Source organism: Flavobacterium bernardetii (assembly GCF_011305415.1).
GTDB lineage: Bacteria > Bacteroidota > Bacteroidia > Flavobacteriales > Flavobacteriaceae > Flavobacterium > Flavobacterium bernardetii.
In genome coordinates this window covers 1-57671 of sequence record NZ_JAANOQ010000003.1, presented here as the reverse complement: position 1 = coordinate 57671, position 57671 = coordinate 1, and the positions used below count along the sequence as shown (strand labels likewise).

Genomic DNA, 57671 nt, shown 5'->3' with positions numbered 1-57671 from the left:
TTTTAGACTATAAATACGTTGTAAGTTTTCTGTAGTAAGTTCCGACTGTTCAACGGAATCGAAAACTTGTTTTAAACCCGTTTTGGAAAACAATTCTAAGATTACTTCTATACCCAAATCCATTTGAAAAGCAGAAATGTTTTTCGTATTAAGAAACCCTTTGATATAAGCCGTTGCGGGATAAGGCGTATTCAATTGTGTAAATGGAGGCGTGATAAGAAGTAAGTCTTTCAAAGGAAAATGTTTTGGCAAAGATAAAAATTAATTATGGATGGCGAAAACCAAGAATTTATTTACAATTTAGTAAAATAAAATTCACATTTTTCTATTTATTTGTTATAGCTTTGCAAAAATTTATATCTACATGAAGCAATTACTTGCGCTTACACTACTACTTACAAGCACTTTTTTATTTTCGCAACAAACCAACACTAAAACAACAAAGAATATTAAACTTGAAGATTCCAACGGGAATTTAATCACAGATAGTATTCAAATAGCTAAATTTCTAGCAAAGAGAAACGCAGAAATTGACACAAATAAAAAACTACGATTTAGAGCAACACTAAGTCCGGTTCATCTTTGTAGCAATAATAATTTTGAAGAATTTGAGAACAATTCTGGCACCAATGTTTTAAAGAATTTTCTATATTCAGTTGAAAATCCTATAAATCCAACTCAGTGTTCAACACCAAATTCAATTGCTACTCAAGAAATTGCACAATATAATCCAAGTCAGAGTAATTTAATGGCTTCAACGGTTAACGCAACTCATATTGATGAATTCATTGGTAATATTAATGCTTTCGATCAATTTGCATTAAAAATAAATTACAAAAATTCATCTTCTACTTCAGGAGTTGTTCAAGCGAAAAGATTTAAAACCAATAATGAAACTAATGTTATATTTAATTACAAAGTAGTTTTACAGAGTATTACAGGAAATGATCATGACAATGAACAACCTTTCTTTAAAGCAAAAGTTAAAAACAAAAATGGCATTACGGTAAGCGAATTTTGTGTGATTGGAGATCCTACTAATTGTATTTTCACACAAGCACCTGGCTATCAAGCTGGAAGTATTGTTTTATACACACCAAACTGGCAAGCTGGTAGTTTAGATATTACTTCAATTCCAAATAACGAAGAATTTACTATAGAATTTACAGCAGCAAGATGTGGACTTAATGGTCACTTTGGATATGCTTTTATTGACGATTTATGTTTGAATCGTTCTAATGAGAATTTACAAGGTAGTATTGAATTAGATCCACTTTATAAAATTTGTCCACAATTACCTATTGATGTTTGTGGAAGTTTTACCATACCAAATTCTGGAGGAATTGCGGCTAATGTTGCTTCAATTACGTTGAATGTATATGACAATTCAAATAATGTTATTTACACTACTACAACTCCAAGTGTTTTAAACTTAACTACAAATACGTTTTGTTTTCCATTAACCGCAGCGAATTTAGTAAATGTTACCACTGGAAATTATAATGTTGGTGTGACAATTAATTATTCTATTACACAAACCAATTGTTCTGGAACAAATTTTAATACTGCAAGTGACAGTGACGCAAATCCAGGATGGGATATTTCATTTTTAAATTGTATTCCAGGTTGTGACATACCATTACAAACAGGTGTTTTAAAAGCTTGTGACAATAATGATGATGGAAAAGAATTTTTCAATTTACCTTTAGTCGATTCTCAAATAATAGGAACTCAAACGGGTTTAACTTTAAGTTATTTTACGAATTACAATGATGCATTTAATAATACAAATCCAATTATAACTTTCACAAATTACGAAAGTTATTCAGGTACTGTATATGCAAGAATTACTAAAGACGCTACTTGTTTTAAGATAATGGCCTTTCAATTAGTGGTAAAAAATCCTTCGGCAACTATTTCAGGAATATTAAATGTTTGTAGTGGAAGTACGGTTTTAAAAGCATCATTAGGTGTTTCATATCTTTGGTCAAATGGAGCAACTACGCAAGATGCAATCGTAACAAGTATTGGAACTTATAGCGTAACGATAACAGATTCTGATGGATGTATTTCTACAGCTTCGGCAACTATTTTACCAAGTACTGTAGCTGTTTCTCCAACAATTGATGTTATTCAACCAACTTGTTTTACAAGTACAGGAACCATTACAATTACTTCACCAGCAGCAGAATATAGTTTTGATAATGGTGCAACTTGGACAACAAATAACTCATTAACAAATGTATCAGTTGGGACATATAATGTAATAATTAGAACCATAAACAATTGTTATTCTTATAGTACACCAATAAAAATTGTTTCCTTTTTAAGCAGTTATCCATTGTATTCTTCAGTTGATCCAGTTGATTGTGATGCTTTTGGTACTATCACAATCACTACAGTAGCTTCAGAGTATAGTTTTGACGACGGAGTAACTTGGACAACAAATAATGTAGCAACAAATTTACCAATTGGTACGTATAAAATCAGAACTAAAGACACGTTCGGATGTATCTCAAATTTCAATAGCGTGGTATTATATAGTCAATTTTTACCAGCTCCTCTTTATACTTCTAATGCACCCTATTGTTCAAATTTAGGAAGTATTACCATTACATCTCCTGCTTCAGAATATAGTTTTGATGGAGGAACAACATGGCAAACATCAAACACATTAAACAATTTAACTTCAGGAAGTTATCTAATAAAAATTAGAAACGCTCAAGGTTGTACTTCTCCAAACTTGTATGTTTATTTAGTGAACTTTGAAAATTCTTATCCAGATTACACAATAGATCCAGCTGGCTGTAATAAATACGCAACAGTAACAATTACTACAACAGGTGATTTTTATAGTTTTGATGGAGGAGCAACTTGGTCTACAAATAATGTATTAACAAATTTAGTTGGTGGTGAAAGCTTACAATTAAAAGTAAGAAGAAACCTAAATTGTGATACTTACAATAGAAGTGTGTTCATCTCTTCAACTTTTAGACCTTTACCAGTAGTTACCAATTTTGCGACATTAATTTGTGACAATCAAAACAATAATAATGAAAACACAAACCTTTCAAGTTTCAACTCATTCTTAGTTTCGAATCCAATCAATTATACTTTTACTTATTACACTACTCAAAACGGGGCTTTAACACAAAATGCTTCTGATCAAATTACTAATTTCAGTACGTATAACTTAAATGTAGTGAATAAGATTTTTTATGTTGTAGTTACAGATATTTATGGTTGTTCAAGTATTGCGAATTTAGATTTGACTTTAATAGAAACTCCAGTTATCAATTTAGAAGACAAGTATTATTTGTGTGAAGGTTTTACGGTAACTTTAACTGAAAATGGTATATTTGATTCATACACTTGGTCAACAGGTGAAACAACTCCAAGTATAACCGTTTCTCAAGCTGGAAACTACAGTTTAACTGTTACAGAAACTCATGGTAGCGTAATATGCTCAACAACAGAAGTGGTTCCAGTAATTCTATCAAATCCAGCGGTATTTAAAAAATTCATAACTCAAGATTGGACAGATAACAACAATGTAATTACAGTTAATGTAACTGGATTAGGAGATTATGAATATTCACTTAACGATATTGATTATCAAGATAGTAATGTTTTTTATGGTTTAGATCTTGGAGAATATACTATTTACGTGAGAGACAAACATGGTTGTGGAACCGTTAATGACGATATTTATCTATTAATGCATCCTAAATTTTTCACACCTAATGGTGATGGTTATAACGATTATTGGAAGATAAAATTCTCTGAAAACGAACCTAATCTTACCATCAAAATATTTGACAGACAAGGTAAACTAATGAAACAATTAGGAACAAATTCTATAGGTTGGGATGGAAAATACATAGGAATAGATGTTCCAGCAACTGATTATTGGTTTGTAGTTACAAGAGAAAATGGAAAAGAACTTAAAGGACATTTTTCGTTAGTTAGATAGTATTAATTAATATTTAAAATAAATCATTTATAAGCAATTTATAAGGCCTTTTTTAGATAATAAAAAAGGCTTTATAATTTAATCGCAAATCGCGAAAAAAGATTAATTTTGTAAAAAATTTAATACATGTTAAAGAAAATTATCCTACTTTTTACTTTTTTTATTTCACAATTTGGATTTGGACAAGATTTTCAATGGGTGAGACAAATAAAAGGAATCACTAATCCTTATAATGATTTTGTTGAAGGTATTGCTGTTGACAACAATGAAAACACTTATACATTAGGACATACAGAGTCTAGATTATTTGATATCGACCCTACATTATCAGGAGAACAAATTATTGATAACTTGAATGTTAACCATAGTCAATTTATGGGCACTTATTTAATAAAAACAGATAGTAACGGAAATTATGTTTGGGGACTTACTTTTGGTACTCATAAAAGTGATTATGCAACAGACGTAAAAATTGGAACAGATGGAAACATTTATATATTAATAAGTTTAGCAGAATATAATACCACACAAAATATAATTGAAACAAAAATTAACATACTTAAGGTTTCACCAAATGGCACAATATTATCAACAATAATTATTCCACAAAATTATGGCAGTAACAACAATTTAAATGTTAACTCATTTGATTTAGATAATCAAAATAATTTTCTATTAAGTGGATATTTCACTGGTACTATAAATATAAATTCTAATATCAATTTAAGTTCTTCTGGAATTGGAAACTATTTATTTAAAATAAATAATAATGGTAGTTATTCATGGATTAAACAATTTAATATTTTTGCCACCTCGAGCAAATTAATAGTTAGACCAGATAATGACATTAATCTCTTAATTAGTAATAATGGTAACGCAAATCATGTTTTATACAATATTAATAATACAAATGGTAATATTATTTGGGAAAAAAACTTCAACAATCATCAGCTAGAAACTTTTCATGTTTCTAATAACGAAATTATTATTTTAGGAATAAAAAATTTCTATGAGTTTGTAGATGTTGACCCTTCATCAAACAACTATACTGTACAACCTAGCAATAGTTATATTATTTTTTTAAATTTAAGTGGTGATTTTCAAGAAGTAAAACAATTTTATAATCCTTCTGGAAGTAATGCTGAATTTCTAGCAGTTACAACTGATCAAAATGGAAATTTTTATTTTGGTGGAATAGTTATTGGAACTATAGATTTCGACCCATCAAACAATATTAATATAATAAACTCTATACCATATTTTAATGCTTTTTACTTAAAACTTGACTCAACCAGAAATTTTGATAATATTAAAATTTTCGGCCAACAATTACCCTTATTAAGTTCATCTGATATATGTAGCGGATTGCATATAAAAAAGATAAAAGTGATAAATAACAATAGTTATATGATAGGAGAATTCCATAGATATTGTGATTTTGACCCTTCAACAATATCTCAAAACTCATTAAACACAATAGTTGGAGGGGTTATAGACCAAGATGGTTTTATTCAAAAACTTGGTCAATGCGATTCAACAACTCCTTCTATAATTAACAACCAAACTTTTTGTTCTTTACAAAATCCAACAATTTCAAGTTTGACACCAAATTCTAATAATTTTAATTGGTATATTGATGCAACAAGTATTACTGTATTAGCGAATTCAACCTCATTAATAAATGGTCAAACATATTATGTTTCAAGACAAAATGGAAGTTGTCCTGAAAGTTTAAGAACACCTGTGACTGTAACGATAAATCTAAGTCCAACTGCTCCAATTTCGAGTAATCAAACTTTTTGTGAAAAGGAAAATACAAGTTTAAATGACATTATCATTTCTGGGCAAAACATTAAATGGTACAATTCAAATACATCATTAACTGAATTACCACTAAATACAATCATACAAAACAATACAACTTACTACGCTTCACAAACAACAAATGGTTGTGAAAGCACTAGAACACCTGTATTCATTACAATAACTTCAGACACTTTACCAATAATAACCTCACCACAAACGTTTTGTATTCAGCAAAACGCAACTTTAAATTCAATTGCAATTACAGGTCAAAATATAAAATGGTATGATGCACCAACTAACGGAAACTTATTACCTAACACAACAGCATTAATGAATGGAACAACTTATTATGCTTCGCAAACTATTAATAGTTGTGAAAGTAATCGAGTTCCTGTTTTAGTCCAAATCCAAAACACTCCTACTCCATCAGGAAATACAAATCAAAGTTTTTGCTCTACAGCAAATGCAACAGTTGCAGATATTATTGCTACTGGAACTAATGTTGTTTGGTATAATTCAGTTTCAAGCACCACTCCATTAGCTAATACTACATTATTGGCAAACAACACAACCTATTACGCTACTCAAACCATTAACGGCTGTGTAAGTGCGAATCGTTTAGCGGTGACAATTAGTTTAATAAATACATTAAATGCAACAAATTACTCAACGGTTATTTGTGACAATTTAAACGATAATACAGAAATTAGTAATTTGAACACTTACAACTCAAACTTAATTTCATCAACTGGAAATATTTTTAGTTATTATAACAGTTATAATGATGCTTTAAGTCAAAATTCAGCTGGACAAATAACTAATAGTACCAATTACAATTTAGTATTAGGAACAAACACCTTTTATGTTCGAATTGCTTCTCCAAATACTTGTTTTCAAATCGTAACACTAACACTTGACTTAGTTTCTAAACCAATTATCCCAATAAATGATATCGAACCTTTATGCGAAGGAAGAAATATCACGTTAAACGGAGGAAATAATTATGATTCGTACACTTGGTCTACAGGAGAAACTTCGCAACAAATAACCATCACACAACCTGGGAATTATTCGGTTGTTGTTACTGAAAATCATGGTTCAACAACTTGTACTTCAACTAAGAATTTTACGGTTGTAAATTCTAATATTGCTACAATTCAAGAAATTATTAGTTCAGATTGGACAGATAATAACAACACCATTACCGTTATATTACACAACAATAGTCAAGGTGATTACGAATATTCACTAAACGGAATTGATTTTCAAGACAGCAATGTTTTTAACAATTTAGAAGCTGGCGAATACACTGTTTTTGTTAGAGATAAAAATGGCTGTGGAATGGTTTCTGGTGAACTTTATTTATTAATGTATCCGAAGTTCTTTACTCCAAATGGTGATGGTTACAACGATTATTGGAAAATAAAATTCTCTGAAAACGAACCCAATTTAGCTGTTAAAATATTTGACAGATATGGAAAATTACTAAAACATTTAGGAATGAATTCTATGGGTTGGGATGGAAAGTATTTAGGCAAAGATGTTCCTTCATCAGATTATTGGTTTGTGGTTACTAGAGAAAATGGAAAAGAATTAAAAGGGCATTTTTCGTTAAAAAGATAATAAAAAATAATACGGCGACTGATTTTTAATTATTTTTACAAAAAAAATTATGCCAACAGATTGTATTACGTATCAAAATTCGGGTTATTTCTCTAAACTAATTGTAGATTATTTAGATAAAAAACCCGAAATACAATCACTTTATCATCGTTTTCCAACTTTAGAAAATTTCGCTGAACAAATTGATGAAAAAGCAAAAAACTATAGTTTAGAAAACCGTTTTACTTTAGTTGATGCCTTAAAAAATCAAAATACAAACTTGCCCATTTCAGAGTTAACTCAAGCTAATATTGAACTTCTAAAATCAGAAAAAACATTTACTATAACTACTGGACATCAGTTGAATTTATTTACAGGTCCGGCTTATTTTATATATAAAATTGCTTCTGCAATTAATTTATGTAAACAATTAAAAGCAAAATATTCTGAGTGTAATTTTGTACCAATTTATTGGATGGCAACGGAAGATCACGATTTTGAAGAAATCAATCATTTTAATCTTAAAGACAAAAAAATCAAATGGGAAAGAGAAAGTTCTGGTCCAGTTGGCCGTTTGTCTACAGAAGGTTTAAATAAAGTTTTTGAAGAATTCTCTGAAATAATTGGTATTGGTACAACTGCAGAATATTTAAAAGAATTATTTAAGAAATCATATTTAGAACATTCTAACTTAGCAGAAGCCACTCGTTTTCTTACGAATGAATTATTTTCAGCTGAAGGTTTAATCATTATTGATGGTGATGATAGAAAGTTAAAAAACCTTTTCACACCATATATTAAAGATGAATTACTAAACCAAAATTCTTTTGATGCAGTTTCAAAAACGATTCAGCAATTAAAAGAATATGCAATTCAGGTTAATCCAAGAGAAATAAATCTGTTTTATATTGAAGATAACTTACGGGAACGAATTCTTTTTGAAAACAACATTTATAAAATTAATAATACGGAAATTGAATTTTCTGAAAGTGAAATCTTAGAATTACTTAAAAATTCGCCAGAAAAATTTAGTCCAAATGTAATTTTAAGACCTTTATATCAAGAAGTGATTTTACCTAACTTAGCCTATATTGGTGGTGCAGGGGAAATTGCCTATTGGCTAGAATTAAAAAGCAATTTCAATGTTCAAAATGTTACTTTTCCTATGTTAATAGTACGAAATTCATTTGTAATCGCAACTGAAAAACAACTAGAGAAGATAGAAAAACTTCATTTAACTTGGTCCGAATTATTTTCACCTCAACACGAATTAATTGACCAAAAAACTAAAGAATTATCTAACTTCAAAATTGATTTCTCTGAGCAAAAAGAAGCATTAAACAAACAATTTTCAGAATTACTAAAAATTGCCATGCGAACCGACAAATCATTTTTAGGAGCCGTTAAAGCTCAAGAAGCAAAACAGATAAAAGGATTAGAAAATTTGGAAAAGCGCTTACTTAAAGCGGAAAAAAGAATGCATTCTCATAAACTAGAGCAAATTTCAACTATTCAAAATCAATTATTTACAAAAGGTAGTTTACAAGAGCGAAAAAGCAACTTCAGCGAGTTTTATTCAAAAAAATTCATAAATGATATTGTTTTATTGTCAAATCCATTAAAACACGAGTTTAAAATAGTTAAAATTTAAAGTATTCGCAATTTTAAGCCTAAAACAATAGCTTCGATTTTTAAATAAACTGCATTTCATCGACTATAATGAAAATTCATCTGTTTTTTTGTTGTTTTATTTGTGTCAAATTATATATTTGCTTCAGAAAAATGACCCAAATTTAACATTTACATAAAAAAAACATGAAAAAAATCACAATTTTACTTACCGGAACACTACTAATTACATTAACATTATTATCATTTACAACACTTCCTTTTTCTATGATTAAAGTAGAAGGTGGAAATTACTCTATGGGATCAAATGATTCAGATGGAACAGCTGAAGTAGATGAACAAAAAAAGCATGAAGTTACTATCAATACTTTTGAAATTAGCAAATTTGAAGTTACTGTTTGGGAATGGAAACAATTCGCAAAAGCTAAAAAAATAAAAATGCCTAAAGCTCCAAAATGGGGATGGAATGATAAATTACCAATGAACAACATTACTTGGGAAGAAGCAATTTCATATTGCAATTGGTTAAGTAAAAAAGAAGGATTAACGCCAGTTTATACTATGAATGGTCCGTTTTATGCTTGTAATTTTGAAGCTAATGGTTACAGATTACCAACAGAAGCAGAATGGGAATTTGCAGCAAAAGGTGGAAAATTATCAAAAGGATTTAAATATTCTGGAAGCAATACTTTAGATGAAATTGCTTGGCATAAAGGAAATAGTAATGCTAAACCACACGTTGTGGGTAGCAAATTACAAAATGAATTAGGTTTATACGACATGACAGGAAACGTTTGGGAATGGTGTTGGGATTGGTATAACAAAGATTACTACAAAATTGAAAATGGCAAAAACCCAAAAGGACCTGAAAGTGGTGAAAAGAAATGTGTAAGAGGTGGTTCTTGGGATAGTCAACCAAACTATGTTCGTCCAGCAAACAGAATTTCAACTGATCCAAAGAAAACTCATGAATTTTATGGTTTTCGTGTTGTAAAAACTGTTGTTCAATAATTTTCAATAAACCGCTTTGCAATAAAGAATTAAATACTACCTTTGCAAAAAAAATAAGAAAAATGGCTACAAATAGAACATTTACAATGATTAAGCCTGATGGTGTTGAAAACGGACACATCGGTGGAATTTTAAACATGATTACTGAAGGTGGTTTCAGAATCGTTTCAATGAAATTAACACAATTAACTGTTGCAGACGCTCAGAAATTTTATGCAGTTCACTCTGAAAGACCTTTCTTTGGTGAATTAGTAGAATTCATGACTCGTGGACCAATCGTTGCAGCTATCTTAGAAAAAGATAACGCAGTAGAAGATTTCAGAGCTTTAATTGGCGCTACAAACCCTGCAGATGCTGCTGAAGGAACTATCCGTAAAAAATATGCTACTTCAATTGGAGAAAATGCTGTTCACGGTTCAGATTCTGATGAAAATGCTGCTATCGAAGGTGCTTTCCACTTTGCTGGAAGAGAGCAATTCTAATAAAAAGTACTCAGTCCCTGTTTAGAGAACAATTGATATTAATACAAAAAAGGCGATTTGAAATTTCAAGTCGCCTTTTTCTTTATATATATTTCTTTAGTCTTTTCTATTTACTTATGCCTTTTGCCTTATCCCTTTTGCCTTATCCCTTTTGCCTTTTGCCTTTTATCTAAACACAATTTCTTTGATCAACTCTTTGCCCAATTCTTCATTCAGCATTTTAATAATTTTCGATTTTCCATATTCTAATTCTTGTTTAACAACCGAAGAATTCAATTGTACATATAATGTTTGTCTTCTCAATTCAATCTGTTCGGTATAATTTTTAAAGGCTGGACCCATCATTTTAAACCACGTTTCTTTCACGTTTATAATATCCAAACCCGCTTCAAGTTTATTTTTATTCATAAACTCTTTCATCACATCACCAATAGAAAAATCATCATTAAATCTCTTCATCTTATTTTCTTTTATCGTAAGGTACGAATTTCTTAAAGTGATATACAATTTTAGCTTCATTTTCTAAAACAAATTCGGCATCAGAAACAGAAACAATCTTTTCTTCCCATTTTGTAAATTTCGATTTTGTTTTGATATAATAACAATCCGCACTATCCACAACTCTAATATCATCGTGTAAAGCTCCTTTCAAAAAGGATCCGTCTAATTGTGGTGCTACTTTTTGTCTAATCCCTTTATTTTCTTTTACAGAAATAAAATCAATAAACTCATTTACTTGATATTCCTTCTTATTTCCATCAGGAAAATCTACTTTTTCAATTTCCCAATAGCCATTTAACTTTGCTATATCTTCTTTTTTAGGTTTTGAAGTACATGAAAATAAAGTAGTTACAAGTAATAATACGTATAAGTTGTGTTTCATTTTAATTTAAAATTTGATATTCAAAGATACAAATCAGATTCAAATTAAAATAAAAAAAGAGACTCTCTTTCGAAAATCTCTTTTGTCGGGGTGGCAGGATTCGAACCTGCGGCCTCCTGCTCCCAAAGCAGGCGCGATAACCGGGCTACGCTACACCCCGTGAATGCGAGTGCAAATATAGTATAATTTATAAAACTACAAAACAAAAATGCTTTTTTTGTCATAAAATAAAATAGCTAAAATTCATCTTTCTTTTCATACTTCTCACTATGGAAAACATCACATTAGTAGAAAAATACTTTTTCAAAAACACCCAACCTGCTCATTTTCAAAAGTTAAAACAGTATTTCATATGTTTTCCTTATAACACTATAAGAAAAATAGTAATCTGATAGTATTTTTTGTTTAATTTTTTATTACATTTGTTAAACAAAAAATAAGATATGAAATCAGAAAATAATTTCGAAACCAACACAATCTCAAATTTATCTGTGGAAGATATTGGTAACGATCATTTATTTACATCTTTAGAAACACCAATGGTTAAAGATGCTTTTACAAAATCAGATTCAGAAAAAAAGGAAATTATAGCCTTTCATTTTTCAGAAATCATGAAGGCATTAGATTTAGATTTAACGGATGATTCCTTAAAAGGAACACCAGAACGAGTAGCAAAAATGTATATTGATGAAATATTTTCTGGGTTAAATCCGAAAAACAAGCCAAAAATGGCACTTTTCGATAATAAATATCAATACAACCAAATGTTGGTTGAAAAAAACATCACGTTCTATTCTAATTGCGAACATCATTTCGTTCCGATTTTTGGTAAAGCTCATGTAGCTTATATTTCATCTGGAAAAGTAATTGGTTTATCTAAATTGAATAGAATCGTACAGTATTACGCAAAACGCCCCCAGGTTCAAGAAAGATTGACTATGCAAATAGCGGAAGATTTAAAAGCCGCCTTAGAAACAGAAGATGTTGCAGTAATAATTGACGCCAAACACTTATGTGTTTCCTCCCGTGGAGTGCAAGATGAAAGCTCAGCAACAGTAACCACTTCATTCAACGGCGCTTTTAACAATCCACAAAAAATAAATGAATTATTACAACTCATAAACAATTAATTTTCTGGTTATTATTTTTTATTAAAATTCTCACTTTTCCCCAAGGTGAGAATTTTTTTTACAGTATATATTTCTATCTTTGCCTAAATTAAACACAACATTTATGCTTATCATTGGTATTGCTGGAGGAACAGGAAGTGGAAAAACTACTGTTGTACATCAAATTATGAACGAACTTCCTTCTACTGAAGTAGGAATTATTTCTCAAGATTCTTATTATAAGGAAACTACTAATTTATCTTACGATGAACGTTCTAAAATTAATTTTGATCACCCACGTGCCATCGATTTCGAATTACTAATCCAACATTTAAAAGATTTAAAAGCCGGAAAAGTAATCAATCAACCAATTTATTCCTTCATTACACACAACAGAACCGACGACACCATCACTACGCATCCCAGAAAAGTAATGATTGTAGAAGGAATTCTAATCTTCACCAATCCAGAAATTCGCGATTTATTTGATATAAAAGTATATGTTCACGCCGATTCAGACGAACGTTTAATTCGTCGTTTAAAACGTGATATTGCAGAACGTGGTAGAGATATGGAAGAAGTTCTGTCAAGATATCAAAACACGCTTAAACCAATGCACGAGCAATTTATCGAGCCAACAAAAGCATTCGCAGATATTATCATTCCAAACGACAAATATAACACCGTGGCTATTGATGTAGTTCGTGCCGTAATTAACCAACGTATTGAAAAATAATGTTTAAAAGATTTCAAATATTGGTACAAAAAATTCCTTTCCTAAGTTTTTTAGGAAACAAGTACTATTTGATTCTTATTGCTTTTATCGTATGGATGTTATTTTTCGATAATTATTCGTACTTTGAGCATCGTTTTCTAAACCTACAAATTGAAGAATTAAACGACAATAAAAAATACTATCAATCGGAAATCACCAAAGATAGTATCAAAATAAAGCATTTAAAAAACGATAATATGATTGAAAAATATGCGCGCGAAAAATACTTTATGAAAAAAGATAGCGAAGATATTTACATCATTGAATTCGAAGAAGACAAAATAAAAGACAGTTTACTAGAAGCAGAAAACTAACTTTCAAAACAATAATTGTCCTGCTATCCGCTATATCTTTTAAAACAGTTGCCTTCGAGAACCTCAGGCAACAATTTAAAAAGGATGCCGCTACTATCAGGGCTAAATAACCTCAATAAAGTTTAAAACACGTACCTAAAATGAGTGCAACAAACTTATTCTCAGATTTTGAAGCCGTTTCATCTAAACAATGGAAACAGCAAATTCAATTTGAACTAAAAGGAGCCGATTATAACGAAACGCTAATTTGGGAAAGTCCAGAAGGTATCAAAGTGAAACCTTTTTACCATTCAGACGAAGAAATTACTACTTTCACATCCAATACCAAAGCGACAGAATTCACCATTTTGCAAAACATTTTCGTACACGATATTCAAATGTCGAACCGAAAAGCTAAAGAAAGTTTAAGTCGTGGTGCGGAAAGTATTCGTTTTACAATCGAATCAGATAAAATTGAAGTTGCGAAACTAATGCACGAATTACCATTAGAAAACGTAACGTATTATTTCAATTTACCTTTTCTTTCAACGGAATATGTAAAAACATTAAACGATTTCGCTTCAAGTAACAAGACTAATTTCATCATTCAAATTGACCCAATCGGACAATTATGCAAAGAAGGAAATTGGTTTGAAAATCTAAATCCAGATTTAGAAAAACTAAACGAAATCTCAAAAAATACAACAAAAGCCTTTCTAAATATTCAATCTGGAATTTATCAAAATGCCGGTGCGAATATGGTGCAACAATTGGCGTACACGTTAGCACACGTTAACGAATATTTTAATCGAATTTCGGCAATTAACCAACCGATTACAATTGAAGTAACTATTGGTACAAATTATTTCTTCGAAATCGCTAAACTTCGTGCTTTACGTTTGTTATTCAAAACGCTAGCTGTAGAATATAATCATAATTTCGATTGTCATATTATCGCCACACCAACAAAACGTAACAAAACCTTATACGATTACAACGTAAACATGTTACGAACTACAACCGAATGCATGTCGGCTATTTTAGGTGGTGCGAATGCCGTTTCCAATTTAGCTTACGACGCCATTTATCATAAAGACAACGAATTTGGTGATAGAATTTCGCGCAATCAATTGTTAGTTTTAAAAGAAGAAAGTTATTTCGATAAAGTCAACAATCCTTCTGATGGCGCGTATTATATCGAAACGTTAACCGAACAATTAGCAGAAAAAGCGTTGGAATTATTCAAAGAGATTGAAGCAAATGGTGGTTTCATCACACAATTAATTGAAGGAACGATTCAAAGAAAAATTTCAGAAAGCGCTCAAAAAGAACAAGATTTATTCGATTCTGGTAAAGAAATTTTATTAGGAACAAACAAATATCCCAATCCAAACGACAAAATGAAGCACGATTTAGAGTTGTTTCCTTTCGTAAAAACAAAAGACAAAAAAACGCTAATCGCTCCGATTATCGAAAAAAGACTATCTGAAAAATTAGAACAAGAACGTTTAGCTAAGGAAGAATAAAATGAAAAAATATTTTTTACAATTACTATTATTACCTTTTGGGCTTTTCGCTCAAACACCTACTTGGGAGTGGTTAACAAAGTCAATTGGTTCAGATTATGTTGGATCTAGAAGTATTAGTTTGGACAATAATGGAAACGTTTATACCGTTGGAAATTACTCTACAAATACATTTAATTATGGTGGTTTAACCTTAACCAACACATCACTAAGTACCGCAAGAGATTCTTATGTTGCAAAACATAATTCTTTAGGCGAAATAATTTGGTTAAAAGGAATTAGCGGAATAAATAATGAAGAAATTTTAAAAGTAAATACTGATAACAATAATAATGTTTATATTTTAGGTGCATTTAATTCACCAAACATAACTATTGGCAGTACAACATTAACAAATTCTGGATATTATGACATCTATTTAGCAAAATTAAATAGCGATGGCGATTTAATTTGGGTAAAAAGTATTTCCGGAACAGATAATGAATCAGCAGAAGGTTTAACTGTAGATTCTTCTGGAAATGTTTATGTTGGTGGTCGATTTAGTTCTACTTCAATTACAATTGGAACTACCGTATTAAATAATGCTACAACATCAGGTGCTGGTTTTTTATTAAAATTTGATTCTTTAGGAAACCCAATTTGGAATAAAGTTATTAATGGTTCAATTTATGACTATGTAGAGGCTGTTAGTGTTGATAGTTTAGGAAATGTTTTTATAGCAGGTGGTTTTAATTCTCCAACATTAAGTTTTGATACTACTGTTTTAAATAACACAAATAATTATAAAGACATATTTATTGCAAAATACAATTCAACTGGAATTTTTCAATGGGCTAAAAAAATTGGTGGAACAGATGATGATGATGTAAGAAATATAAAATTAGATAATGTTGGAAATTTATATCTTACAGGTCATTTTAGTTCGCCTGTTTTAACATTAGGAACAACAACCCTAACAAGAACTAGTACTCAAGATATATTTTTAACAAAATACAATACAAACGGAAACTTGCTATGGGCGAAAAAGGCAGGAAATAGCAGTTATAATGTATCAACTGGATTAACTATAGACTCAGATAATAATAGCTATATTTCTGGTGCATACTTTAATTCTATAACTTTTGAAAATCTACCACAGTTAGTTAGTCAGGGCAATCAAGATGTTTTTTTAACGAAATATGATGCTACTGGTAATGCCATATGGTCAAAATCAAATGGCGGAATTTATAATGATTTTGGTTTTGCATTAACAAGTAATCAATCAAATGAAGTATTTTTAACAGGCACAATAGGTCCTCAATGTACCCCTTTTGATGATATAAATGCGTATACTAATACGTCTTATAATTTTATTTCAAAACTATCTTCAGCAACATTAAGCAATCAAGATTTTATTTCAAACAACGTTAGCATTTATCCAAATCCAGTAAACGAAGATTTAAATATTTTGAGTCTGGATAATATTCATAATAAAAAGTATCAAATAATTAATGCATTAGGTAGAATAATCACTGAATCATATTTAGATAATTATTCTAATTCAATTCCTGTTAACTTTCTTCAAAGCGGAATATATTTTCTAAAAATTGAAGATTATGAAGCAATCAAATTTATAAAAAATTAATTTTCATTTCATAATGAGAAAAAACATACAACATATTAAGTTAGAAGCTGGAAGTCAGAAGCTGGAAGTGACAGCTACTAGCTCTTTTGAAACTGCGGAAAAAATTGACATAAAACCAACATACACTAAAGAAGATATTTCTGATTTAGAGCATCTTGGTTTTGGAGCTGGTTTTGCACCAAATTTACGAGGACCATACGCTACAATGTACGTGCGCCGACCTTGGACAGTTCGTCAATATGCTGGATTTTCAACTGCGGAAGAAAGTAATGCTTTCTACAGAAGAAATTTAGCAGCCGGACAAAAAGGTTTATCTGTAGCATTCGATTTAGCTACACACCGTGGTTACGATTCAGATCATATTCGTGTGCAAGGTGATGTTGGAAAAGCTGGAGTGGCTATTGATTCTGTGGAAGATATGAAAATTCTTTTCGACCAAATTCCACTTGATGAAATGTCGGTTTCGATGACTATGAACGGAGCAGTTTTACCAATTATGGCATTCTACATCGTAGCTGCAGAAGAACAAGGCGTGGCTCCTAACCTATTATCAGGAACCATACAAAACGATATTTTGAAGGAATTCATGGTGAGAAATACCTACATTTATCCACCAACACCTTCTATGCAAATTATTGCAGATATTTTCGAATATACTAGTAATAATATGCCTAAATTCAACTCGATTTCCATTTCAGGATATCACATGCAAGAAGCAGGTGCCACGGCCGATATTGAATTAGCCTACACACTTGCCGATGGTTTAGAATACATCAGAACAGGATTATCTACAGGTATGAAAATTGATGAATTCGCACCTCGCCTATCTTTCTTTTGGGCGATTGGAATGAACCATTTTATGGAAATTGCCAAAATGCGTGCCGGTCGTATGCTTTGGGCGAAATTGTTAAAACAATTCAATCCAAAAGACGAAAAATCATTAGCTTTAAGAACACATTGCCAAACTTCTGGTTGGAGTCTAACCGAACAAGATCCGTTCAATAACGTAGCTCGTACAGCAATTGAAGCTGCCGCTGCTGCATTTGGAGGAACACAATCTTTACATACCAATGCTTTGGATGAAGCCATTGCTTTACCAACAGATTTCTCAGCACGAATTGCGCGTAATACACAAATCTTTTTACAAGAAGAAACCAAAATTTGCAAAACGGTGGATCCATGGGCAGGAAGTTATTATGTAGAAAGTTTAACCGCTGAAATTACAGAAAAAGCTTGGGCATTAATTGAAGAAGTGGAAGCTTTAGGCGGAATGACAAAAGCTATTGAAGCTGGAATTCCGAAATTGCGTATTGAAGAAGCGGCTGCGCGTAAGCAAGCGCGTATTGATAGCACGCAAGATATTATTGTAGGTGTCAACAAATACCGTTTAGATAAAGAAGATCCGTTACACATTTTAGATGTGGATAACGATATGGTGCGCAAGCAACAAGTAGCACGATTAGAAGAAATAAAAGCTAATCGTGATACTGAAAAAGCTAAGAAAAGTATAGAAGCACTTACTGAATGTGCAAAAACCGGAAACGGAAATTTATTAGCTTTAGCAGTTGAAGCTGCGAGAAATAGAGTAACTTTAGGGGAAATTAGTGATGCTTTAGAGGTAGTTTTTGGACGACATAAAGCTCAAATTAAATCGATAAGTGGTGTGTATAGTCAAGCGATAAAAAACGATTCGAGTTTTGAAAAAGCCAAACAATTAGCCAACGACTTCGCCAAAAAAGAAGGTAGAAGACCAAGGATTATGATTGCTAAAATGGGTCAAGACGGACACGACCGTGGTGCAAAAGTGGTGGCCACAGGTTATGCCGATGTAGGTTTTGATGTGGATATTGGTCCCTTATTTCAAACTCCTGCCGAAGCGGCGAAACAAGCCGTGGAAAATGACGTTCATATTTTAGGTGTTTCCTCATTAGCAGCAGGACACAAAACCTTAGTACCACAAGTAATTGAAGAACTAAAAAAATACGGCCGTGAAGACATTATGGTAATAGTAGGTGGAGTAATCCCAGCACAAGATTACCAATATTTATTTGACGCCGGAGCCGTTGCCGTTTTTGGTCCTGGAACCAAAATTAGTGAAGCAGCTATTAGTATTTTAGAGGTATTGATTGAGGATTAAACAATGAATTGTCATGCTGAACTCGTTTCAGCATCTCATTATAAATAAAAAACACCAACAGAAATGTTGGTGTTTTTATTTACTTTTTTAAAAATTCAATCATTTGCATTAAATCCCTTGTCAAAGTTTCTTTATTGATAAATTTAAATTCCCTATACGCTTTATCATGTTTTCCGTTAGAACATTTTTTTAAAGTAAAATTAGAACCACAATAACAATTGTCTTTAAATTTAATATTACGATTTTCAATTCTATCTAACATTATTTTTGCAATACTATATTCTCCATTAATCTTTAATATATCCTTATAAGATTCTATAATACCTAATACACCATGCGAATATTCATTTTCAAAATATTTGCCATGTATTTCATAATAAGAATTATTCCTCAAATAAGGGATTAAAACATTAACAATAAAGTCTTTTAAAGTTTTTATTTTACTCTTTAATAAAATATCTGCAATCGCTTTTGTAGTAAAACATAAACTTCCAGTATCAATATAAACATGTCTATCAGCTTTTACAGGTATTCTTGTTAAAGTTTCTTTAACTATTGGAAATGAACTAGGGAAATCTTGAATTTGTATTTCAATTTCATAATAATCGTCATTTAATACATAAATTTTTCCACCAATTTTTTTTTCTTCTTCAAAAAAAACTAAATCTTTAAATAAGTTTAAAACTTCTTTTACTTGATTTTCAATACCCATAAGGTTTCGGAGTTATCATTGAACTTCCCAAAGCACTATACAATTTATTACTTTGCGTTTCCTCATCTTCATCATTACCAAACGGAAATCTATATCCAAATTGAAAATCTCTAAGTCTCTCAGTAGCTTTTTTATAATTTTTTTCTTCCTTTGCTCTATCACAGTCACTTAACAAACTCTCTAAAACATTTAAAAAATCATTTTTCCTAGTTTGAGAATAAGACTCAAAAACATTTTCTGCTTTAGGTGTAGTAGGTCTTAAACATTCGAATTTTCTCATTAATTCAACTAAAATTGCTCTAACTGTTTCTCTAAAAGAATCATCCAAATTATCCTTATCAACATAGTTGTTAGTAGCTAAAATGGTTAACTCAAAACCACTAGGTAATTTTAAATTTGTATTATTCAAATCTCTAAAGTTCTTCCATGCCTTCAAACATCTTACAATAGATTCTAATCTGTTTTTTTTCTTTTTTTCATCGTTAAACCATTCATAAAACAATTTTGGATCACTCAAACACCATCCTTTAGAACGATGTGCAATTTCTATAACATCTCCTAATTTATAATAGATAGGCAAATCGATATGGTGACCATCAGCAAATATAACCCTAATACAAGTATTTTTACGAATAGACTTTTGACTGGTATAATTTTCAACAGATTGATATACCCAATCATGCCATGTGTCTATATTTTTTTTATTATCCTCTCCTTCTTTTTCAATAAAATAAACTCCATAATCTAAATCATATTTATAAATTTTGTTTCCTTCATTATCATATTCGATTATCGGATTATTTCCAGTATTCATTTCAAAAGAACCCTGTCCATGAAATTTTGGTTGTATTTCATTAGGTTTATTTTCATTAAACCATTTTTGAATATTTTTCCTTATATTTTTTTTACTCGTTTTTAAATCAAGCTTCTTATTTTCATTAAGCTTAATTTCTTTATCAAATTCTATAAATTCTTTATTTAAAGTTGCCATTTTTTTATTTTTTAAAATTCGTGATTATCATCATTACTAATCCATTTCATTTCTTCAAACCTACCTTTGGTTTGAAAAGGTTTTCTATCAGTATAATAGTTTCCCTCAATAATTTTATCATCCCCTTTTTTTATTATCTTTATAATCTCAGTTCCATAATGTGGAGAAAAATCTTGTTCAAGACTACCTTCATTTAAATAATTATAAATCAATCTAAAATGTTTTTCATCTTCAGTTTTTTCAACATACATTCCTTTATTTACAGAAAGTGAAGATTTTTTACCATCAGACTTAATAGTAAAAGAATACACAGTAATTCTTGAACCACTTTGGCTTATTATTTTAACATGATTTAATACACCTATTTTTAAATTTCCATTTTCATCATTATATTGATAGATTATTTTTCCTTCATATCTTCCAGAAAAATCTTCAATCCAAAAAAAATATTTAAAAGGTGAATACTTCCAAAAATATTGAGTAATAAAAAATATTATTACAGACAGAAGACTAGTGATTGAAATAGATAAAACAAATTCTTTCTTTATACTATAAATTAGAACAAATAAGCCAACAATTAAATAAATTAAAAAATTAGGCTTATAATATTTAAAATAATCTTTTTCCATATTATCCTTTACTTTTTCTCGGGTCATTAGACTTAGGGTAAGTTCTCTCTTCTTGAAATCCACCTTCATTTTTGTGAATTTTCAAAGAACCACCTCCTTGATTTTGAATAAATTCTTTTGATTGTTTAATAGCGTCTTGCTTATTAGAATCAATTACTTTCGATGCTCTTTCAGCATCTTCTCTTTTTAATTTGTACTTACCATCCTCATGGACTAAATGAAAACTTTCCATTCTTTTAATAAAATTTAATTATATAGCATTCGGCGCTATGTTCCGAGAAGAAAACCAGAAAAAAGTTTGTAGGAAAGAAAAAATAGAATACTTTTGCACCTTCAAAGAAAAACAACCTCATCCTTGCTTTTGAGGTCGTTTTTAGAAATAAAATCAATAAGAGTCCACCGAACGCCAATTCTTGGACTCTTTTCTTTTATTGCACAAATTGTGCCAAAATACACTACAAAATATATCACAAATAAAATATTTATCATATTGACAGTCAGTATGTATTTCAACGATATTGCTTGTATTTCGTCTGTCATATTCTTACAAAAAAAATGACACATCTGACAAAAAGACATTATAACCTATTTTAACTTCTCCAACTCAAATCCACACTTTAGCTTCTTCGTACGTTTCACTGATATAACTTAAATATTGCACCATTCTTGGTGAAGTGCCGTAATTTGGAGTCGCGCAATGTGGTAAGGCTTGTTGCCAAATTACCATATCGCCAGCATAAGCCTTAATCGCTTGAGGTACTAATGTTTCTAAAGCATGAGCTCTTGGATGCACACCTTCAGGAACTTGTTGCATCCATGCAGTAATTTGATTATGAAAACCCGGTACACAATGAAACGCGCCATCTTTTAGTCCACAATCTGATAAGTAAATCAATCCTTGTAATCGAAATGGAATGGGCAATTGTAAGCTCACATCCCAATGTAAATCACTTCCTTTGAAAGAATAATTTGGAGTAATAGGCGGATTAAAACTCACTTTATCTATCGTTTTATAAATATTTTCCGACTGATACAATTGCTCAAAAGCTTTTCTTATTTTACTCGAAGCTCTGTTCTTTTCTAATAAAGGGTGATCAAAAAAATTAAGCATCATTCCGCGTTGTTCAGGATGATTTTTATACCAAGTGTCCGATTGATCTGGATGCATTTCTAAAAATTCCCAAATAATCTGTTGTGTCGCCAAACAATCCGTTTTTGGAATGGCATTAGGTAACACAACATAACCATTGGTTTTAAAAAACTGCAACTCTTCCTCACTAAAAACTAAGGCTTCTTGTGCAACGGATGGCACAAAAAAAGTTTGTTTTTGGTTCACCCAACTCTCAAAAGCTTCTACAGATGGTTTTTCAAAATACAAATACTTCAACGCTTCATCAATTCCCACGCCGCTTTTATATAAATATTCTATTTCTTCTGTCCAACTGGTTGTTGTTTGAGTTTCTTTTTTATCGCCTAATGCCCTATTTCTAAAAGAAACTAGTAATTGATTGGTTGCCATTGGTAGTTTATTTTAAGCTTTCTATCAAATGTAACGAATTGATAAATTGCTATGCATAAAGATGCTTTGAAACGCTAATTTTTAGTCATAAAACTAAAAGTATCAAAAATATAACAATACAAAAAACCAGCCCTAAAGCTGGTTTTCTTATTTCTTCTTGCCTTTTTTCTCCGATTTCTTTTTCTCGGTTTTCTTTTTCTTTGATTTTTTCTTTGGCTTAAGTAAATCCTTTTTGGTATTTAACCTGTTGGCTACTTCGTCGATTTCGTACGTGTCGTTAGCAAAAGAAGCTAATTTTACTTCTTTCATTAATTTTATTGCGCCTTTAATATCTTGTTGGCGTTCTAATAAGTGTACTTTTTTTAATAAAATTGCCATTTTGTTAATACCTTTAATAGTTAAGGCGAAGTCAATTAACTTGGCAGCTTCTTCGTAATCTTCATTCAAAAGCAAGGTTTCCAAATAATACGGATATACCGCTACGGCATCCATATTAATCGCCAAAGCTTCTTGAAAATACGTTTTTGCTGCTTCATAGTTTTGCAATTGCTCTGCTTCTATTCGGGCATACAAACACAAAGCGGTTGTGTTTTTCGCATCGTAAGACAAGGCGTAATCCAAAGCTTCCGAAGTTCCTTCCAACCAATACGGATAATTATCCAAGGCTTGAAATAAGTATTTATCTATGTTTTTCATGATATTTGTTTTTTAAATTTAATTACACACAGTTTTTAATCCGTGTAAATCAGAATATGCGAAGCATATCAAACCATCCAAAATCAGCAAAAATCAGTTAAATCTGCTTTCTTATTTTCAGATAGTTTTAAGATTTAAACCTATGTGCCTATGTGTTTTTAAATTTATTTAATTCGTTTTTTAATTGCTGTCGTACAGCTTTAAATTTCTTTTCTACTTTGAGTTTCTTAAAATCGGAACCTTCAAAAGTTCGAATCGGATTCCCACGTTCCACTGCTAATTGATTGGTCCACTGACTTTGAAATTGTTGTTTCAAAAGATTCAATTGGGCTTCGTTTAGCTTCACTAGCAAACGCTCGGTCGCCAATTTCTTATTCTGATGTTGCGAACGCGAATCCATACTCACCACACTAATTCCAGTTGGCAAATGTGTCGCCCGAATGGCCGAACTCACTTTATTTACGTGTTGTCCACCAGCTCCAGAACTTCGCATCGCTTGATACTGAATGTCTTTTTCAGAAAAAGCACGAGATTCAATCGCATCTACTTCGAAAATCCCAATAAACCAATTACTGCGTTTGTGAAATTTTCTAAACGTACTTTTCCCAATCCATTGAATGGTTCCAACCCATGAATCCGTAAATTCAGTAGCATCTTTTCCAATAATTTGGACCATTGCCGAAGCGACAGTTCCATTTTCAGATCCTACTTCGCGTTGCAAGACAGTCGTTACTAAACCTAAAGCTTCTGCTTCTTGCAACACTTTTTTCAAGACTTGAGCCACCACCCAAGTACATTCTGCAGGTCCTCTACCCGATGTAATTTGAATTATCTTTTCCATCTTATCGGTCCATTCTAACAATTTTCGGTGTGAAAGTTCCTAACACATCTACTAATTCGGTTTGCAAATTCATCACCGTATTGATGTTTTTATACGCCATCGGTGCTTCGTCAATATTGCCGCCGATTAAAGTCACGTCGTTATCTTTCAACACTTTATTAATCTGACTTTGAGTAAAAGTGGTTTTGCATTTCGCTCTTGAAAACAATCGTCCAGCTCCATGTGAAGCCGATTGTAAACTGTCTTCGTTTCCTTTACCCATCACAATAAATCCTGGCGCCGTCATCGAACCGGGAATAATTCCCAATTGTCCTTTAGCTGCTGGCGTTGCTCCTTTTCGATGCACAATACATTCTTTGCCATCAACCATTTCTTTCCAAGCAAAATTGTGATGGTTTTCAATAGTTACCGCAATACGTTTTCCTAAGGCTTTAGCCAATCTTCTGTGAATGTCTTCATGACAAGCTTTGGCATACTCACCCGCTAAATTCATAGCCATCCAATATTCTTGACCGTCATGTGTATTCAAATCCAACCAAGCTAAATGCTGTACATTTTTGGGTAACGGACATTGTTTGCTTGCCAAATACGTGTAATGTTTGGCAATATTCGCACCCAATCCGCGGGAACCACTGTGTGATAAAACCGCTACGTATTCTTTAGCTTCCAACTTCCATTCCGGTAACGGATTGTCTAATTTCACAATTCCGAATTCCACAAAATGATTTCCTCCACCAGAGGAACCTAATTGTTTGTAGGCTTTGTCTAACAACTGTTTTACCAATGGAATCGTTTTAAATTCGTCTCTGTAAAACACTTCGTGATCGGCTTTTATTTTATGCGTTTCACTCATCCCAAATTTGGTATTGTCTTTCAAAATCGCTTGCAATTGATGGTCTTTTCCTTTGAAAAAAGACGCTGGCAAATCGAAAATCGATAAGCTCATTCTGCAACCAATATCTACTCCAACTCCGTAGGGAATAACCGCATTATCTGTAGCTAAAACACCGCCAATTGGCAATCCATAACCGTAATGTGCATCGGGCATTAAAGCGCCTTTTACTGAAATTGGTAATTTTAAAGCGTCATACAATTGAAACTTAGCTTGTTCGTCAATTTCGTTTTCTCCAAAGATGGAAAAAGGAGCTCGAGTCGTTTTCAATTCGTTGAATTTTACTTGAACTGGATTCACTAAACCTTCCGCGACTTTTCCCCAAGTACCGTCTCCTTTATATTTTTCTGGATGTAGCAATACTTGTTTCGCTTCGGTTAAAATACTTTCCTTTTTTTCTCTTTTTCGATATCTATTTATTTGCCCTAAAGCAATGTTTATGGCATTATTTTTTGGGAAGCCTAATTTAATTAAGTCTTTCCCAGAGAGTTTATTTCCCATGATTATTTTAAAAATGATTCCTAACAACGAGCATAGACTTACCAAAAAGGCATAGCTATAGCGCATTGTACTATTTTGAATACGTTCCGGGAAAGTTTTTGAAGGTTCTAGAATACACAAAAAAAAGCCCGAAACTAAATGTCTTCGGGCTTTTTCATATATGTTGTTTTATCTATGATTGTGTGAAGCCACGAAGAAGAGCCACATCAGTTCCAACTGACGCAAAGCTTTGAGGTAATGATTTAAATACAAACATTTTTCTTCGTTTAAAAGGTTATTAATTTTCTGACACAAAGATTTATCTTATTTTTTTAATTTTCCTAATAAAAAATACGATTTTTTTGAAATTATTTTTCATTTACTTTTTAAATAATTGATTTTCAATTATTTAAACACAAAAATAAACTGCGATTTTTCTTATAATTTTTATTTATTAGCGTCTCTAACTAATCTTTTCAAAATCGCCCATTGTTTCAAAGCATCTCTGGCTTCAACTGCTGGATAACCCAGCATCACTTTTCCTGCAGGAATATCGGCAGCTACACCAGAACCAGCACCAACAATAGCGCCATCTCCAATTACGATGTGGTCTTTAATAGAAGCGCTTCCGCCAATAATTACGCCATTTCCTAATGTTACAGAACCGGCTAAACCAGAATTTCCTGCCATAATACAAAATTTACCCAATTTACTATTGTGACCAATTTGTACTAAATTATCTATTTTACAGCCATCTCCTAAAATGGTAGAACTGAATTTCCCTCTATCTACACAAGAATTCGCTCCTATTTCAACTCCATTTCCGATGATAACATTTCCAATTTGTGGAATTTTAACTAATCCTTTTTCAGGATCAGGACGAAATCCGAAACCATCTGCACCAATTGTTGCATTTGGATGTAAAATACAATGACTTCCGATATGACAACGCTCACGAATAACCGTTCCCGACCAAATTGTGGTGTTATTGCCAATTGTAGATTCGTCTAAAATGGTTACGTTTGGATAAATAATTACGTTTTCACCAATTTGTACATTTGGTCCAATATACGTTCCTGCTCCTATTTTTGTATGGTGCCCTATACTTGCCGAAGCATCAATAACTGCCGTTGGATGAATATTTACAGCAAAAACAGGTGTATCTGGTGCAAACATTTCTAAAACTTGCGACATCGCTAAATCGGCATTAGCGACTTTAATGAACGCACAATTTTCACCTGGTTCAATTGCAATATCATTATTAACTACAGCAGCACAAGCGTTTGAAGTAGCCCAAAATTTTTCATATTTTTTATTTCCGATAAAAGAAATTTCTGTATCTTTTGCTTCAGCTAATTGTTCTGGAGCTGTGATTGAAGTGGTTGTATTTCCAACAATTTCTCCTTTGAGAATGTGGTTTATTTCTTGAATCGTATAAGTCTTCATTTAAATTAAAGTTAATTAGTAGTAGCTTGAATGGATTAAAAATTTAAAATTCGTTAAAAAATTAAAATATTTTCCACAATCTACGCTAAAACTAATTAATATAAAATTATTTAACGTTTTTGTACAAAAAAAACAAAAAAAGCACGCAATTATAACTTTAAAAATTCACAAATATTTATTGAGACTTATAACTAACAAAACATAGAACACATGCAGTTTGCCGATTAAATGATGCGTTCGTCGGAAATAATATTAATAAATTTATTTTTAAGAGACCTTTGCAAAGTAAAACCCCCAAGTTTACAAAAATCAACTTACTATTTAATTAATAATATTAAAAATAGTAATGAAAAAAATTAAATTATCATTTGTATTCGCCTTATTGCCAGTATTCAGTTTTTCTCAAGTAGGAATTAACACCACAACCCCAACAAAAGAGTTAGATGTAAATGGAGATGTTAGAGTTAGAGGTTTAGCTAATCCAAATAGCAAAACTGTTGTCGTTTACGCTAAACCAGATGGAACATTAGTAAATAGTTATTCTGATCCATCAGCACCAGGAACAAAATTTGTCGGATTTCTAAATTCCGATATTTTACTAGATCAAGATTACAACTTCAAAGAGATTATTTTATCCAATGAATTGATAGATGTGAATAGTGAATACAATGGAACAACAGGAAGATATGCTCCTTTATTCACTGGTTATTATAAAATATCAATGGATTTTGATATTGGAGACTATACTAGTGATGATTATGATTTAGATATTTTAATTGGACTTTGGGATTTCACAGATAATAACTGGGTTTTAAGAAGAACATTTAAACACAGAGATAACAACATTGCTTCTATGACAGCTGGAAGAAACGAGAGTTTTGGAATTTCAAATTATTTACAATTAGAAAAAGGGCATACTTATGGATTTAGAATTTTTAGCGATTATGATACATCAATCACTGGTGCAAATAGAAATGCTAAACTTAAATCCCAAAATAGTGGTTCAACCGGAAAATCACTTTCCACAAGTTTTTCAATAGAAAAAGTACTTTAATATTATTTTCCTCTTGGATGATAACTCTCCATCACATCTGCTAAGAATTTTCTATCTAAATGCATATAGACTTCTGTAGTTGTGATGGATTCGTGACCTAGCATCAATTGTATAGAACGTAAATCGGCTCCATTTTCTAATAAATGTGTCGCAAAAGAATGACGAAAAGTATGTGGAGATATCGTCTTTTTTAAATCGATTTTTACCGCTAAATCTTTAATAATTGTAAAAATCATAGCGCGAGTGAGTTGTTTTCCTCTTCTGTTTAAAAACAAAGTATCTTCATGTCCTTTTTGAATTGACAAATGAGTTCGGATAAAGTTCTTGTAATTCAGAATTATTTTCTGTGTGGGCAAGCCAATCGGAACAAAACGTTGTTTGTTTCCTTTTCCAGTAATTTTGACAAAACCTTCTTCGAAAAATAAATCGGAAATTTTTAACGTTACCAATTCGGACACTCGTAAACCACAGCTGTACAAGGTTTCTAACATTGCTTTGTTGCGTTCCCCTTCAGCTGAAGTTAAGTTTATCGCGTTTATCAGTAAATCGATTTCTTGGGTTGAAAGTGTATCTGGTAATTTTCTGCCTGTTTTTGGGACTTCAATTAACTCTAAAGGTGTGTCTTTTCGGTAATCTTCGAAAATTAAATAATTGAAAAAACTCTTTAATCCAGAAATGATTCTCGATTGACTTCGTGCATTAACTTGTGTAGAAATGGTGTAAATAAACTGCTGCACTTGTTCATCCGTAATTTTAATTGGAGAAACATCTATATTGTTTTCAGACAAAAAACCTACTAATTTTTCAATATCGAAACTATAATTTTCAATTGTATTTGGAGACAATCCGCGTTCCAATCGCAAATAATTTTGATATTCCTTTATGTACGTATTCCAGTTTGGCATTAAGTATTCTGATAATTAATACAGAAACAAAAATAAGTAATTTTTTCCCGATAAAGTTTCTTTAATTTCCATTGATAGCCTATTTTTGCATAAAATTTCAATTCTGAAAAAAGCAATTTCCATATTCATCTGTTTTTTACTCTTTTTGCCAGCAATTAGCAATCTTTTCGTTGTGATTAGTTTCAAAATAAATCAAGATTATATTGCCAAAACGCTTTGTGAGAAAAAAGAAGAAAAGGAAAATACCTGTAACGGACATTGTCATTTGAAAAAAGAATTGAAGAAAGTTTCAGAAACAGAAAATGACTCTAACCTTCCTATTTCATATAAAGAAAAAATGGAATTGGTATTTATTCAACCTGAATTTACCTTTACTTTCTACAATTTTCAAAATCCAAAATCTTTGTTTTCATTTTATATCGAAAGTGAAATTCCAACCCTTACAAATCGAATTTTTCACCCACCACTTACTTAAAATTAAATTTTTAACGTTTAATTTCTAAAACGTATTTATCGAATTTTAATTTTAATCCTTTTCAATAGAATTTTCTATTGAAACATAATATTGTGCTATAATCATTTAGAAATAATGGCTTTAGCTAAATTTTACTATGAAAAACATTTATATTATCTTACTATTTTTAGTAGGAAACCTTGTTGTTGCGCAAAACTCAAAAAGCAACGACACCATTGCAAATACTATTGAAGAAGTGTTTGTAACGGCTAATAAAACTGAAACAAAAAAGGCGGAAATGCCCGTTGCCATTCATAAATTATCCAAAAAAACAATTGAAGAAACTAAAGCCACTTCCATGTACGAATTGGTTAATAAAGTTCCAGGTGCGATAATGGTCAACTTAGGAAATGAGCAACATTCTATGGCAATTAGACAACCGATGACCACCAACTCTTACTTTTTATATTTAGAAGATGGTTTACCTATTCGTCCGTTAGGAATTTTTAATCATAATGCATTATTAGAAATTAATCAATTCAATTTACAGAATATTGAAGTGGTCAAAGGTCCAACTTCATCTATTTACGGACCAGATGCTATTGGAGGTTCTATCAATTTAATTTCGGTTAATCCGAGTTGGCATCCGAGTTTTAAAATTGGCTTACAGGCCGATCAATTTGGTTATAGAAATATTGCTGCTTCTGGAAGTACCACTTTTGGAAAATTGGGCGTTCATATTGCTGGTTTATATGCGGATCAGAAAGATTCATGGATGGCTTATTCTGATTATAAAAAAGCGAATATTAATGCGAAATTGGTTTATCAGTTTAACAATAAAACAAAGTTAATTGGTACGATTTTTAACGGAAATTACTATTCAGATATGTTTGGAAGTGTAAATGAAAAAACATTTTATGATAGAAATTATACAAGTCAATCCAATTTTACTTATAGAAAATCCGAAGCTTTACGAACCAAATTAACTTTTGAAAAAGAATGGAACAGTACCTCAAAAACTTCCATTACGACTTATTTTAGAGACAATAAATTAGGACAAAATCCAGCTTACGGAATTCGTTGGACAACTGGACAAATCATTGCAAAAGGTGAGATTAATTCGATTAATTTTAAAAGTTATGGCGCTTTAATTCAGCAAATTCAAAACATAAATATCCTTAAAACAGAAGCTGTTGCTGGGTTTTTATATGATTATTCTCCAATTACTTATTTTTCGAATCAGATTAGTTTAAAAGCCAACATAAATCCTGGCGGACAAACGGTTTCTAGTTATGAAAATTTAGGCGAAAATGGCGTGAAATTAGCCAATTACGATTCGGAAGTAAAAAATGTTGCAGCCTACATTCAAACGAAAACTAAATTAAATCACGATTTAATTTTAACTTTTGGAATGCGACATGATATTATGGATTTGAGTTACAACAATTATTTAAACAACAGTAACGGAAATCAGAAATATGAAAGCACTACTTTTAAAGGAGGATTAAACTTTATCATCAATAAAAATGTGGGTTATTACATCAATTATTCGGAAGGATTTACGCCACCAGGAGTCACTTCAATTTTCAGATTAAAACCAGGAACTGGAGGAAATACGGGAATTCCAGCTGATTTTTATTACAATTTAAAACCAGCTTTATTCAGAAACTATGAAATTGGTGGTTATGCGAATTTAATACCAAACAAATTAACAATCGATTACGCTTTTTACTTATTAAATGGTAAAAATGAGTTGTTAAATATCCGTCAAGCAGATAATTCTTTCGATTACCAATCGGCTGGACAAACCCGACATAAAGGTGTAGAATTCTCATTGAATTATTACCCTTGTAAGCAATTTCAGTTCAGAATTGGCGGAACAACCGCACAACACACTTTTGTGAAATTTGATGTGTCGGCAAAACCAACAGATGCGCTTAAAAACTTAGATGGATTTGAAATGCCTTCCGCTCCTAAATGGTCAGGAAATAGTGAAATTACTTATAAACCGAATTGGTTTCCAAACTTCAGAATTGCTGTGGAATGTCAGTATGTTTCAAGTTATTTCCAAGATCAAATTAATACTGTAAAATATGAAGGTTACACCATTTTTAACTCGAGATTAGGTTATAAATGGAGAAGCTTTGAGGTGTTTACGAATGTTTTAAACGCGACTGATAAATTATATGCTTATAATGTTTCTCGAGGCAATGCAAGTTCGTCACAAGCAACATATACAGTAGCTGCTCCAAGAACTTTTATGTTTGGATTCCAATATAGTTTTGATTTAAAGAAATAATTATGAGAACGAAAGATTCAAAATTTAAAAAAAGATTGAAACAAAATATTTATAAATATCATAAATATTTAGCTTTTTTCACTATTCTTCCAGTAATATTCTGGAGTTTATCTGGAATTATGCATCCGATGATGTCACATTTTTTCAAACCTGAAATAGCAAAAGAATATTTAGAAAATCAGAGAATTGATACAACAAAAATTAATTTTACATTAAAAGAAGTTTTAACTAAGAACAATATTAATTCTATTAAAAACTTCCGAATTGTTAGTTTTAAAAACCAACAGTTTTATCAAGTTAAAAACAGCAAAAATGAATTCATGTATTTCAATACACAGACGTCCAATTTGCTTAAAAATGGTGACAATTTATATGCAGAATGGTTATCTAGATATTTTTTAAATGATAGTATTAGTAAAGTCTCAAACCATATTGTTTTAACAGAATTTGACAATCAATACAAGTACATTAATAGATATTTACCTGTTCATAAAATTTCCTATAATCGTAATGATGAAATGGAAATTTATGTTGAAACGGCATCTAGTAAATTGGCAACTTTTAATCCCAAATCGCGTCAAGCTTTTATTTGGTTTTTTGACACGTTTCATAATTTCTCCTTTATAGAGAAAATTTCAAATGAATATGCCCGAATTATTTTAGTTGGCTTTTCCTTATCAATAATTTTATTGAGTGCTCTTAGCGGCTTAATTATTTATGGTTTATTCTGGAAACAATTTAAAAAGATAAACACGACAACAAGTGAACTAAAAGCTAGAAAAAATCATAGAAAACTGGGGCTTTTATTCTCCTTTTTCACGTTTGCTTTTGTTTTAAGTGGCTTATTTCATATTATCAAAAAATGGGAACCCAACACCATTACGTCTTTAGTTTATGAGCCAATTTTCAAAACAAAAAGTATTGATTTTGATATTAAGAAATTGAACTTAGATTGGAATGAAGAAATTAATTTTGGCTTGATCAATTTTAATAACAAAACATATTTAAGAAGTAGCACTAAAAAAATAGAAAAAAATGACAATAAAGATTTAAAAAACAAACCAAAACCAAGTTACACCATTTCGTTTTACAAGATCAATCAACTTAATAAACCAGAAGATTTAGATGTAAAATATGCTCAATTTTTAGTTACCGAATTAAACAAAGAACATCAATTTATAGATCGTAATTTATTAGAGGAAAGCAATCAAAAAGAAGTTGCTATTTTAAATGATTTTGATAAAAAAGAATATGGTTTTGTAAACAAAAGACTTCCAGTTATCAAAATTGCTTATAATACTCCAGAAAACAATACTTTCTTCATTGAAACTAATACATCCAGAATTGCAGCAAAAGTCAATAATTATGACAGAGCTGAAGGGTATACTTTTGCATTATTTCATAAATTTTTATATTTAGAATGGGCAGGAAAATCAATTCGAGATTTTGTAACCGTACTTACTGCATTATCAATTTTAGTAATTTGTATTATGGGATTACTAATCTTAAAGAGAAAGTAAATAAAACTAAAAAATCGTCCCGATATAATCGGGACGATTTTTTTTAGGCATAAAAAAAAGCCTTACATTTCTGTAAGGCTTTGGGTGGAAGACCGGGTTCGAACCGGCGACCCTCGGTACCACAAACCGATGCTCTAACCAGCTGAGCTACAACCACCATGTATGAATACGGGTGCAAATATAAGACTAAACTTGAAACTTGCAAAGAAAATTTAATAAATTTTACAACAATTTTACAACAAATCCCCTAAACTATTGACTGTCAAATATCTTTCAACAGTAAAACCTTCGGCGTGTTCCACTCCTACTAAACGTCCTAAATCCATTGCGCGATATTCGATACTATTTAAGAAGTTTTTTGACGTAATTGGCGTTGTTGGTTCGTTAGAATTTGGATCGTAAAATTGTGTTTTATACGCTTTTACCGATTCCATTTTTACATCCATGAAACCAGAAATATCTACAACAAAATCAGGTTCGATGTTTTGCCATTGAATGTAATGATACACTAATTTTGGTCGAAAATGCGTTTGTTTCTCGCCATTTAGTTCCGTTTCAATTTTTGATAAACCTGATAAAAAACAAGCGTCGCTAACCAACTTACTACCTTTTCCGTGGTCGATATGTCTATCCGTAATCGCATTACACAAAACAATTTCAGGTTGATATTTGCGAATCATTTTGATAATCTCCAATTGATGTGCTTCATCGTTTAAGAAAAAGCCATCTCTGAAATTTAAATTTTCTCTAACAGGAACTCCTAAAATTTTCGCAGCTTCGGCAGCTTCTTCATCTCTAGTTTGTGCGGTTCCCCTTGTGCCTAATTCACCACGAGTTAAATCGATAATTCCGACTTTCTTACCCAAAGAAATTTCTTTGGCAATTGTGCCTGAACAACCTAATTCTACATCATCTGGATGTGCACCGAATGCTAATATGTCTAGTTTCATATTTTAAAGATTCAAGTAAAAAGGCAAAAGTAAAAAGTTTAATTACAACTATTTACTAATCACTTTTCACTATTGACTAATATATTTAATATTGTTTTGGCTTTATTTTCTGTTTCTATAAATTCTTTGTCGGCTTGGCTGTCTTTTGTTATTCCGCAACCGACGTAAATATTGACTTTACATTGATTTTTGAGATTGACATTGGAATTGCAATTGACAAACTCACAACATCTCAAATTTACAAATAAATTGGTTTGTTCTTGCATTTGAAATTCGCCTAAAAATCCAGCATAATATTTTCTATTATAGTTTTCGTTTTCTAAAATGAAATTTCTAGCACTTTCTAAAGGCATTCCGCAAACTGCAGATGTTGGATGCAATGCGTTTATCACATCTAATTCTGAAACATTTTGTTTTAATTTTCCAGAAATATCCGATTTTAAATGTACTAAATTCCCAGCTTTTTGTGTGTACGAATCAGAAATTTTCAACTCTTCAACTAAACTTTCTGTTCGATTTTTAATATAATCTGTTACCAATTGCTGTTCAACAATTTCTTTTTCTTGCCAAATTACATTTTCAGAAAAAACTTGTGTACCAGCTAAAGCAACTGTTTCAAAGGTATTGTTTTTAATTTTTGCTAATTGTTCTGGTGTAGCGCCCATCCATAAACCAACTTTCGGATGAAACCATAAAAATCTAAAAGCTGTTGGGTATTTTTTTAATAGATTTTGATACGATTTTATAACATCAACGGATTGAGAAACTTCTATTTTACGGGATAAAACGACTTTTTCAAAAGTTCCTTTTTCAATTTCTGAAACGCCATTTCTGACTAAATTTTCGAAAGAGATTTGAGCTTTTTCATCAGATTTAGAATCAATTTGAATTGAATTTTCCTCTGATACAAGATTCATTTCTTCTTGAAAAACTTCTGAATTAGAAAAAGGAAAAACTACATTGGTTTCGTTATAAAAACTTGCAAAAACAAATCCACTTTGATTTTCAAATACATTTAAAACAGCATCTTTTGGAAAAACACCACATAAAGTTGTTTCATTTGGCTTCGCATAAACTACAAAAGGCAATTGATTTTGAAAACTGAAAGTAGCTTTTTCTAATACATTCATTATCTTTCTCTTCTTGATAATACCATATTAGATAATTTACATAGAGAAATTAATTTGTCTTTTTCATCTACAATTCTTATTTCCCATAAATGAATACTAGCTCCTTTATGCACAATTTTAGCTGTACAATAAACTGTTCCTTCACGCTTACTTCGTAAATGATTGGCACTGATTTCTATACCACGAACTTCTTGTTTTTCTGGATTAATAAACATTAATGAAGCCGCACTTCCTACACTTTCAGCTAAAGCAACTGTAGCGCCACCGTGAAGTAAGCCCATGGGTTGATGCACTCTTGAATTCACAGGCATTTTTGCAGTTAAAAAATCTTCTCCAGCGTCAATATACTCAATTTCAAGCGTTTCCATTAAGGTGTTTTTAGACCATTGCTTACAAAGTGCTAAAAACTTTTCTTTATTAAACATAAATAGTTATTTTTACAAAGTTACAAATTTATATTTCGAATAAAAATATACTAAAACGAAGATTTTTTCGTTTTAAATAAAATTTAACACACTATGCGTCAGTTTATACTTTTCCTTGGTTTAATTGCTACTTTTTGTTTCACTTCATGTAGAAACGAACTTGATTTCGAATCGAGTATTGGAGATTTATCATTCTCTAAAAAAACCGTGTATTTAGATACTGTCTTTACCAATATTGGTTCAAGTACTTACACCTTGAAAGTATATAATAAAAGTGATAAAAACATCTCAATACCAAGTGTTAGATTAGGAAAAGGACAAGCTTCTAACTATCAATTAATGGTTGATGGTATGGCTGGAAAAGAATTCGAAAATGTAGAACTTTTGGCAAAAGATAGCATGTATGTTTTTATATCTGTAAATTCAGATGTTGCAGATGCGAATCCAACTGATTTTTTATATACAGATGAAATTCAGTTTGGAAATGGCGTAAATTTTCAAAAAGTTAATCTGGTGACTTTAATTCAAGATGCCGTTTTTATATATCCTGAAAGAAGTGGCAGTCCAAATAATTACACCTACGAACAAATTAATTTAGGGACAAATACCGATCCTGTAAACATAACAGGAACCAATTTAAGTCATACCGACGTTGTTAATGGTGACGAATTACATTGGACTAATACAAAACCCTATGTCGTTTATGGCTATGCGAAAATTCCAGAAAACGAGACTTTAATCGTAGATGCTGGTGCGAAAGTTCATTTTCATGCTAATTCAGGATTAATTGTTGCTGACGATGCGAGTTTGGATATAAATGGCGGATTAAGCACCTATAACACTGATGGGTCAGTTTTAGTCAACAACGAAGTGATTTTCGAAGGTGACAGACTAGAACCAATTTATGCAGAAGCAGCAGGACAATGGGGAACTGTTTGGTTTTTACCTGGAAGTAAAGCAAATAACATTACTAATTTAACTATAAAAAATGCAACAGTTGGTATGTTAGTCTCTGGAAATGATGGCACTCCTACTCCAACTATTGATATGACGAATGTTCAAATTTATAATTGTGCCAATGTTGGAATTTTAGCCCGAACGGGAAATATGATTGGTAAAAACATAGCCGTTAACAATTGTGGACAAGCCAGCTTAGCTTGCACTTTCGGTGGAAGTTACGATTTTACACATTGTACGTTTGCCAATTATTGGAGTTCTCCGAGTCAAACTTGTTTGGTTATGGACGATTATGATGGAAATAGTTTATATGCTTTAAACAAAGCCGATTTTAAAAATTGTATTTTTTATGGCTCAACAAATTTAGGGATTGTACTTAAAAAAACAGGCTCTACATTTAATTACAAATTCGATAATTGCTTAATTAGATTTAATGATTTTAATAATCAGTTTGGAAGTAATCCGCTTTATGCTTTTAACAATTCTGCATTATTTACGGGATGCTTAATTTCAAATAACTCCAACTCATTTAATCCAAAATTTAAAAACACGGATAAAAACAAACTTAACATATTATTGGGTTCATCAGTAATTGGAAACGCAAATTTAAGCTTTTCAACTTTTGCTGATATTCTAGGAAATTCTAGGGCAACCTCATCAGATATGGGAGCTTATGAATATTTACCATAAATTTCAAATTTAGAGCGGTTTTTACCGCTCTTTTTTTTTATACTTTAATAAGAAAGTTTAACTTTGCACCACAAACAACTAACAACTCAACATAATGATTTTTTTCTTTGGAAACCAAAGCAATACAGTATTTGCAGTTCAAGCACAATCTGAAATTTCTACCGAAAACATCCAAAAACTAAACTGGCTATTTGGAGAAACACAACAAATTGACAGTAAAACCATCTCTCAAAATTTCGTAGGACCACGTGCTGCTATGGTTACACCATGGAGTACAAATGCGGTTGAAATCACTCAGAACATGGGGATTTCAGGGATTATTAGAATCGAAGAATTCGAAAAAGTATCGATTGATTTCAATGATTTTGATCCGATGTTACTTCAAAAATACACAGAATTACATCAAGATATTTTCACAATTAATATTCAACCTGAAGCTATTTTAGAAATTGATGATATTAATGCGTACAACAAGCAAGAAGGTTTAGCTTTAAGTTTAGAAGAAGTAGAATATTTAGATAATTTAGCAACCAAATTAGGCAGAAAACTTACGGATTCTGAAATTTTTGCTTTCTCACAAGCCAATTCAGAACACTGTCGTCATAAAATTTTCAATGGAACTTTTGTAGTTGATGGAGAAGAAAAACCAACATCATTATTCAAGTTAATCAAAAAAACATCTCAAGAAAACCCTAACGATATCGTTTCGGCATATAAAGATAATGTTGCTTTTGTTAAAGGTCCGAAAGTGACACAATTCGCACCAAAAAGCGCCGACAAACCTGATTTTTACGAAGAAAAAGAATTTGATTCTGTACTTTCTTTAAAAGCAGAAACACATAATTTCCCAACAACTGTTGAACCTTTCAATGGAGCAGCAACAGGTTCTGGAGGAGAAATTCGTGACCGTTTAGCAGGTGGACAAGGTTCCTTACCATTGGCAGGAACAGCAGTTTACATGACTTCGTATTCAAGATTGAATGACAATCGTAAACATGAAGAAGCGATGGCTGAACGTCCTTGGTTGTATCAAACACCAATGGATATTTTGATTAAAGCGTCAAACGGAGCTTCAGATTTTGGAAATAAATTTGGGCAACCGTTAATTACTGGTTCGGTTTTAACTTTCGAACATGAAGAAGCTTCGAGTGCCTCAGCTTCAAAGAGCAGAAAATTAGGTTATGATAAAGTTATCATGCAAGCAGGTGGAATTGGGTACGGAAAATTAGATCAAGCGATTAAAAAGAAACCACAAGAAGGTGATAAAATTGTCATTCTTGGTGGAGAAAATTATAGAATTGGAATGGGTGGAGCGGCAGTTTCATCAGCAGACACAGGAGCTTTTGGTTCAGGAATTGAATTAAATGCGATCCAACGTTCTAATCCAGAAATGCAAAAACGTGCTGCGAATGCTATTCGTGGTTTAGTGGAAAGTGATAACAATCCAATTGTTTCTATTCACGATCATGGTGCGGGTGGACACTTAAATTGTTTATCAGAATTAGTAGAAGAAACTGGTGGATTAATCGATTTAGATAAATTACCAGTTGGAGATCCAACACTTTCTGCTAAAGAAATTATCGGAAACGAATCTCAAGAAAGAATGGGATTAGTGATTGGTGAGAAAGACATGGACATCTTACAAAGAATTGCCGATAGAGAACGTTCTCCAATGTATGAAGTTGGAGTGGTAACTAATGATCACAGATTTACATTCGAATCGAAATCTACAGGTTTAAAACCAATGGATTATGCTTTGGAAGACTTTTTCGGAAGTTCGCCAAAAACAATCATGAATGACAAAACAATTGCTAGAAATTACAGCAATTCAGCATATAATTCAAAAGAAATTCCAACCTATTTAGAGCAAGTTTTACAACTTGAAGCTGTAGCTTGTAAAGACTGGTTAACAAACAAAGTTGACCGTTGTGTTGGTGGAAAAGTGGCGAAACAACAATGTGTTGGACCGTTACAATTGCCTTTGAATAATGTTGGTGTAATGGCTTTAGACTTTAAAGGAAAAGAAGGAATTGCCACTTCAATTGGCCATGCTCCTATTTCGTCTTTAATTGATCCAGTTGCTGGTACAAGAAATGCTATTGCAGAATCGCTTTCTAACTTAGTTTGGGCGCCTTTAAAAGATAATTTAGATTCAGTTTCGTTATCAGCAAACTGGATGTGGGCTTGTAAAAATGAAGGTGAAGATGCTCGTTTATATGAAGCGGTTCAAGCTTGTTCAGATTTCGCTATCGAATTAGGAATCAACATCCCAACAGGAAAAGATTCCCTTTCAATGAAGCAAAAATATCCTAATGATGAAGTAATTGCGCCAGGAACGGTTATTATTTCAGCTGCTGGAAATTGTTCGAATATTACGAAAGTGGTAGAACCTGTTTTACAACGAAATGGTGGAAACATTTACTATTTAAACTTATCTCAAGATTCGTTTAAATTAGGTGGTTCGTCATTTAATCAAACGCAAAATAAAGTTGGAAATGAAACGCCAACGATCAAAAATGCTGCTTTCTTCAAAAATGCATTTAATACGTTACAAGATTTAATTAAAGAGAGAAAAATCAAAGCGGGACACGATATTGGAAGTGGTGGTTTAATCACAACTTTATTAGAAATGTGTTTTGCTGATGTGAATTTAGGTGCGAATTTCGACTTAACTTCAATTAACGAAAATGATTCTACTAAATTATTATTCTCTGAAAATATTGCGGTAGTTTTTCAAGCTGATGCTGAAGTAGAAGCAACTTTTAAAGCGAATGGAGTTGAAATTTTCAATATCGGAACAGTAACGAATTCGGATTCTGTTTCTATTACAAACTTTGATGACACTTTCAATTTAAGTGTTTCAAAATATAGAAAAGCGTGGTTTGAAACTTCGTATTTATTAGATCAAAAACAAACTAAAAACGGAAAAGCGTTAGAGCGATTTGAAAACTTCGCTAATCAACCTTTACAGTTTACATTCCCATCTCATTTTGATGGAAAATTAGCACCGACTTCTACAACAAACCGACCAAAAGCCGCAATCATTCGTGAAAAGGGAAGTAATTCTGAGCGTGAAATGGCAAATGCTATGTATTTAGCAGGTTTTGATGTGAAAGATGTTCACATGACGGATTTAATTTCTGGTCGTGAAACTTTAGATGACATTCAATTTATTGGAGCCGTTGGTGGATTTTCGAATTCAGATGTTTTAGGTTCAGCAAAAGGTTGGGCTGGTGCCTTTTTATACAACGAAAAAGCAAATACAGCCTTGAAAAACTTCTTCAAAAGAGAAGACACACTTTCTGTTGGAATTTGTAATGGTTGTCAGTTAATGATGGAATTAGAATTGATTACTCCAGAACATGAAGTTCACGGAAAAATGAAACATAACGATTCACATAAACACGAAAGTGGCTTTACTTCTGTAAAAGTTCAAAAGAATAATTCTGTGATGTTATCTAGTTTAGAAGGAACAACTTTAGGAGTTTGGATTTCGCATGGAGAAGGAAAATTTAATTTACCATTATCGGAAGAAAACTATAACATTGTAGCTAAATATGGTTACGAAGGTTATCCGGCCAATCCTAATGGTTCAGATTACAACACGGCAATGATGTGTGATGCAACTGGAAGACATTTAGTTACAATGCCACATATTGAGCGTTCTACTTTCCCTTGGAACTGGGCTAATTATCCAGAAAGAGGTCAGAAAGACGAAGTGACTCCTTGGTTAGAAGCATTTGTAAATGCTAGAAATTGGATCGAAAACAAAAAATAATAAAAACAAATAACTACAAAAAATCCATTTTTCGAAATGGATTTTTTGTTTTTTATATAATATAAAACCCGTTGGGTGTAATTAGTTTCTGATAAGAATTTTTCGTCAGTTCGAGTGATTTTTTTCAAAAAATCGTATCAAGAACAAGAAAAATTTCTTTAAAAACTATTCTCGATACATTTTTTGTTTCGTTGAACTGCACAAAAAACACTCGAATTGACGTTTTTTTTAAATACACCCAAGGGTTATAAAAGTATTTTATAATTATACGTTACTTGAAGAAGTAAATTTTGTAATTATATGTATTAATTCAGAACTTGTAAATGGTTTGTTTAAAACATCAGAAATTCCAGACATTTGTACTTTTTCTTGAATTTCTGATTTATCAAAAGCAGTAAAAGCAATAATTGGAATGTTTTTATTAAATTTTCTAATTTCTATAGTGGTGTCAAACCCATCAATTTCTGGCATATTAATATCCATTAATACGATATCAAATTCCTTTAATCGAATCATTTCAATAGCTTCAAATCCATTATCTGCAATAGTTGGTATACAGTTTAAATTTTTAATCGTTTTAGAAGTTACTATTTGATTTATTTTGTTGTCATCTACAATTAATACATTTAAATTATTAAACTCATGATTAATAACTTCTGTTTCAAACTGAATACTGTTTGATGCTTTTTCTAAATTTAGAATAAAACTAAATTCAGAACCTTTACCTAATTCTGATTTTAATTCAATTTTAGAATTAAAAAGTAATAAAATATCATTTACAATTGTTAATCCTAAGCCACTTCCTTGAAAAAAATTATCTTTAGGTGTTATTTGAAAAAATTTATCAAAAATCCTTTTCTGATTTATTTCTGAAATCCCAAACCCAGTATCTATAAAACTAAATTTAATAACTTGTAAATTATCGATTTCATTTATTTTATCAATTTTAATAGTTACATCTCCATTTTTTGTAAATTTTAATGCATTTGAAGCTAAATTTAGGCATAACTGAGTCAATTTTACTTCATCTGAGCTAAAATACTCATTCACATTTTCATCTATTTCTATTACAAATTTATTATTATTTTGAATTGCAATTTGTTCTAAATTTAATTTAACTGAATTGATTATGCTTTTAAATTCGAAAATACTTTTTTCTAATTTAGAATTTTTATTTTCAAGTTTTGAAATTTGCAAAACATCGTTTACTAAACTTAATAAATATTTAGCGGAATATTTTAATGATTTTAAATGGCTTCTACTTTCTTCTTCAATTACTGATTTTTCTAAAATTTCTGTTAAGCTAATAACTCCAAAAAGCGGCGTACGAAGTTCATGGGTTATGGTAGAAACAAATTTAGATTTCATTTCATTTGATTCTTCTGCTACAAGTTTAGCCTTTTCTAATTCGATATTTAGACTGGTAAGTTGTTCATTAATTTTATTCTTATTTTTATATAACTTTAAAATATAAATAGAAAAACAACTAATTATTGCAAGAAATATTAAAGTTATGTAAAATATATTTTTGTTAAGTTTTAAATTTTGTTCTTTACTTTTTAATTCAAAGTCTGCTTTAATTTTATCGATTTTGAAAGCATCTAAAATTAAAGCTGAAGAAGTTTCTTTTGCTTTATTTAATATTTCTTTATTATAAAATATTTCATTAATACTATCGGCTTGTTTTAAGTATAATGCAGCTTCTTGTGGTTTATTTATTTTTGATAATAATCTGGAGTATCTATATAAGTATTCGCTTTTTTTTTCTTTAAATATTAATTTCTCACTAAATGTTGCTAGCCCATCTTGATACGTTTTTTCAGCTAATTGATATTGGCCAATTCCTTCATAATAGGTTGCTTGCAACATATAAACGATGTTATTAAAAAGTTTATTACCATATTTTGGATGTAACTTTATAAAATCGTCTAAATAAGGTTTAGCATTTTCAAATTCTTTAAATTTTAAATAGGACCATGCTAAATTCATTGAAATTAAGCAAATATCTTCATTAAGATTATTTTTTTTTGCAAGTCGCAACGCTTGTTTATAATAAGATATAGCCTTTTTTTGATTAGATTTTGTTTCACAAAACCCTGTAAAAAGGTTGCCTAAATTATTTAATACAAGAATTTGATGTTTTAAGTTGTTCGTTTTTTTGGCTAATACTAAAGATTTATTAAAGAAATAATTTGAAAATTCTAAATTTTTAATTTGTGCAAAGTTTCTTCCTATTCTATTATAAATATTTGATACTAATGTGTCATTTTTTATTTTCTCTGCTTCAATTAAGGCAAATCTTAATTCTTTTAATGAATTATAATAATCAGATTTTTTATAATAATTATTACCTAACTCAAACAAACTATCTACTTGTTTAGAGGTATACTTTTTATTTTGAGCAAATCCTAATTGAAAACTAATTAATACTATTAGGAAATATTTTAATGAACTCATATAATTCTATAAATTTATGTGTTTGATTATTAAATTTTGCAAATCAGTAAATTCGAAAGGTTTTACTAAAATATCATTCATTTTGTACTTTGAAATATCACCTTCTAACTCGTATTTATCCGAAGCAGTTAATGCTATTATTGGAGTTGTTATTCCTAATTCGTGGATTTTTTCTGTTGTTTCAAAACCGTTCATTTTGGGCATATCAATATCCATTAAAATAATGTCGAATTTATTAGTTTTTAAAATTTCTAAGGCATGAAAACCATCTACAGCAATGGTACAAAATTATCTTGTTTTTTTCAAGTATTTTTTATGTAACAATTTGATTTACTTTATTATCTTCCACCACTAAAACCCTCAAATTATCAATAGTCATGCCGTTTTTATTTGAAGTACTTCTTTCTACTTCTTTTCCTAAAATTAATGGAATAGAAAATCGAATAGTTGTTCCTTTATTTATTTCACTATCTATATGAATTTGTCCGTCAAATGAATCTACAAATCGTTTTACGATGGCTAAACCTAATCCTGTTCCTTGAAACTGTTCGTCGGAATTTCTTTCCACTTGAACAAATTTATCGAATACTTTATCAATATATTTTTGAGGAATTCCTATACCAGTATCGGTAATTTCAAAATTTAAAACAGAATTATTTACGACATAAATATGAATATTAACGTTTCCATCTTTTGTGAATTTAAGCGCATTACTCAATAAATTTAATAAAATTTGAGACAGTCTTGTCTTATCGGTTTTTATATATTTTGGAACATCTGGATCTAAATCTAAAGTGATAACATTATAATATTGTTTAGCAATCACTTCCATAGAATTTACTATAGTTTCGATTTCACTTTTAAAATTAATATCTTCATAAACAAGCTCAATATTTTCCGATTCAATTTTGGATAAACTTAAAACATCATTGATTAATGACAATAAATATTTTGCTGAAAACTTTAATGAATTTATGTATTTACTATCTTTTAATTCGGCATGTTCATTTTCAATTATCTCAGTCAAACCGATTACTCCATAAAGAGGCGTTCGTAATTCGTGACTAACCGTTGACATGAACTGAGCTTTTAGTTTGGCTATTTCTTCTGTTTTTTGTTTTGCATTATATAATTCTATATTTGCTTTTTTAAGTTTTTTATTAATTTTTATATTTTTAGTAAAGTTTTTATATAGAAAGTACATTAGAGTTAAAAAAGTAAAAACTAAGATGGTAAGAAAAATGATAAAGTATTTATTGAAATTTAATTTTTTAACGTAATCTTTATTTTCTTGTTCAACTTTTTCAATTCTTGAATTTATTAAATCTAATCTAAACGTTTGATCCTTTCCTTGTAGTATGTTTTTTTGTTCTTCGTTATAAATTTCACTGTTTAAATCGATATATAGTTTATAATATTCAACAGATTTTTCTAATTTATTGTATTTTTTATAAAACTCAGCAAACGATTTATAAATATCAAGTAAGTTCATTCTAATTGCTGGCGTATTATCTTTTTTACCAGCTTCTATAGCGCCAAAATAAGCTTTTTCAGCATTTTTAAAATCATTTTTATACAAATCATAATACGCTGAATAAGAAGCATACATAGAAATAATAACATCCATTTCATTAGAAACTAAAACCTTGTCTTTTGATTTATCTAAGTATTTTTTACCTTCTTCGTATTGTTTTAGTTCGATTAAATTGGCGCCAATATTGAGTGCTGCCACTAAAAAATCACTATTATTTTTAAGATTTTTTGTGTGATGAAATGCTTTTTTAAAATAATAAGTTCCTTTGTTAATATCTATATTATTATAGGAATAAACACCGCCAAGATTGTTGTATAACCAGCCCAAAGCAGCGTTGTTATTTATTTTGGAAGCACATAGTATTCCTTCTTTATATAACTCAATTGCCTTTTTATAATCTGTAAATTGTTCAAAATTTAATCCTAATAAATTATATGCTTTAGCCGCTAGTTCAAAATTTTGTTTTTTTAAAGAATAAGTAAGAATTTTTTCGGTTTGTTTTATAGATTATTTAGATTGTAAAAATTAGTACTCGCAATGGTAAATAATTTTTGAGCCTCCTCATCACTATTTACATTTGTTTGGGAAAAATGTATATTGAAAACCAATAAAAAAAAGAAAATAAATTTAAAATTTTTCATATCTTAAATATAAAGAAGAGGTAAAACTACAAATTCAATCATTTCAAATATAATTTACACATGTTTCTCTATAATTACTTGCAAATCTTTAATTTCGAAAGGCTTTACTAAAACATCATTAATTCCATTAATGGCCATTTCATTAATTATTTCATTTTTATCTGAAGCTGTCAGAGCAATAATTGGCGTTAGAATTCCTAATTCTCTAATCTTTTTAGAAGCATCAAATCCGTTTAAAACCGGCATGTGAATATCCATAAGAATCAAATCGAATTTATGTTTTTCAACCAACTCAATTGCTTCTAATCCGTTTTCTGCGATCTTACATGAATGGTCACTTTTATCTAAAAGTTTTTTAGTAACCATTTGATTGATCTTGTTATCTTCTACAACAAGAATCTTCAAATTTATCTTATTTACTTTAGGTGCTAACATTGTAATATCTTTAAATATTATTTCGCAATCAGCAACAATATAGGGTATTTTTACCGTAAAAACAGTTCCTTTATTCATTTCACTTTTTACTGAAATTTCTCCTTTAAACAAATCTACTAATCTTTTTACAATAGATAAACCAAGTCCAGTTCCTTTGTATTGCTCATTTAAATTGACATCAACTTGTACGAATTTTTCGAAAATTTTATCTAAATATTCTTCAGGAATTCCAATCCCGTTATCTTCAATTTGAATTTGAATTTTTTGAATAGTATCTTCTTCTAAAAGTTGTAATTTAATGGAAACCACACCTTTTTTTGTAAACTTTAATGAGTTGCTAATTAAGTTAATTAGAATTTGAGAAAATCGAGTTAAATCGGTTTTTATAAATTGTGGAACTGCATCCGAAACTTTAATATTTAATTCGTTTTTATTTGATTTAGCAATAATTCCTAATGATTCTCGAATAACAGAAATTTCTTTTCTAATCTCAACATTGTCATAAATTAATTCAAACTTTGTATCTTCAATTTTATATACATTCAACACATCATTAATTAAAGACAACAGGTAATTTGAAGAGAATTTTAGTGCTTTAAAATACTTATTTTTCTTTAGCTCAACATGTTCCGATTCGATAATATCAGCCATTCCAATTACACCATATAAAGGCGTTCTAAGTTCATGACTCACATTGGATAAAAATTGTGATTTTAAAAGCGAAGCTTCTTCCGATTTTATATTAGCGATTTTTAATTGTTCGTTGGAATCGAAAAGTTTTTTATTTAATTTTCTATAATCTAAGTAGTTTTTAAACATATAAATTAAAAATAATAATAGAACTCCTGCGAAAAACAAACTCATTTTCACCAACTTTGACGAAGCAATCATTTTTTGATCTTGCACCTTTTTTTCAGATAAAACTTTCTGAATTTTATTATTCATTTCTAATTCATCAATTGAAATACCTGCAATTTTAACATCCTTATTTCTTTCTTTTAAGTTTAATTCGTCTTGTAGTTTATCGTGTTTTTCAAGAAAAAACAATGCCTTTTCTTTATTATTTATTTTTTTGTAAAACTTATAAATTTCATTATAAATCTCTAATTCATTAGGTTTAAAAAATTCAATATTATTTTCTTTTAATCGTTCTAAAACAAGATTATAATTTTTTTCTGCTTCTACATTTTTATTTTTATTTGAATTGTAGTTTCCTAATAATGTATGGTAAGTAATGTACATTTCAAAATCATTTTCTGACTTTAAAGTTGGAAGAATTTTATCTAAATATACTTTTCCAGCATCAAACTTTTCTAGTCTAAAATAAGCGGCAACGATATTTAATTCTGTAAAAGCAATTTCTAATTTATCTGCGTATTTTAAAGAATACTTATAAGATTTAAAATAATATTCTAATCCCTTTTCAGGATTGTCCAAACCGAAGAAATAAAGATTTCCTATATTGTTATATAAGTATTCTAATAATTGCTTATCGTTAGCTTTTATAGCATATTTTATTCCTTCTTTATAATAATACAAAGCTTTTTTTAAATCAGAAAACTCCTCATAGTTTAGTCCAATAATATTATAAGCCTTGGCAGCATAACTATTGTCGTTTTTACTTAAAGAATATTGCAATAGTTTTTGTGCATTATTTAAAGATGATTTACAGTTTAAATCATTTAAATCGGCAATGGATTTTTGGAGCACTTTTTTTGCTTCTTCTTTATTGGTTAGAGCAATTTGAGCAAAAATAAATTTTGGGAATAAGAGAAAAAAAAAGAGTATAAAATATAACTTGGCTTTCATTTTTTTAATTGAAATATGGTAAAAATAAAAAAATCCTGAAATAAATCAGGATTTTTGCTGTAATTTATTTACAAATTATCGAATTAACTTCTTGTATTTGATACGAGTTGGCGTTACATCTTTACCTAATCGTTTGCGTTTGTTTTCTTCGTATTCTGTAAAACTTCCTTCGAAACTATACACTTGAGAATCTCCTTCAAAAGCTAAGATATGTGTACAAACTCTATCTAAGAACCATCTGTCGTGAGAAATAATAACGGCACAACCTGCAAAATTCTCTAAACCTTCTTCTAAAGCACGAAGTGTATTGATATCTAAATCATTCGTTGGCTCATCTAATAAAAGTACGTTTCCTTCTTCTTTTAAAGTCATGGCTAAGTGTAAACGGTTACGTTCACCTCCAGAAAGTGTTGCTACTTTTTTATTTTGATCACTTCCACCAAAGTTGAAACGAGATAAGTATGCTCTTGAATTTACTTGACGTCCACCCATCATGATTAATTCTTGACCATCACAGAAGTTCTCCCAAAGTGTTTTGTTTGCATCAATGTTTGAGTGTGACTGATCCACATAAGCGATTTTCACAGTATCTCCAACTGAGAAAGTTCCGCTATCTGTTTCTTGCTCGCCCATAATCATTTTGAAAATAGTAGATTTACCCGCACCATTTGGTCCGATAATTCCAACAATTCCTGCTTGTGGTAAAACGAAATTTAAATCGTCATATAATAATTTATCGCCGAATGCTTTTGCTACATTTTTAGCTTCAATTACATTTGTTCCTAAACGTGGTCCATTAGGAATGTAAATTTCTAATTTCTCGTCTAATTCTTTTTGGTCTTCGTTTAATAATTTATCGTAATTCTGTAAACGTGCTTTTTGTTTTGTTTGACGACCTTTAGCTCCTTGACGAACCCAGTCTAACTCACGCTCTAAGTTTTTTCTACGTTTTGAAGCTACTTTTTCTTCTTGCGCCATACGAGTTGACTTTTGGTCTAACCAAGAAGAATAATTTCCTTTCCATGGAATACCTTCTCCTCTATCTAACTCTAAAATCCAACCTGCAACGTTATCTAAGAAATATCTATCGTGCGTTACAGCAATTACAGTTCCTGAATATTGTGCTAAATGTTGTTCTAACCAAAGTACAGATTCTGCATCTAAGTGGTTGGTTGGCTCATCTAATAATAAGACGTCTGGTTGTTGTAAAAGTAAACGACATAAAGCTACACGACGTTTTTCTCCACCTGATAACACACTAATTGGTGTTTCTGGATCTGGCGTACGAAGCGCGTCCATTGCAATTTCTAATTTAGTATCAATTTCCCAAGCACCTGAAGCGTCAATTCTATCTTGTAATTCTGCTTGACGATCCATTAACTTTTCCATCTTCTCAGGGTTTTCATACACCTCAGGCAAAGCGAAATCGTCATTAATTTTATTGAATTCTGCTAATAATTCAAATGTTTCTGCTGCTCCTTCACGAACAATATCAATAACCGTTTTAGTTTCATCTAAAAGTGGTTCTTGCTCTAAATATCCAACGGTATAACCTGGTTGAAAAACCACATCACCTTGGTAATTTTTATCAATACCAGCAATAATTTTTAATAATGAAGATTTTCCTGAACCGTTCAATCCAAGAATTCCAATTTTTGCTCCATAAAAGAAGCTTAAATATATATTTTTAAGTACTTGTTTATCTGCTCCTGGATAACTTTTACTCAATTTTTGCATTGAGAAAATTACTTTCTTATCGTCTGACATAATTTATTTTTATTTGTTTATTTTTTGTTTCAAGTTTCAGGTTTTAGGTTTTAGGTTTCAAGTTCAAAACTCTCAAACTTCGTAAATCGTATTTCTTAAATCGCAAATTAGAATTACATTCTTCCTTTTAAGGCGTTAAAAACCCATGCATTTGCAAAAAAACCTACGGCAACTGCTGCAAAACCCCAACCTGCAACATCATCGTATCTGTAAACAGCTAAACCCATTATAATTATTCCCATTATCACCATGATACCCGTAGCCCAAGCTAAAACTGTATTTTTGTTCATTATATTAATTTTATAAATTTAGGAATGCAAATATCGGGATTTTTTATACTATAAAGAAACAATACTAGTTAAAATTAAACTACCTAATTATTGCCAAAGTAGTATGTTATTTATAATTTCACCCCTACACTTTTCATACACTATCTATACACTATCTATACACTATCTATACACTATCTATACACTATCCATACTTTATCTATACTATATGTACTTTATCTACTTTTTAAAGGTGCTTTTAAATGAATATGAATTAGGATTACTATGACGGATTAATTGAATATTTTATACACCATTTCTTTTAGCATATCGTCTTCTTTCATAGAACCTGCACCAACTCCTTTGGATTTAACATCAATATCTCTGATAACTTCTATAATTTGGCTGACTTTTCGCATAGGGAAATTTTGAGCAGCTTTAGCGAATTCTTCTATAAAAAACGGATTGACTCCTAATGCTTTTGCGGCATTAAATTTGGATTTGTCTTTTAATCCATGGAATTGTAACAATTGTGAGAAAAACGAAAACATTTGTCCGGTTACTAATACCATGGGTGTTTCTTTCATGTTAAAACCAAAATGATGAATGATAGTATATGCTTTTTCTTGATTCCTAAGCGCTAATGCCGATTTCAATTCGAAAATATTATAATCTTTACTGAAACCTATGTTTTCTTCTATATTTTTTGGCGTAAAAACGTGTCCGGTTGGAAAAACGATTTTTAGTTTATCTAATTCGTTATTAATCTTAGCTAAATCGGTTCCTAAAAACTCTGCTAACATCGCAGCAGCTTTAGGTTCAATTCCGTAATTCTGACCTTTTAAAACTTTTACAATCCACTCAGGAACTTGGTTATCGTATAGTTTTTTACTTTCAAAATACACACCAATATCTTTAATCGTTTTGAATATTTTCTTTCTTCCATCAGGCTTGGCTCTATAAGCAAAAACTAAAATGGTAGTTGGTTGCACATTGGCCATATAATTGGCGAAATTTTCAAACGTTTTAACTAAATTCTGCGCTTCTTTTACAATAACTACCTGATAATCTGCCATCATCGGAAAACGTTTCGCAGTAGAAACTATTTCTTCCACCGAGGTATCTCTTCCGTATAAAACAATCTGGTTGAATGCTTTTTCATCTTCTGTAAGTGCCGTTTCTTCAATTAAATCGGAAATTCTATCTATATAATACGCTTCTTCTCCGCATAAAAAATATACAGGTTTAAAATTTCTAGATTTAATATCGTTAACTATTTTTATTACTTCAGTCATTGTTTGGTTTGTTGTTTTTGGTTTATTGTTTGTTGTTAAACTTCAAACCTTTAATTTCAGAATTATTTAAATATTTCATAAATGCTCCGATTTTGTTTTTTACAAGTTCTATTTTTTGTGATGTTACTCGAAATTGTTCTTCAGAAATTATATTCTTATCAAATGATCTATACAATTGTGATTTTAATTCACCACATGAACCTTTAGAATAACTCAAAAAATTAATAAATTCTCTGTTTCCATTTCTTTCAAAACCCTCAGCAATGTTGTCCATAATTGAGCCTGAGCTTCTATCCATCTGGTCTTTTATCGAATATCTTTTTCCTAAACCAGTAGTTTCAAACAAGATTTCAATATCTTTACAAATATCACGAGAAATATTCCAAATTTCTAAATCCTCAAATTTTTCTATTTTTGCCATTCAAACAACAAACAATTAACAATAAACTATAAACATTGAATAAACTGAATTTCCCATCTTATTCCTTTCGGTTCAAAAATAGTGAAAATAAAGTTGCTATTTTTGATGAAATTAGAAAAAAATTTGTGGTGTTAACTCCGGAAGAATGGGTTAGACAACATACGGTTTTCTATTTGATGGAAGAATGCAATTATCCTAAATCGTTGATTAACGTTGAAAAACAAGTGAAAATTAACGGAATGAGTAAACGATACGATATTGTGATTTTTAATTCAGACGGTAGTATTTTTTTAATTGTAGAATGCAAACAACCAGATGTAACGATTTCTCAAAACACTTTTGACCAAATTGCGCGGTATAATTTTACTTTGAAAGCCGAATTTTTGATGGTAACTAACGGATTAAATCATTATTTTTGCCAAATGGATTTTGAAAAAGAGCAATATACTTTTTTGAAAGAGCTGCCTGAATATAAAAAGTAAAAATGGAACAAAGAGACACTATAGAAAAACAAATAGAACAATTAAGTTCATTCCTTAAAAGTTTACTTTCTAAAGCATTAGGCTGTTCTAATATAGAAACTACAGAAGAAATTTCGAACGCAATACAAACTACGTTCAATTTTGATTTTATAGCCGTTTCTGAATTCGACGACAATAAAATGGAGGCCCTTATCAATGAAAACTCATTAACTGAATCCCATTTAGAACACTTAGCTGAACTTGCCTATATACTCGGTAAAAACCATCAAGATTCAGATTCAAAACTAGCTATAACCTATTTCACTATTTCCAATAAGTTTTCAAAAAAAGCAGATGCGATTTCTGGTAATTTTTCATTGGAAAGAAATCAAAAACAAAATAAAATAAACAACTTTATTCATAAACAACTTGACTAAAACAGCCGTAGTTATCTTAAATTGGAATGGTACGAAATTATTGCAGCAATTCTTGCCTTCTGTGATTCAGTTTTCTGGAAATGCTACGATTTATGTAGCGGATAATGCTTCAACAGATACTTCTATTGACGTTTTGAAAAACGAATTTCCTTCTGTAAAAATCATTGAAAATACAGGTAATTTTGGTTTTGCAAAAGGATATAACGAAGCGTTAAGATTTGTAGAAGAACCTTATTACGCATTAGTAAATTCAGATATTGAAGTTACCGAAAATTGGTTACAACCGATTGAAGCCATTTTTGATAACCAACCGAAAACGGCTATCATCCAACCTAAATTATTAGATTTTAAAAAGAAAACACATTTCGAATATGCTGGTGGCGCTGGCGGATTTATTGATAAATTTGGCTATCCGTTTTGTAAAGGTCGAATTTTTGATACGTTGGAAGAAGATTTAGGACAATACAATCAAGAAACAGAAGTCTTTTGGGCAACTGGTGCTTGTTTTTTTATCCGAAAAGAAGTGTACAGAACTTTACAAGGTTTTGATGATGACTTTTTCGCACATCAAGAAGAAATTGATTTGTGTTGGCGTGCGAACAACTTAGGATTTACAGCAAAATATTGTCCGACTTCTGTGGTATATCACGTTGGTGGTGCGACTTTAAACGAAGCTAATCCAAAGAAAACCTTTCTAAATTTTCGAAATTCGTTATTAATGCTGACCAAAAATCTTCCGAAAGGGAAATTGTTTCCAATTATCTTCATCCGTTTGTGTTTAGATGGCGTGGCAGCCATGCAATTTATCTTTCAAGGAAAATTCAAACATACTTGGGCGATATTAAAAGCTCATTTCTATTTTTATCATTTACTTTCCAGAAATCTAAAAAAGAGAGCTTCTCATCAAAAAACGAATTATTTTTATACAAAATCTATTGTTTGGAGCTATTTTGTTGGGAAAAAGAAGACTTTTACGATTTTGAGATTGAAATAGGAACACAGATTTAACTGATAATTTTAATTTTGATTCTGGATAGTTGGAACACAGATTGGAGAAATTATATTAATTTATAAAATTTTTATTTTGGTGTTAAATTGAAATAGGAACACGGATTTAACTGATAATTTTAATTTTGATTCTGGATATTAAAAACACAGATTGGAGAAATTATATTAATTTATAAAATTTTTATTTTGGTGGGTTAAATTGAAATAGGAACACAGATTTAATTTGAAACACATAGGCACATAGGTTTTTATGTAAAAAAAAAGTCGCTTCGCTTAAAAGAGAGAACATAGATTTTTCAGAAAAAGAAAAAACTTGAGAGATTAATAAGATTCAACGAAAAGTCCTAAAAAAGTCAAGTTATTTGACACCCCACCCTTCGGGCACCTCCCGAAAAAACGGGACAAGCTATCTAAAACACATTAATAAAACCCGTTGGATCTAATTAAAAAAAACGTCAATTCGAGTGTTTTTTGTGCAGTAAAACGAAACAAAAAATGTATCGAGAATAGTTTTTAATGAAATTTTTCTTGTTCTCGATACGATTTTTTGACAAAAATCACTCGAACTGACGAAAAATTCTTATCAGAAACTAATTACACCCAACGGGTTAACAAAATTTAAACTCATAAGTCATTTAAGTTTTCAACATTGCTGAAATTCGAAAACTAAAACTTCAATTTTATTCTTCTGACTTCCAGCTTCCTACTTCTGACTCCAAACTTTTTTAACTAAAATTTCACTTTTCGTTACACTTTGGTATGATTTTTTCTGTATAGCTTTGTAAAAAATCCTATTAAAATGAGAAAAGTACTAGTTTTAGCCGCAACAATTCCCTTTGTGCTTACGTCGTGTGTTTCTAAAAAGAAATTCACAGCTTTAGAAGCGCAACAAAAAGAAACTCAAGATTTATTAAATTCAGCAACTGTAAAGTTAAACAGCTGTTTGAGTGAAAAAGACTTATTAAACGCGGAAAGAAGTAGTTTAATGAGCCAATTGGATTATCTAAAAAAGAACAATTCTGATTTAATAAACAGTTCTAAAGAAATGACTGTTTTAACTACAAAAGGTGCTCAAAACCTAGAAAAATCATTAGAAAGTTTACGTGAAAAAGATTTAAAAATTACCCGTTTACAAGATGCGTTAACAAAAAAAGACAGTGTTACATTGGCTTTAGTTACGAGTTTAAAACGTGAAGTTGGTATTGACGATCCAGACATTAACATCAACGTTGAAAAAGGTGTAGTTATGATTTCTATTGCTGATAATTTATTATTCAAATCCGGAAGTTATGATGTGAATTTAAAAGCGAAATCAGTTTTAGCGAAAGTGGCGAAAGTGGTGAACAGTAAACCTGATTTCGAATGTATGGTGGAAGGTCATACAGATAATGTGCCGATTAAAAATTCAGTATTATTAGACAACTGGGATTTATCTGTGAAACGTTCGACTTCAATTGTACGTGTGTTACAAAACGATTTAGGTGTAAATCCGAAACAATTAATTCCAGCTGGAAGAAGTTCTTTTATTCCTTTAGTAGAAAATGACACAGCAGAAAACAGAGCCAAAAACCGTAGAACGCGCATTATCATTATGCCAAAAATCGACCAATTTTACGATATGTTAGAAAAAGAAATGAAAACACTTTCTAAGTAATTTTCTAAATAAAATAGTAAAAGCGACTAAGAAATTAGTCGCTTTTTTTGTGGGAAATTTTATATATTTGAAAGGTAAAAATCACACATGAAAACATTTCTAAAAAAACACTTCAAAAAATTTCTAATAGCTTGTTTCGTTATTGGAATTTTTATTTTTAGCATCAATTTTTATATCGTAAAATCAACCGAAGCTTATGTGTTTTCAGACATTAAAAAACTTCCAAAAGTAGATGCCATAATTGTTTTAGGAGCCAAAGTAAGTCGTGAAAAATTATCTTATGTTTTAGAAGACCGTTTACTTGCTGGAGTGAATATTATTTATGCCAATAAAGCCCAAGCCCTTTTATTATCAGGCGATCACGGTCAGAAAGAATATGACGAAGTGAATAGCATGCGAAAATATATTTTACGACGAAATTTCAACATAAAAAAAGAGCAAATTTTCATGGATCATGCCGGTTTTGACACATACGATAGCATGTTTAGAGCCAAAGAGATTTTCGGAATTAAAAGTGCCATTATCGTGACTCAGGATTTTCATATCAATCGTTCCGTTTATATCGCACGAAGTTTAGGCATTGAAGCCTATGGTTTTGCGGTTGATGAAAGTATTTATAAAGAATCCTTACGATTCAATTGGAGAATTAGAGAACTATTGACTCGAGTTAAAGCTTTTAAAGATGTGCTCATTTCTTCAAAACCAACATTTTTAGGCGAAAAAATTCCGATTTCTGGTAACGGCATGAAAAGTTGGGACACTATCGAAAAAGCTAAATAAACTCTTAGCAACAAAGAAATTATTATTTTTTTTTAGGAGCAGACGTCTCACTTTTCAAACAACTTCACACCCGCTATCCGCAGTACACGGTACTTTGCTCCTATCGGGGCTACATAAGACGTTTCGTTTTTTAAACAAATTTATTTTTTGAAACTATAAAAATTTAAATTAGATTTGTGTTGTAACCGCCAAAATAAACCTGTCTATGCCCTATGAAATTATATTAGGAAAACATCGTGAAAAAAATGTCATTTTCTTTAAGATTACGAATGACATTCCGTTTTTAACAGAAATTAAAAACTGTGTAGGAAGAAACTGGAGTAACACACATAAAATGTGGTATTTACCAAACAATTCTGAATACAGAAAACGATTCAACATTCCGGAAACGCCCGTAATTGGGAAACTTGTACTAAGTAAAATTTCTGATCAAAACAAAGACGAAATTCAGAAGCTCGTTAATCAATTGCAATTGTTTGGTTACAGTCCGAACACTATTCGAACCTACATTCAGGATTTTGCACAATATTTGTATTACCTTCAAGATAAACCGGCAACAAACTGCACGCTTACAGAGGTTCAAAATTATTTACTTCACTGCATAAACATTTTGAAATATGCTGAAAACACTTTACATAGTCGTATTAATGGTATAAAATTTTATTACGAAAAAGTATTACTTCAGCCACAATTACTTTTAGAATTACCTCGGCCAAAAAAACAATTGATATTACCCAAAGCGTTACATCTTTCGGAAGTAAAAAGTTTGTTACACCATACAGAAAACTTAAAGCACAATACCATTTTAAAGTTAATTTATGGCATGGGTTTACGCGTTTCTGAAATCATAAATTTAAAAATAGAACATATTGATAGCAAAGCCATGCGCGTATTTATAGTACGTGGAAAAGGCAAAAAAGACCGTTATGTAAATTTACCTGAAAGCATTTTACCTCAACTTAGAGACTATTATAAAACCTACAAACCGAAAGAATATTTATTTGAAGGGCAATATGGTGGTGCTTATTCCGTTAGAAGTATTCAACAAATATTTAGAATTGCTGCTAAAAAAGCTAATATTATAAAAAAAGTTGGAGTTCACAGTTTACGACATAGTTTTGCCACACATTTATTGGAAAATGGCACAGATATTCGCTTTATTCAGGATTTATTAGGACATAGCGATATAAAAACTACATTAGTTTACACCCAAGTTACGGATAATAGTTTAAGAAAAATTGTTAGTCCATTAGATTTTTTGTAAAAAAAATACTATATTTGAATTTGAAACAACGAGTAAAACCATATTTCATTTTACGCAATGCGTATTTTTAAATATATTTACTTAAAACATTAAATAACAAAACAATAACCAAGTATTCGAAATTTCGATTTCGTATATATTAGAGTTAGTGGCTATTTTACCGCAGAATCTGGAAAACTACAATTAGATAACAATATGAAAATTGAAAGAGGAATATTTAC

At 30.6% G+C, this 57671-nt stretch carries 47 protein-coding genes and 2 tRNA genes (1 of these 49 running past the window's edge); 23 read left to right on the top strand and 26 right to left on the bottom strand.

The window, feature by feature from the left end:
- Positions 1-234, bottom strand: the 5' end (the start) of a protein-coding gene (locus G6N05_RS07205) for a B12-binding domain-containing radical SAM protein (protein WP_166126121.1). The gene continues 1947 nt to the left of window position 1, outside the view; only the first 234 of its 2181 coding nucleotides appear in the window; its start codon is at positions 232-234; its stop codon lies off the left edge, out of view.
- A gap of 130 nt (positions 235-364) precedes the next feature.
- Between G6N05_RS07205 and G6N05_RS07200 the strand changes: the two genes are divergently transcribed.
- The 5 genes from G6N05_RS07200 to G6N05_RS07180 all read left to right on the top strand — a co-directional run bounded on the left by G6N05_RS07200 (position 365) and on the right by G6N05_RS07180 (position 10503).
- On the top strand, positions 365-3973 hold the full coding sequence (locus tag G6N05_RS07200) for a T9SS type B sorting domain-containing protein (protein ID WP_166126119.1): 3609 nt from the start codon (positions 365-367) through the stop codon (positions 3971-3973).
- A 126-nt stretch (positions 3974-4099) separates the two neighbouring features.
- Positions 4100-7402 (top strand): Ig-like domain-containing protein, encoded by a 3303-nt coding sequence (locus tag G6N05_RS07195; RefSeq protein WP_166126117.1) that lies wholly within the window; start codon positions 4100-4102, stop codon positions 7400-7402.
- 49 nt (positions 7403-7451) lie between these two features.
- Complete coding sequence (bshC, locus tag G6N05_RS07190; RefSeq protein ID WP_166126115.1) at positions 7452-9032, top strand: bacillithiol biosynthesis cysteine-adding enzyme BshC; 1581 nt, start codon at positions 7452-7454, stop codon at positions 9030-9032.
- A 164-nt stretch (positions 9033-9196) separates the two neighbouring features.
- Complete coding sequence (locus G6N05_RS07185; protein WP_166126113.1) at positions 9197-10021, top strand: formylglycine-generating enzyme family protein; 825 nt, start codon at positions 9197-9199, stop codon at positions 10019-10021.
- A gap of 62 nt (positions 10022-10083) precedes the next feature.
- Positions 10084-10503, top strand: coding sequence for a nucleoside-diphosphate kinase (locus G6N05_RS07180; RefSeq protein ID WP_091311799.1), 420 nt, complete (start codon positions 10084-10086; stop codon positions 10501-10503).
- A 165-nt stretch (positions 10504-10668) separates the two neighbouring features.
- Here G6N05_RS07180 and G6N05_RS07175 read toward each other — a convergent pair whose 3' ends face one another.
- The 3 genes from G6N05_RS07175 to G6N05_RS07165 form a co-directional block, all read right to left on the bottom strand.
- Positions 10669-10962, bottom strand: a complete 294-nt coding sequence (locus tag G6N05_RS07175; protein WP_091311795.1) for a DUF721 domain-containing protein — start codon at positions 10960-10962, stop codon at positions 10669-10671.
- Position 10963: 1 nt separating this feature from the next.
- Positions 10964-11386 (bottom strand): hypothetical protein, encoded by a 423-nt coding sequence (locus G6N05_RS07170; protein WP_166126111.1) that lies wholly within the window; start codon positions 11384-11386, stop codon positions 10964-10966.
- An 85-nt stretch (positions 11387-11471) separates the two neighbouring features.
- Positions 11472-11546: transfer RNA gene (locus G6N05_RS07165), tRNA-Pro, on the bottom strand.
- A 283-nt stretch (positions 11547-11829) separates the two neighbouring features.
- Here G6N05_RS07165 and folE point away from each other — a divergent pair.
- From folE to scpA, 6 genes are all read left to right on the top strand, one after another.
- On the top strand, positions 11830-12516 hold the full coding sequence (gene folE, locus G6N05_RS07160; protein WP_166126109.1) for a GTP cyclohydrolase I FolE: 687 nt from the start codon (positions 11830-11832) through the stop codon (positions 12514-12516).
- 103 nt (positions 12517-12619) lie between these two features.
- Complete coding sequence (gene udk, locus G6N05_RS07155; RefSeq protein WP_166126107.1) at positions 12620-13231, top strand: uridine kinase; 612 nt, start codon at positions 12620-12622, stop codon at positions 13229-13231.
- Positions 13231-13584 (top strand): FtsB family cell division protein, encoded by a 354-nt coding sequence (locus G6N05_RS07150; RefSeq protein WP_166126105.1) that lies wholly within the window; start codon positions 13231-13233, stop codon positions 13582-13584. The genes udk and G6N05_RS07150 overlap by 1 nt, the downstream gene beginning before the upstream one ends.
- 140 nt (positions 13585-13724) lie before the next feature.
- Positions 13725-15089, top strand: a complete 1365-nt coding sequence (locus tag G6N05_RS07145; RefSeq protein ID WP_166126103.1) for a methylmalonyl-CoA mutase subunit beta — start codon at positions 13725-13727, stop codon at positions 15087-15089.
- Position 15090: 1 nt separating this feature from the next.
- Positions 15091-16713 (top strand): T9SS type A sorting domain-containing protein, encoded by a 1623-nt coding sequence (locus tag G6N05_RS07140; RefSeq protein ID WP_166126101.1) that lies wholly within the window; start codon positions 15091-15093, stop codon positions 16711-16713.
- A 13-nt stretch (positions 16714-16726) separates the two neighbouring features.
- Positions 16727-18850, top strand: a complete 2124-nt coding sequence (gene scpA, locus G6N05_RS07135) for a methylmalonyl-CoA mutase (protein ID WP_205729746.1) — start codon at positions 16727-16729, stop codon at positions 18848-18850.
- 79 nt (positions 18851-18929) lie between these two features.
- Here scpA and G6N05_RS07130 read toward each other — a convergent pair whose 3' ends face one another.
- The 9 genes from G6N05_RS07130 to lpxD all read right to left on the bottom strand — a co-directional run bounded on the left by G6N05_RS07130 (position 18930) and on the right by lpxD (position 27056).
- Positions 18930-19562 (bottom strand): hypothetical protein, encoded by a 633-nt coding sequence (locus G6N05_RS07130; protein ID WP_166126099.1) that lies wholly within the window; start codon positions 19560-19562, stop codon positions 18930-18932.
- Positions 19552-20553, bottom strand: a complete 1002-nt coding sequence (locus tag G6N05_RS07125) for a cyclic GMP-AMP synthase DncV-like nucleotidyltransferase (protein ID WP_166126098.1) — start codon at positions 20551-20553, stop codon at positions 19552-19554. Before G6N05_RS07125 ends, G6N05_RS07130 begins: the two co-directional genes overlap by 11 nt.
- Positions 20554-20564: 11 nt before the next feature.
- The gene (locus G6N05_RS07120) at positions 20565-21182 is read right to left on the bottom strand and encodes a Cap15 family cyclic dinucleotide receptor domain-containing protein (RefSeq protein ID WP_166126096.1); all 618 of its coding nucleotides are present in this window, start codon (positions 21180-21182) and stop codon (positions 20565-20567) included.
- A 1-nt stretch (position 21183) separates the two neighbouring features.
- On the bottom strand, positions 21184-21414 hold the full coding sequence (locus G6N05_RS07115) for a DUF2188 domain-containing protein (protein WP_166126094.1): 231 nt from the start codon (positions 21412-21414) through the stop codon (positions 21184-21186).
- 372 nt (positions 21415-21786) lie between these two features.
- Positions 21787-22701 (bottom strand): phytanoyl-CoA dioxygenase family protein, encoded by a 915-nt coding sequence (locus tag G6N05_RS07110; RefSeq protein ID WP_166126092.1) that lies wholly within the window; start codon positions 22699-22701, stop codon positions 21787-21789.
- Between the two features lie 147 nt (positions 22702-22848).
- Complete coding sequence (locus tag G6N05_RS07105) at positions 22849-23397, bottom strand: hypothetical protein (RefSeq protein ID WP_166126091.1); 549 nt, start codon at positions 23395-23397, stop codon at positions 22849-22851.
- A 148-nt stretch (positions 23398-23545) separates the two neighbouring features.
- Complete coding sequence (gene prfH, locus G6N05_RS07100) at positions 23546-24238, bottom strand: peptide chain release factor H (protein ID WP_166126089.1); 693 nt, start codon at positions 24236-24238, stop codon at positions 23546-23548.
- Between the two features lies 1 nt (position 24239).
- Positions 24240-25631: an RtcB family protein gene (locus tag G6N05_RS07095; protein WP_166126087.1), complete on the bottom strand. Its 1392-nt coding sequence runs from the start codon at positions 25629-25631 to the stop codon at positions 24240-24242.
- 426 nt (positions 25632-26057) lie between these two features.
- On the bottom strand, positions 26058-27056 hold the full coding sequence (gene lpxD, locus G6N05_RS07090) for a UDP-3-O-(3-hydroxymyristoyl)glucosamine N-acyltransferase (RefSeq protein ID WP_166126085.1): 999 nt from the start codon (positions 27054-27056) through the stop codon (positions 26058-26060).
- 346 nt (positions 27057-27402) lie between these two features.
- Between lpxD and G6N05_RS07085 the strand changes: the two genes are divergently transcribed.
- On the top strand, positions 27403-28110 hold the full coding sequence (locus tag G6N05_RS07085; protein ID WP_166126083.1) for a hypothetical protein: 708 nt from the start codon (positions 27403-27405) through the stop codon (positions 28108-28110).
- Between the two features lie 2 nt (positions 28111-28112).
- Here G6N05_RS07085 and G6N05_RS07080 read toward each other — a convergent pair whose 3' ends face one another.
- Entirely contained in the window at positions 28113-29015 is a 903-nt protein-coding gene (locus G6N05_RS07080; RefSeq protein WP_166126081.1) for a site-specific tyrosine recombinase, read from the bottom strand.
- Between the two features lie 172 nt (positions 29016-29187).
- Between G6N05_RS07080 and G6N05_RS07075 the strand changes: the two genes are divergently transcribed.
- The 3 genes from G6N05_RS07075 to G6N05_RS07065 all read left to right on the top strand — a co-directional run bounded on the left by G6N05_RS07075 (position 29188) and on the right by G6N05_RS07065 (position 33288).
- Entirely contained in the window at positions 29188-29490 is a 303-nt protein-coding gene (locus G6N05_RS07075; RefSeq protein WP_166126079.1) for a hypothetical protein, read from the top strand.
- Positions 29491-29626: 136 nt separating this feature from the next.
- On the top strand, positions 29627-31768 hold the full coding sequence (locus G6N05_RS07070; RefSeq protein WP_166126077.1) for a TonB-dependent receptor: 2142 nt from the start codon (positions 29627-29629) through the stop codon (positions 31766-31768).
- Between the two features lie 2 nt (positions 31769-31770).
- A complete protein-coding gene (locus G6N05_RS07065; protein WP_166126075.1) occupies positions 31771-33288 on the top strand; it encodes a PepSY-associated TM helix domain-containing protein in 1518 nt (505 codons plus the stop codon).
- Positions 33289-33370: 82 nt separating this feature from the next.
- Here G6N05_RS07065 and G6N05_RS07060 read toward each other — a convergent pair.
- The 4 genes from G6N05_RS07060 to G6N05_RS07045 form a co-directional block, all read right to left on the bottom strand.
- Positions 33371-33446, bottom strand: a tRNA-His gene (locus tag G6N05_RS07060).
- Positions 33447-33521: 75 nt separating this feature from the next.
- Positions 33522-34238 carry a bacillithiol biosynthesis deacetylase BshB1 gene (bshB1, locus tag G6N05_RS07055; protein WP_166126073.1) on the bottom strand — a complete coding sequence of 239 codons (717 nt, stop codon included), beginning with the start codon at positions 34236-34238 and terminating at the stop codon, positions 33522-33524.
- Positions 34239-34297: 59 nt separating this feature from the next.
- On the bottom strand, positions 34298-35368 hold the full coding sequence (locus G6N05_RS07050) for an isochorismate synthase (protein ID WP_166126071.1): 1071 nt from the start codon (positions 35366-35368) through the stop codon (positions 34298-34300).
- Entirely contained in the window at positions 35368-35793 is a 426-nt protein-coding gene (locus G6N05_RS07045) for a PaaI family thioesterase (RefSeq protein ID WP_166126069.1), read from the bottom strand. The genes G6N05_RS07050 and G6N05_RS07045 overlap by 1 nt, the downstream gene beginning before the upstream one ends.
- A gap of 93 nt (positions 35794-35886) precedes the next feature.
- On the opposite strand from G6N05_RS07045, the gene G6N05_RS07040 reads away from it, so the two are divergent.
- Positions 35887-37440 carry a hypothetical protein gene (locus G6N05_RS07040; RefSeq protein ID WP_166126067.1) on the top strand — a complete coding sequence of 518 codons (1554 nt, stop codon included), beginning with the start codon at positions 35887-35889 and terminating at the stop codon, positions 37438-37440.
- A 94-nt stretch (positions 37441-37534) separates the two neighbouring features.
- A complete protein-coding gene (gene purL / locus G6N05_RS07035; protein ID WP_166126065.1) occupies positions 37535-41218 on the top strand; it encodes a phosphoribosylformylglycinamidine synthase in 3684 nt (1227 codons plus the stop codon).
- Positions 41219-41482: 264 nt separating this feature from the next.
- Here the strand turns inward: purL and G6N05_RS07030 are convergent, their stop codons facing one another.
- The 8 genes from G6N05_RS07030 to G6N05_RS06995 form a co-directional block, all read right to left on the bottom strand.
- On the bottom strand, positions 41483-43675 hold the full coding sequence (locus G6N05_RS07030) for an ATP-binding response regulator (RefSeq protein WP_166126063.1): 2193 nt from the start codon (positions 43673-43675) through the stop codon (positions 41483-41485).
- A 6-nt stretch (positions 43676-43681) separates the two neighbouring features.
- Positions 43682-43954: a response regulator gene (locus G6N05_RS07025; protein WP_166126823.1), complete on the bottom strand. Its 273-nt coding sequence runs from the start codon at positions 43952-43954 to the stop codon at positions 43682-43684.
- Between the two features lie 34 nt (positions 43955-43988).
- On the bottom strand, positions 43989-45536 hold the full coding sequence (locus tag G6N05_RS07020; RefSeq protein ID WP_166126061.1) for an ATP-binding protein: 1548 nt from the start codon (positions 45534-45536) through the stop codon (positions 43989-43991).
- 368 nt (positions 45537-45904) lie between these two features.
- A complete protein-coding gene (locus G6N05_RS07015) occupies positions 45905-48094 on the bottom strand; it encodes an ATP-binding protein (RefSeq protein ID WP_166126059.1) in 2190 nt (729 codons plus the stop codon).
- 75 nt (positions 48095-48169) lie between these two features.
- A complete protein-coding gene (gene ettA / locus G6N05_RS07010) occupies positions 48170-49861 on the bottom strand; it encodes an energy-dependent translational throttle protein EttA (RefSeq protein WP_166126057.1) in 1692 nt (563 codons plus the stop codon).
- A 113-nt stretch (positions 49862-49974) separates the two neighbouring features.
- Positions 49975-50151, bottom strand: a complete 177-nt coding sequence (locus G6N05_RS07005; RefSeq protein WP_166126055.1) for a CAL67264 family membrane protein — start codon at positions 50149-50151, stop codon at positions 49975-49977.
- Positions 50152-50423: 272 nt separating this feature from the next.
- A complete protein-coding gene (gene holA / locus G6N05_RS07000; protein WP_166126053.1) occupies positions 50424-51425 on the bottom strand; it encodes a DNA polymerase III subunit delta in 1002 nt (333 codons plus the stop codon).
- A gap of 22 nt (positions 51426-51447) precedes the next feature.
- Positions 51448-51846 carry a four helix bundle protein gene (locus G6N05_RS06995; RefSeq protein ID WP_166126051.1) on the bottom strand — a complete coding sequence of 133 codons (399 nt, stop codon included), beginning with the start codon at positions 51844-51846 and terminating at the stop codon, positions 51448-51450.
- 35 nt (positions 51847-51881) lie between these two features.
- Between G6N05_RS06995 and G6N05_RS06990 the strand changes: the two genes are divergently transcribed.
- From G6N05_RS06990 to G6N05_RS06965, 6 genes are all read left to right on the top strand, one after another.
- Positions 51882-52328, top strand: a complete 447-nt coding sequence (locus G6N05_RS06990) for a type I restriction enzyme HsdR N-terminal domain-containing protein (protein WP_166126049.1) — start codon at positions 51882-51884, stop codon at positions 52326-52328.
- Positions 52329-52330: 2 nt separating this feature from the next.
- A complete protein-coding gene (locus G6N05_RS06985) occupies positions 52331-52744 on the top strand; it encodes a hypothetical protein (protein WP_166126047.1) in 414 nt (137 codons plus the stop codon).
- Positions 52737-53738, top strand: coding sequence for a glycosyltransferase family 2 protein (locus tag G6N05_RS06980; RefSeq protein ID WP_166126045.1), 1002 nt, complete (start codon positions 52737-52739; stop codon positions 53736-53738). The genes G6N05_RS06985 and G6N05_RS06980 overlap by 8 nt, the downstream gene beginning before the upstream one ends.
- An 813-nt stretch (positions 53739-54551) precedes the next feature.
- Positions 54552-55406, top strand: a complete 855-nt coding sequence (locus tag G6N05_RS06975) for an OmpA/MotB family protein (RefSeq protein WP_166126043.1) — start codon at positions 54552-54554, stop codon at positions 55404-55406.
- Positions 55407-55493: 87 nt separating this feature from the next.
- Positions 55494-56186 carry a SanA/YdcF family protein gene (locus G6N05_RS06970; RefSeq protein ID WP_166126041.1) on the top strand — a complete coding sequence of 231 codons (693 nt, stop codon included), beginning with the start codon at positions 55494-55496 and terminating at the stop codon, positions 56184-56186.
- Positions 56187-56391: 205 nt separating this feature from the next.
- The gene (locus tag G6N05_RS06965) at positions 56392-57450 is read left to right on the top strand and encodes a tyrosine-type recombinase/integrase (RefSeq protein WP_166126039.1); all 1059 of its coding nucleotides are present in this window, start codon (positions 56392-56394) and stop codon (positions 57448-57450) included.
- Positions 57451-57671: the final 221 nt, after the last annotated feature.

Excerpts from the sequence above, each read along its gene's own strand:
- G6N05_RS07200 (WP_166126119.1), top strand. The coding sequence starts at position 365 with ATGAAGCAATTACTTGCGCTTACACTACTACTTACAAGCACTTTTTTA.
- G6N05_RS07195 (WP_166126117.1), top strand. The coding sequence starts at position 4,100 with ATGTTAAAGAAAATTATCCTACTTTTTACTTTTTTTATTTCACAATTT.
- bshC (WP_166126115.1), top strand. The coding sequence starts at position 7,452 with ATGCCAACAGATTGTATTACGTATCAAAATTCGGGTTATTTCTCTAAA.
- G6N05_RS07185 (WP_166126113.1), top strand. The coding sequence starts at position 9,197 with ATGAAAAAAATCACAATTTTACTTACCGGAACACTACTAATTACATTA.
- G6N05_RS07180 (WP_091311799.1), top strand. The coding sequence starts at position 10,084 with ATGGCTACAAATAGAACATTTACAATGATTAAGCCTGATGGTGTTGAA.
- G6N05_RS07175 (WP_091311795.1), bottom strand. The coding sequence starts at position 10,962 with ATGAAGAGATTTAATGATGATTTTTCTATTGGTGATGTGATGAAAGAG.
- G6N05_RS07170 (WP_166126111.1), bottom strand. The coding sequence starts at position 11,386 with ATGAAACACAACTTATACGTATTATTACTTGTAACTACTTTATTTTCA.
- folE (WP_166126109.1), top strand. The coding sequence starts at position 11,830 with ATGAAATCAGAAAATAATTTCGAAACCAACACAATCTCAAATTTATCT.
- udk (WP_166126107.1), top strand. The coding sequence starts at position 12,620 with ATGCTTATCATTGGTATTGCTGGAGGAACAGGAAGTGGAAAAACTACT.
- G6N05_RS07150 (WP_166126105.1), top strand. The coding sequence starts at position 13,231 with ATGTTTAAAAGATTTCAAATATTGGTACAAAAAATTCCTTTCCTAAGT.
- G6N05_RS07145 (WP_166126103.1), top strand. The coding sequence starts at position 13,725 with ATGAGTGCAACAAACTTATTCTCAGATTTTGAAGCCGTTTCATCTAAA.
- G6N05_RS07140 (WP_166126101.1), top strand. The coding sequence starts at position 15,091 with ATGAAAAAATATTTTTTACAATTACTATTATTACCTTTTGGGCTTTTC.
- scpA (WP_205729746.1), top strand. The coding sequence starts at position 16,727 with ATGAGAAAAAACATACAACATATTAAGTTAGAAGCTGGAAGTCAGAAG.
- G6N05_RS07130 (WP_166126099.1), bottom strand. The coding sequence starts at position 19,562 with ATGGGTATTGAAAATCAAGTAAAAGAAGTTTTAAACTTATTTAAAGAT.
- G6N05_RS07125 (WP_166126098.1), bottom strand. The coding sequence starts at position 20,553 with ATGGCAACTTTAAATAAAGAATTTATAGAATTTGATAAAGAAATTAAG.
- G6N05_RS07120 (WP_166126096.1), bottom strand. The coding sequence starts at position 21,182 with ATGGAAAAAGATTATTTTAAATATTATAAGCCTAATTTTTTAATTTAT.
- G6N05_RS07115 (WP_166126094.1), bottom strand. The coding sequence starts at position 21,414 with ATGGAAAGTTTTCATTTAGTCCATGAGGATGGTAAGTACAAATTAAAA.
- G6N05_RS07110 (WP_166126092.1), bottom strand. The coding sequence starts at position 22,701 with ATGGCAACCAATCAATTACTAGTTTCTTTTAGAAATAGGGCATTAGGC.
- G6N05_RS07105 (WP_166126091.1), bottom strand. The coding sequence starts at position 23,397 with ATGAAAAACATAGATAAATACTTATTTCAAGCCTTGGATAATTATCCG.
- prfH (WP_166126089.1), bottom strand. The coding sequence starts at position 24,238 with ATGGAAAAGATAATTCAAATTACATCGGGTAGAGGACCTGCAGAATGT.
- G6N05_RS07095 (WP_166126087.1), bottom strand. The coding sequence starts at position 25,631 with ATGGGAAATAAACTCTCTGGGAAAGACTTAATTAAATTAGGCTTCCCA.
- lpxD (WP_166126085.1), bottom strand. The coding sequence starts at position 27,056 with ATGAAGACTTATACGATTCAAGAAATAAACCACATTCTCAAAGGAGAA.
- G6N05_RS07085 (WP_166126083.1), top strand. The coding sequence starts at position 27,403 with ATGAAAAAAATTAAATTATCATTTGTATTCGCCTTATTGCCAGTATTC.
- G6N05_RS07080 (WP_166126081.1), bottom strand. The coding sequence starts at position 29,015 with ATGCCAAACTGGAATACGTACATAAAGGAATATCAAAATTATTTGCGA.
- G6N05_RS07070 (WP_166126077.1), top strand. The coding sequence starts at position 29,627 with ATGAAAAACATTTATATTATCTTACTATTTTTAGTAGGAAACCTTGTT.
- G6N05_RS07065 (WP_166126075.1), top strand. The coding sequence starts at position 31,771 with ATGAGAACGAAAGATTCAAAATTTAAAAAAAGATTGAAACAAAATATT.
- bshB1 (WP_166126073.1), bottom strand. The coding sequence starts at position 34,238 with ATGAAACTAGACATATTAGCATTCGGTGCACATCCAGATGATGTAGAA.
- G6N05_RS07050 (WP_166126071.1), bottom strand. The coding sequence starts at position 35,368 with ATGAATGTATTAGAAAAAGCTACTTTCAGTTTTCAAAATCAATTGCCT.
- G6N05_RS07045 (WP_166126069.1), bottom strand. The coding sequence starts at position 35,793 with ATGTTTAATAAAGAAAAGTTTTTAGCACTTTGTAAGCAATGGTCTAAA.
- G6N05_RS07040 (WP_166126067.1), top strand. The coding sequence starts at position 35,887 with ATGCGTCAGTTTATACTTTTCCTTGGTTTAATTGCTACTTTTTGTTTC.
- purL (WP_166126065.1), top strand. The coding sequence starts at position 37,535 with ATGATTTTTTTCTTTGGAAACCAAAGCAATACAGTATTTGCAGTTCAA.
- G6N05_RS07030 (WP_166126063.1), bottom strand. The coding sequence starts at position 43,675 with ATGAGTTCATTAAAATATTTCCTAATAGTATTAATTAGTTTTCAATTA.
- G6N05_RS07015 (WP_166126059.1), bottom strand. The coding sequence starts at position 48,094 with ATGAAAGCCAAGTTATATTTTATACTCTTTTTTTTTCTCTTATTCCCA.
- ettA (WP_166126057.1), bottom strand. The coding sequence starts at position 49,861 with ATGTCAGACGATAAGAAAGTAATTTTCTCAATGCAAAAATTGAGTAAA.
- G6N05_RS07005 (WP_166126055.1), bottom strand. The coding sequence starts at position 50,151 with ATGAACAAAAATACAGTTTTAGCTTGGGCTACGGGTATCATGGTGATA.
- holA (WP_166126053.1), bottom strand. The coding sequence starts at position 51,425 with ATGACTGAAGTAATAAAAATAGTTAACGATATTAAATCTAGAAATTTT.
- G6N05_RS06995 (WP_166126051.1), bottom strand. The coding sequence starts at position 51,846 with ATGGCAAAAATAGAAAAATTTGAGGATTTAGAAATTTGGAATATTTCT.
- G6N05_RS06985 (WP_166126047.1), top strand. The coding sequence starts at position 52,331 with ATGGAACAAAGAGACACTATAGAAAAACAAATAGAACAATTAAGTTCA.
- G6N05_RS06975 (WP_166126043.1), top strand. The coding sequence starts at position 54,552 with ATGAGAAAAGTACTAGTTTTAGCCGCAACAATTCCCTTTGTGCTTACG.
- G6N05_RS06970 (WP_166126041.1), top strand. The coding sequence starts at position 55,494 with ATGAAAACATTTCTAAAAAAACACTTCAAAAAATTTCTAATAGCTTGT.
- G6N05_RS06965 (WP_166126039.1), top strand. The coding sequence starts at position 56,392 with ATGCCCTATGAAATTATATTAGGAAAACATCGTGAAAAAAATGTCATT.